A 57,671-nucleotide genomic window follows, 5' to 3' on the forward strand; every position below is an offset into this window, starting at 1 on the left:
GTTGCCAATGAATGACTAGATATGCTGCTAGATTAAGTATTTGTGCGGGTTTGTTTGTTGACGGTGGGCATTAATTGCTATATCTTTGGCGGAGAAGGCGGGATTCGAACCCGCGGTACGGTATTACCGTACACACGCTTTCCAGGCGTGCACCTTCAGCCACTCGGTCACTTCTCCTTTTGATTTTCTTGCTTGGCGGGCCGTAAAGGATAAACCAGATTGATACAGGGAGCAATAAGCGGTGTGTTTTATTTCTTTGGAGTGTTTACTAATGTTTGCGATATGACGAAAATGATGTGTTTTCAGCCAGCACTGTAAAAAATAAGGAGGTCAATTTGAAGAAGATTTTTATATTTGCTTTGGGTTTTATTATGACGACTGCCATGGCCGATGGCGTTGATCAGCGCCAGATTTTACCTTTGAATGAAATGCAGCGCAATCATCTGCTGGGTGAAATGCGTATGCTACTAACCGGTACAGGTGCCATTCTAGAGGCGCTTGCGCAGGATGACAGGGTGGCTGTCGCGCGTCATGCTCGTTCGCTTGGGGTGGAAATGCCGCATAAAATGGAAGGACATATGGATAAAATCCTGCCCGAACAGTTTATGCTGATGGGTATGAGCATGCATCAGGATTTTGACAGAATTGCACAGGATGCAGAATCCGGGAAGGATACCAAGCATACGTTGCAGCAATTGAGCAAGGCGTTGGGACGGTGCACCGCATGTCATGCTATCTATCAAATTGGTACTGTCCAGCAATCCGGCGAGCAGGGTGCACAAGATGTTCATGGAAAACATGGGGCACATTCACATACTCGGTAGATTACAGTTTGCGCAGACCTGATTATGAAGTCCGACTACTTTTTCGGGGAGTGAAGGGAGCTGTAGTTCCATCTCTACGGCTGAATGGTCAAAATAGCAATTGCTGCCAGAGGTGATCGACTCTGGCTTTGACGGCCGCATCCATTTCGATGACGCGACCCCATTCACGGGATGTTTCGCCTGGCCATTTGTTAGTGGCATCCAGTCCCATTTTGCTGCCGAGCCCGGATACAGGGCTGGCAAAATCAAGATAATCAATCGGAGTGTTCTCCACAATCAGAGTGTCGCGTACCGGATCAACTCGAGTGGTTATCGCCCAGATGACTTCTTTCCAGTCGCGGATGTTGATATCGTCATCGGTCACGATGATGAACTTGGTGTACATGAACTGGCGCAGAAAACTCCAGATACCGAACATGACACGCTTGGCGTGGCCGGGATACTGTTTTTTCATACTGACTACGGCCAGCCGGTAAGAACAGCCTTCTGGTGGCAGGTAAAAATCGGTAATCTCGGTAAACTGTTTTTGCAACAATGGTACGAATACTTCATTGAGGGCGACGCCAAGAATGGCCGGTTCATCCGGTGGTTTGCCAGTGTAGGTGGAGTGGTAAATCGGATCGCGGCGCATGGTGATCCGTTCAATAGTAAACACTGGAAAGGTTTCCTGCTCGTTGTAATAGCCGGTGTGGTCGCCATAAGGCCCCTCCAATGCCGTTTCATTCGGGTAAATATAGCCTTCCAGCACAATTTCCGCGCTGGCGGGGACTTGCAGATCATGCGTCAGACATTTGACGATTTCAGTTTTTGCGCCACGTAACAAGCCGGCAAACTGGTATTCGCTTAAACTATCGGGAACGGGGGTCACTGCACCGAGAATAGTTGCAGGATCAGCACCCAGCGCAACCGCAACAGGGTAGGGTTCCCCGGGATTGATCTGACAAAAATCACGGTAATCCAGCGCGCCACCGCGATGTGCCAGCCAGCGCATAATTACCTTGTTGGGAGCAATGACCTGTTGTCGATAAATTCCCAGATTTTGTCTGGATTTATGCGGGCCGCGTGTGACTGTAAGTCCCCAGGTAATCAGTGATGCCACATCGCCCGGCCAGCAGGTTTGAATGGGTAGTTTGCTCAGATCGACATCAGCGCCTTCCCACACTATTTCCTGGCAGGGAGCGCTGGCCAATTCCCGGGGAGGCATGTTGAGCACCTGCTTTAATATCGGCAGTTTGTCCCATGCATCGCGTAGCCCTTTTGGGGGTTCGGGTTCCTTGAGGTAAGCCAGTAGTTTTCCCACTTCACGCAAGGCAGAAACGGATGTCTGTCCCATGCCCAGCGCCACTCGTTCCGGGGTGCCAAACAGGTTACCCAATACTGGAATAGTATGCCCAGCCGGTCGTTCAAACAGCACTGCCGGACCGGCCTGTTTAAGCAGGCGATCACAGATTTCCGTCATTTCCAGATGGGGAGAAACTTCAATGTCAACACGTTTCAATTCTCCACGAAGCTCAAGCTGTGCGAGAAAATCGCGTAGATCGTTATATTTCATAAAACAGATCCAGTTTTTGTGAATGAATTAAACAGAGTACGCTGGTGCAGCGCAGCATTGAGCCAGATTCGTGGTGAGATTGGTTGATCAACTCAAATCAGTGTATCCAGCAATATACCCGCGAATATGACTGCTCCAACCCGGTTGTTATGCAAAAATGCCTGGAAACAACGGGCAGGTTCACGGTTGCGGATCATGGTGTATTGAACGATAACCAGGCCCAATGCCACCAGTAAGGCGCCATAAAACCAGATACCGCGCTGCAGCAATATTCCCGCATAAGTCAGAATACTCAGGAAGGTAATGTGGCACAGCAGAATACCCGCCACATCAAACCGTCCAAACGTAATGGCAGAAGTTTTGATGCCAATTTTTAGATCGTCTGCCAGATCTACCAGTGCATATTCGGTGTCGTAAGCAATAACCCAGAACAGATTGGCCAATACCAGTAGCCACGCAAGCGGTGGAACAGTTCCCGTTTGTGCCGCAAATGCCATGGGAATGCCAAAGCTGAACGCTATGCCGAGGTACGCTTGAGGCATGGCAAAAAAGCGTTTGGTAAACGGATAGGAGATGGCAAGGAGCAGGGCGGGTACGGATAGCAGGATTGTCAGGAGATTGAGCGGTAGAATTAGTAAAAAGGCGCACAAACTTAGCCCAGCAGCAACTAGCAGCGCTTCGCGAGAGCTGATGATGCCAGTTGCCAGTGGGCGGTTACGGGTTCGAGAAACATGAGGATCGATCTTTCGATCGGCAAAATCATTGATAGCACAACCAGCAGAGCGCATCAGGATCGTGCCGAGCACAAAGATTACCAGAATCATTGGATCCGGCATACCATCGGCTGCTAGCCACAGCCCCCACAATGTTGGCCACAGCAGTAGCAGGATGCCAATTGGTTTATCCAGCCGGGTCAGCCTGGCGTATGCAGAAAATCGTTCACTGAAAGTCATATTATAAAAGTCATAAAAACCAGGTCAGTAAAGTATTCCAGCCTGTTTGAGCCGGCCGGGATAGAGTATTTTATCGATTTATAGTTGGTGGATTGCAGGCAGAAATACTTCTGTAACGAGTATCGGCTGCCGCAATAGGATAAATAACGAGCGCCTTGCCCAGAGATTGATTGGGCGCATCTGCAGTTGTTTGCAGGCACGCTCGAATAATGGGTGGTGCGGTTTCAGTTTCTTGAAGGCAAGAGGAGTGCGCTGTATTAGCGGGTTGGTAAACAACATAGTGCCCAATGATCGATTACCCAAACGGCTTAACCCGCGCCATGCTCCTCGTAAATGTTCTTTTTTAACGATCGAATGGGCAAATACAACCGGTGTTTCATTACAACGCAGGTAAACTTCCCGTACCAATACCTGATTTTGTCTGCGCAGATTCATGACTTCCAGTTCGTCGATGCATGCCGTTGCCAGTGTCTGAAAAACAGGTTCAACACGGAAATGCTCACAATGTGCCTGAAGCAGGCGAGTGAGGGATTCCTGGTGCATCAGCCACCAGCGGAGATTAACAGGAGCGGAAACAGGGACAGGATGCCACGCCAGAGGCGGGTTGGCCTTCATTACGACAAGAGTATGGAAAACGGGGAAACCAGTTGTAGCATAAGTCTATAAAAATCAGAATCCAGGATCAGGCTGGTACTCTATTTTTTGATGTATGTTTCCGGACTGTGTCGAGCAGTGCTTCTTTAGTAAACGGCTTGGTAAGGTATTCGTCAGAGCCGACCATTCTGCCGCGCGCCCTGTCGAATAATCCACTTTTGCTGGATAGCATGATAACCGGCACGGATTGATATCTGGGGTTTTTCTTGATCAGCATGCAAGCCTGGTAACCATCCAGTCGTGGCATAACAATATCCAGAAAGATGATATCTGGTTGATAATCAATAACCTTGGCCATTGCATCAAATCCATCTGTAGCCAGGATTACTTCGCAACCTGAATGCGCAAGAAAAATTTCAGCGCTCCGACGAATGGTGTTGCTGTCATCAACCACCATCACTTTGATACCTGCTAGATCATTTTCCATTTCAGTCACAATTTCTCCCTGTTTTCAAGGTCTCTCGCAAGGTTTTCATTTTGTATGCCAGAGCTCGTTCTTGTCCAACTTTCCTTTTAACTACAGGCTTATTTTTCCTTATTATAATAACGCATTATCGGTTGCTTCAATTCGGTCTGAATATTCTGTCAGCCTTATTTCCGCCAGAAGGCGGGGGTGAAAACAATCATCAGCGTATAAAATTCCAATCTGCCCAGAAACATGGCAAAACTGCACAGCCAGATTTGAAAATCATTCAATGAAGCATAGTTCATAGATGGCCCGATTTTCCCCAACCCTGCTCCTAGATTATTCAGACAGGCAACAGCGGCCGAGAAAGCAGTAATTTCGTCTAGGCCGCTCAGTGTAAGTGCCAGTGTCATCAGCACGATGCTGGTCAGATAGACGAATAAAAATGCCAGGATGGCAAAAATAATTTCATTGGCGACAATGTTTTTACCAATTTTAACCAGAGAAACTGCGCGTGGATGCATAATGATAATCATTTCACGAAAGAACTGCTGAAACAGGATGCGCGCACGGATCATTTTGATACCACCGCCAGTCGAGCCTGAGGATGTGCAGAAGCCGGATAGAAATAGCATCCAGAGCGGAGCGAAAATTGGCCAGAGGGCATAATCAGTGTTGCTGTAGCCAGTGGTTGTGGCAACGGAGACCACATTGAAAGCAGCATAACGTAGAGCAACCAGGGGGTCCGTGTAAATACCTTTGGTCCAGAGAAAACCGGTTATGCCGATGCAGCTGCTTAGCGTGATCAAGATATACAGTTTTGCTTCCGGGTCAGCGCGGTAAGCGGAAAAATTTCTGGCACGCCAGGCAACAAAGTGTGCTGAGAAATTGATGCCGGCAATCAGCATGAACAGTATTGCAATGGCTTCGATCAATGGAGAATCCCAGTATCCGTAACTGGCATCATGGGTAGAAAATCCCCCTAGGCCTAGTGTGCTCAGAGCGTGAGCAATGGCATCGAGAGTGGTCATTCCAGCCAGCCAGTAGGCAATTGTGCAGGCAACAGTCAAAGCAGCGTAGATCAGCCATAAGCGCTTGGCTGTTTCCGCGATTCTGGGTGTCAGTCGGGATTCCTTGATTGGCCCGGGGATTTCTGCACTAAAAAGCTTCCTTCCCCCGACACCGAGCATGGGTAGAATCGCTACTGCCAGTACGATTAGTCCCATCCCGCCTATCCAAGCCATGAGACAGCGCCAAAGGTTAATAGCGTATGGAAATTCATCAAGCCCCATCAATACTGTTGCGCCGGTTGAAGTCAGGCCGGAAGCAGCTTCAAAATATGACTTGGCAACGCCGAGTTCTGGAAAGTAAAAGAACAAGGGAAGCATTCCGAACACAGGTAGTGACAGCCAGACCAGTACAACCAGCAGAAATCCGTCCCGAATCTGCAACTCACGTTTAAACTGGTATGTCAGCAGCCATATTGTTACGCCACATCCCAGTGTGATGAATAAAGTTTCGAGAAAGACAGGCAATGATCCATCTTTCATCCAGTAGGCAACGCCACAGGGAATCAGCAAAACCAGCCCGAACATTAGTATTACCCTGCTCAGGATATTGGCTACCGCAAGGAAGTGATTCACAGGAAATATTTCATAGTATGCGATTACAAAAAACCAACATTGACCTGAAACAATTTTTCAACCTGTCGCACCATTTTTTTATTGACGACAAATAGAATGACGTGATCGTCCTGCTCGATCACCGTATCATGATGTGTGATGATCACCGTAGCCTGATTCCATTGATCAGAAACGCTATTTTCTTCTATTTCAGATAATTTTTGGTGATAAACATCCCTAGGTGGTAGGCCGCGTACGATGGCACCAATGGTGGTTCCTCTGGGTAATTTGATCTCTTCGATTTTGCGGCCAACTATCCGAGAAGAACTAGCATCGCCGTGAGCTACCAGCTCCAGAGCTTCTGCTGCACCGCGCCGCAGGCTATGCACCACCGCTACATCCCCCTGGCGAACGTAAGCCAGCAGTGAACCGATCGTGACCTGTGCGGGTGAAATGGCAATATCGATTCCGCTACCTTGCATCAAATCCACATAAATACTGCGGTTGATCAGTGCAATTACCTTGCGTGCTCCTTTTCGTTTGGCCATCAGGGCAGCCATGATATTGTTTTCCTCGCTATCGGTCAGCGCGCAGAAAATATCCATTTCGCTGATATTTTCACTTTCCAATAATTCTTCGTCGGTAACATCGCCATGCAGAATCAGTACGTTATGCAGGCTTTGAGTCAGTGATTCACATACTTTGATATCCCGTTCGATAATCCGTACCTGATGGGACTGTTGCAATACTTCAGCCAGACGTCGGCCGATTCTGCCACCACCAGCAATCATCACTCGTCTGACAGGTTTATCCATGCGGCGCAATTCATTCATGACAGCCCGAATATCACGAGAAGAGGCGATGAAAAATACTTCATCTCCTTCTTCGACGATGGTGCTGCCCTCGGGGATAATCGAGTGGTTGTGGCGAAAAATTGCTGCGACGCGAGTTTCCAGATTTGGGACATGCTGGCGTAGTTCTTTCAGATGACGCCCGATCAGCGGCCCTCCGCGAACAGCCTTTACCGCGACCAGGCTGACTTTGCCAGAGGCAAAATCCAGTACTTGTAATGCGCCCGGGAATTCGATCAGCTTCTCTATGTATTGGGTCAGGATTCGTTCCGGACAAATTGCAAAATCGACACAAAAATTTTCCTTCGAGAATATATCCGGGTGATCCAGATAATCGGTGGTCCGGATGCGGGCTATCCGGGTGGGTGTATTAAACAGGCTGGCGGCCAGCTTGCATGCAACCAGGTTGGTTTCATCACTGCCGGTAAGTGCCAACATCATGTCGGCGTCTTCCATGCCTGCCTGGATCATGACGTTAGGGTGAGAGGCGCTGCCGATGACCGTGCGTAAATCTAGTCGCTCCTGCAGCGGCGTGAGACTGCTTCTTGCCTGATCGACGACGGTTATATCATTAGATTCGCTGACCAGACTTTCAGCTACGGTTGATCCGACTCGACCTGCTCCCAGAATAACGATTTTCACTAGAGATGCCTGCTTTCACAAGTCGATAACATTTGATACTGCCTGTATTTCGGCTCATGGTGGATCATGGAGCGGAAGATTGCATGGTTGGTTGGTAAGTAAAAACTGCGTCATGTTATATCATCCCTACCCCAAATCCAAGAAAGGGAAGAGCCGGGGTTATGCACGGTATAAATATAGAGACGCTGTGTCTTATCTTTTTCAGCAGATATATGATCTGACTGGTGTAGTTTTTTTGTTTGTATTGAAAAAGGGATTGCCGAAATTCAGTAATGCAACCATTTCAGGGAAGCAACACGCCGCTCGATTTCATCCATGATTTTGTGATATCTGGGATCATTGATGGCTCCAAAGCGGGCTTTAAAAGTACTTTCAGACATGTGTTCAGGCAAGTCGGACCACTGGGGAATGAGATCATCATCACGAATTCCGGACAGGATTATATTGCGCATTCTGCGTGCAGAATCCTGACTGGCCATGGCTTTTTCAGCAAAGCGCGTACCAGAGCGATCTGCAATGAGGTCGTTAAAAGAGAATCCACTACTGGAACGTGCGTCTTCCAGCTCCTTGTATAAACCAATTGCATTGGACAGTATCGTGTCCGAATAGGCGGTAATGACAGCAGAAGCCATGAAGTGCATGGCAAGATCACTGCGCCCGTCCAGCGTGATATTGATTTTGACCGGATTCGGCCAATTGGCAGCTTCCGGAATAATCAACTTGAACGGAACATGTATAACATGGAATGCTGTTACCAGTATTGCAGCCCGAAATTCCTCCAGCACGTTTTCATGTGGTGCATGGCGGATGGTTTCTCGCATGATGAGTGCCAGTATTTCAGACAATGGGATCGGTTGTGAAACCTGTCGGCGGTTCTTTTCATTGAGAAAAAGGTGATAGCGCAGTAATCTGTTCAGTGCTTGTTGATCGAAAAAAGGGAGATTGATTAATGAATGGCTGGTATTGTTAATACCCCATCCCTTCCAGTAATAGGTGATGATTACCTCGTTGCGGGATAACTGCAGTTTTCTGAAGGCATCTACTCCGGCGCGTATGTCGGGGTTGGTGATTTGCAGCCATGTCAGAAATTTTTCAAACAGCAAGTTGGCAAATACGCCCGGGATATACAGATTTCCAATCTTGATCGAGCTGAATTCAGGAAGGCCGTTTATTTCAGTCAACGTGGCCCGTAGGTTTAAATAACCATCCATTATTTCCGACGGGATTGGCAGGCTTAATTGAACCTGTGCAGTTTTGTCATGCACCGTGATTTGTGCATACCCTCGTCCGAGATGGTAAGCCAAATAGTTCAGTGCATTATCGATATCATCCGGCAGAATTCTAATTGTAGCGGATGTGCCGGGAAGTACCTGGTAGCGATGGGTATCAAGAATACTTTTCGCACGTGCAATTTGTTCTGGTGTGATAGAGATTTCTCTCGCTATCTTCGGTCGGGTATCGACAGCCAGATAAATGGCTCCCGCGAGAATGGTAATAAGAACCAGCAAACTGATCCCTGTCAGATTGAGTAATTTCCGCATACAGATCAATGTGGTTTTATATCAGATCGAATACAATCCGGCTACCATCTGGCGATTGGTCTTTGTCACTTCCAGTCTGATATGGCTTATATTGATGCTCACCGAGATGAATGGAGCAAGAATAGCGTGGTATTACCACCATAATCTGTAGGGTCTGTAATAGCCGTTGTAGAAAGAGGGATACCCGTAATAGCCGGGATAAGGTCCGTAACGGTATCTGCTGTTCCAGTACATATTATCTTCCCGATAAGCCTGCGACCAGAGATGGATGGCCTTGGCTGTAATGAGCGGGATATGTATGGTTTTGTTTCCAACTGTGCGCTCAATACCCCCCTTTACTGATCCGGTGATAGTCACTTCCGCTCCTTTGACAAAAATTGCCGGGTCCAGGAATTCACTGGTTTCGACAGCAAAACGCCCTTCTCCGAGTTTGTTGGTTTGTGGGTATCCATTACGATCAAGTGGATAAAAAAGTACCTGCATCAGGCTGGAATCGGCTTCATTTTCCACTTCAATAACTGTGCCTCCCCAGCGGATCGGAGCATTCTTATAGGTATCAATGCTTTGATTGATCAGTTGATAGGGGATGTCTGTAGCCGCAAAATTTCTGATATCCGTCGGCATGCTGGTGCATGCACCTAGGAAGAGCAGGCTGCAAAGCAGGAGGCGAAACGGGATTGAGGGTTTCATATTTTTCTTGGCTGATGAGTAATAAGCTTTGATTTAGACAAACCCTCTGTAGCAAGATTCGTGCGGCTATCTTTCCGCATTACATTGTTTTGTTCAGACTGTAAGTAATTTGTCGGATATCTGATCAAACCAGTTTATTCCGTTTGATTGAAAGGTATAATAATGCTTTTTATATCCGGCCCCGGGTTATCTTGCATAATTCCATTTTTCACATGTCTTTGCATCATAGCCGGTTTTGTACGAGGCTGAGGAATTGCTAATATGAATCAGTCTTCTATCTTAGATTTCAGGAGCGCCACTTCTTTTGTGCCAATCCTGGTTCTCTACAGCAATGACATGGAAATGATCAGCAAGCGATTGCAGGAGAAAATTGCGAGCGCTCCCGGCTTTTTCAGAAATTCTCCTGTGTTGTTTGATTTAAGCGAGTTGAATGAAAATGACATGGAAATTGATGTCGCAGCGCTTATATCACGCCTTCGCCAATTGAGTCTGTTTCCTGTCGGGATCAGGGGTGGAGATCCGCTGCAGGAAAAGCAGGCATTGGCGTTGGCTGTTCCGGTTGACTCTGGCCGTAGCCGTAGTAACCCTGTTTTGCCTGAAGTACAAAAAAAGGACGATGCCGTTCCTGAATTTCAGGCTGTAATCAGGGATGCAGTTCATGCTCCAGCGATGATGATTACTCAGCCGGTACGTTCAGGTCAGCGTGTCTACGCTGCCAGTGATCTGGTGATTCTGGCACAAGTCAGCGCCGGTGCGGAAATTATGGCCGAAGGCAATATCCATATTTACAACACATTAAGAGGGCGTGCTTTAGCTGGTGTGCAGGGAGATATTGAGGCAAGACTTTTTTGCCTGGATCTGCAGGCGGAGCTGGTATCGATTGCGGGGATTTATAAGACTATCGAAGATTTGAAGGAGATTTCCAGGAAGAAGCCGGTACAGGTTTATTTACGGGACCAAGCATTGATCATCCAAGAATTAAGCTAAAAATATTTCTGAGAAGGAGATTCAATTGGCAAGAATTATTGTTGTAACATCTGGGAAGGGAGGGGTTGGCAAAACCACAACCAGTGCTGCTATTGCCATGGGGCTGGCAAAAAGAGGGCATAAAACTGCTGTCATTGATTTTGATGTTGGTCTGCGTAACCTGGATTTAATTATGGGGTGCGAACGCCGCGTAGTATACGACTTTGTCAATGTCATTAATGGTGAGGCAAATCTTAATCAGGCATTAATCCGGGACAAAAATTGCAATCAGCTTTATATTCTTCCTGCATCACAGACACGTGATAAAGATGCGCTGAATCTGGAAGGGGTGGGCAGGGTGCTGGAAGAGCTCTCCAAAGATTTTAAATATATTGTTTGTGATTCACCTGCAGGTATCGAAAAAGGTGCCTATCTAGCTATGTATTACGCGGATGATGCGTTTGTCGTGACCAATCCAGAAGTTTCATCCGTAAGGGACTCAGATCGCATGCTGGGAATACTGGCGAGCAAATCGCGCCGGGCTGAGTTGAACATGGAGCCAATCAAGGAATACCTGCTGCTGTCACGTTATGATTCGGACAGGGTTGAATCGGGCGAAATGTTGAGTCTGGAAGATGTGCAGGAGATTTTGTCATTGCACTTGCTTGGTGTTATTCCAGAGTCCAAGTCAGTATTGAATGCATCAAACTCGGGAATCCCTGTGATTTTGGACGAAAAAAGCGATGCCGGCCAGGCTTATGCAGATGTGGTTGCGCGTTATCTTGGTGAAAAAAAGCCCCTTCGTTTTATCGATAGCAAGAAAGGGTTTTTCAGAAAGCTGTTTGGAGGTAAATAATGAGCTTACTGGATTATTTTAAATCATCTAAATCTAAAACGGCTTCGGTTGCTAAGGAAAGGTTGCAGATCCTTGTTGCTCATGAGCGTTATTATCGCAATAAGCCATCCTATCTGCCGCAGTTGCAGGAAGAACTGATGCAGGTTATCCGGAAATATGTACAGGTGGATCAGGATGCTATATCTGTAAAATTTGAACAGGATGACAATCAGGAAACGCTGGAGCTGAATATTACTCTACCGGATACACAAAATCCCCGGAATACTCAACAAGATATGATCCGGAATGCGCTTTAGATGACTGAAATTCGTCAGGAATTTTTTGCAGGGGGCTGGCTGCCAGATCTCTTGAGATGATTTGCGTTGTGCTTTTCTGCTTTCCCGGTTTGAATGCCAGTAGAGCTGGATGTGGGAAGTGGATTCTGGGTGTGATTCTGATTTTAGCCGGATGTGCCGGGCCTGAAATTCACCGTGCTGAGGTAATAACGGTTGTTATTCAGCCTGTGCATGAACAGATTGATACTTCAGGAAAGCCCTTTGTACTTACCGGCAGGCTGGTAGTGAATGCCAAGCAGCAGAAATTTTCAGGCGGGATACGCTGGCGACATACCAGGCAGCGCGATGAGATTTATTTGTTTTCTCCTCTTGGACAAGTTGTTGCAGAAATTCTCCAGGATCAGACGGGGGTTCGCCTGACAACTTCCGAGCCAGCAATTTATCAGGCGCAAAGTGCGGAATATCTTACCAACCAGGTACTGGGCTGGGAGCTTCCTCTTGCTGGTTTGCAATTTTGGGTACGCGGAGAACATTATCCGGGCACCATTGCTGAAAAGGATCTGAATAGGAATAATCGCACTGTAGCAATTCGGCAGGATGGATGGAATATTGCCTACCAGAGTTACTACCCGGAACAACCAACTGTTCCGGCTTTGCCCAGGTTATTGGAATTCAGTAGAATGGATGTAAAGATGAAGCTGATTGTTGATCAATGGGAAAAAGAGGCAAAGGGCGTTACTGGAGTGGACAGGAAGCTGCCGTAACAGTTTTTAATTCTCATATAGGGTATGAACACGTTTCCAGCACCGGCTAAACTTAACCTGTTTTTGCATGTAATCGGACGGCGAGATGACGGTTACCATTTGCTGCAGACAGTTTTCCGTTTTATCGGCTATTCAGATCAACTGGGCTTTGATGTTACCAATGATGGCGTTATCAGACACCTGAATCTGGTTCCCGGCCTGACAGATACGGATGATCTATGTGTTCGGGCGGCAAAACTACTGCAGAAGAGATCCGGTAAAGAAATGCTCGGAGTCGGAATTCATCTGAGCAAGAATATTCCACTTGGAGGAGGATTGGGGGGGGGAAGTTCTGACGCTGCTACAACATTAATCGTTCTGAACAGATTGTGGGGAATTAACTGGGGGCGAGAACGTTTGATGGCATTGGGGCTGGAACTGGGCGCTGATGTTCCGATATTTATCTATGGCAGGAACGCATTTGCTGAAGGAGTTGGTGAAAAACTGGAGGTGATTAACTTGCCACCCGCATGGTATGTCGTTCTGACGCCACCTGCTCCGATTTCCACAGCGGCAGTTTTTGCCAGCAGGGAGTTGACACGAAACACGATTCCCATCAAAATGGCGGCCTTTTCCATGGCGCAGGGACATAATGATCTTGAGCTTGTCGCGATGCGTTTGCAGCCTGTTATCGCCGAATGGCTGGATTGGTTAAAAGGGCGGCATGGATCAACAAAAGTGGCAATGAGCGGTTCCGGATCATGTGTGTTTGCAGAGTTTCCTTCCGAATCTGCTGCGCGAGAGGTACTCAGACAATTGCCTGATAGTATGAGTGGTTTTATCGCACCAGGGCTTGCAAGACATCCTTTGTCGGATTTTTAGAATATTTTTTGGGGAGTCGCCAAGTGGTAAGGCACCGGATTTTGATTCCGGCATTCGTAGGTTCGATCCCTACCTCCCCAGCCAAATCTCAGTGAATCTGCCATTATTATGTCAAATGTGGCGCAAGTGGCCGAATCTGTCTGTGTCATCTTTTAAACCAGAAGTAAAAGTTACCTATGTCCTATGATAGCCTGATGGTTTTTACCGGAACGGCCAATCCTAAGCTGGCGCATGATGTGGTCAAATACCTGAATATCAATTTAGGGCGTGCGACCGTAGGGCGCTTCAGTGATGGCGAAGTTATGGTGGAGATACTTGAAAACGTCAGAGGTAACGATGTTTTTGTATTGCAATCCACCTGTGCACCAACCAACGACAGTTTGATGGAAATTCTGGTGATTGTTGATGCACTAAAACGCGCATCAGCTAGCCGCGTTACTGCAGCGATTCCCTATTTTGGCTATGCGCGACAGGACAGGAGAGCTCGTTCTGCACGAGTGCCTATTACAGCTAAAGTTGTGGCAAATATGTTGACCAGCGTTGGTGTTGATAGAGTATTGACTATGGATTTGCATTCTGATCAGATTCAGGGTTTTTTTGATATTCCTGTGGATAATATTTATGGCACTCCTACACTGTTGGGAGACATCTGGAAGCATGATTATCAGAACCTGATCGTGGTATCTCCTGATGTGGGTGGCGTTGTCAGAGCTCGTCATATGGCCAGGCGTTTGGAATGTGATCTGGCTATTATCGACAAGCGACGCCCCAAACCAAATGAATCCAAGGTCATGAACATTATCGGCGACGTCAAAGAGCGTACCTGTGTAATTATTGACGATATGGTGGATACAGCAAATACATTATGTGAAGCAGCTTCGGCACTTAAACAGGAAGGTGCGGCTAGCGTGATTGCTTATTCAACCCATGCAGTTTTGTCAGGCAAGGCGGTAGAGCGTGTACAGAATTCTGATCTGGATAAGCTGGTGGTAACAGATACAATCCCTTTAAGAGAAGATGCCAGCAAATGTAACCGTATACAGCAGTTAAGTGTGGCTAGTTTGCTGGGTGAATCCATGCTTAGGGTAAGTAATGAAAGTTCACTGAGTTCGTTGTTTATAGAATAAGATAATTTTAAGGTCTGTTCACGGATGTGATGGGCTGTTTTCAGGAGAATAGAATGCCAATTGAGATAAGCGCTAACAGTCGTAATTTACATGGAACCGGTGCCAATCGCCGCCTGCGTATCCAGGGCAGATTACCGGGTGTCATCTACGGAGGAGGCGGTACCGCGCAACCGATAGATCTTGATCACAAAGATCTGTACTACAAACTAAAAACAGATGTTTTTCATGCATCGATACTTTCGATTAACGTGGATGGAAAAAAGGAACAGGTACTTTTACGTGATGTGCAAATGCACCCGTTCAAGCAGCAAGTACTGCACATTGATTTTCAGCGGATCAGACAGGATCAGAAAATACATGTAAAAGTACCGCTGCATTTCATCAATGCTGACATTGCACCCGGGGTCAAATTGTCAGGCGGGATGATCAGCCATGTAGCGACTGAAATTGAAATATCCTGCTTGCCAAAAGATTTACCTGAGTCTATTACAGTGGATCTATCGGAAATGACAGCCGGTAGCATACTACACACGAGCGATTTGAAGTTGCCGGAAAATGTTGAAATACCAGCTCTGTTGAGGGGTGACAATCAGCCGGTTTCCACTCTTATTATGCCGCGTGGCGGGGAAGTTGCAGATGAGTCCGGCGAAGAATCTGCCTGATTTTGTCTGATGTACGCCAGAGAATTTCTCTGGCGTAATTCTTGCTATTCTGAAATTCACTTCACTTTTTGTTGAGTCATCTGTTGTCGGGACTGTACTGAGTTATGGAACTACCCATAAGGTTGGTGGTCGGCCTTGGCAATCCTGGCGATAAATATACCTCAACCCGCCATAATATCGGTTCTGATTGGCTGGATCGTTTGGCTGATGCGCAGCGAGTTTCTTTTGCGCTGGATATCCGTTTCAGGGGATTGTGTGCACGCATTGTTCAATCCGATACAGATATCTGGTTGCTCAAGCCGCAAACCTACATGAATGCCAGCGGTATGTCGGTGGGGGCCATGTGTCGTTACTACAAGATAACACCCGAGCAGATACTGGTCGTCCACGATGAGCTGGATTTGCAACCCGGTATTATCAAGCTGAAATCCGGTGGTGGGACCGGGGGGCACAATGGCCTTAAAAGTATCGTTGCTGATCTTTCCACTCAGGTTTTCTGGCGCTTGCGGATTGGCGTGGGGCATCCGGGGGACAGAAATCAGGTAGTGGATTATGTGCTACACCTCCCGCGCAGAGAAGAAGCGGCGCTGATTGATGAGGCAATAGACCACAGCATACAAGTGTGGCCACTAATCGCCCGAGGAAATTTTGCAGCAGCCATGCAGCAATTGCATACCCGGCAGGAAAACTGACAAAACAAGCAGCGTACTCTACGCAACATTCAGGAAATTGATGGAAACCGGATTATGAGCTTGAAATGTGGAATCGTCGGTTTGCCCAATGTCGGCAAATCTACCTTGTTTAATGCACTGACCAAAGCGGGCATTGCTGCGGAAAATTACCCGTTTTGCACTATTGAACCCAACGTTGGCATAGTTGAGGTTCCCGACTCACGCCTCGCCGAGCTGAGTAAAATCGTTAATCCGCAGCGTGTGCAGCCTGCTATCGTGGAATTTGTTGATATTGCCGGGCTGGTTGCAGGCGCTTCCAGGGGAGAAGGACTGGGCAACCAGTTTCTTGCCAACATCCGTGAAACAGATGCTATTGTTAATGTTGTGCGCTGTTTTGATGATCCGAACGTCGTGCATGTTACGGGGAAAGTTGATCCGCTTGCCGATATTGAAATTATCCTGACCGAACTGGCGTTGGCCGATCTCGCCACCGTGGAAAAAGCCATTGTGCGTGATAGTAAAAAAATGAAATCCGGCGATAAGGAAGCGAGCAAACTGGTTGCAGTGCTTGAAAAATTGGTGCTACACCTTAACCAGGGTCAGCCAGCGCGCACTTTTCCGCTTTCAGACGAGGAAAGAGAAATCATCAAGTCATTATGTTTGCTGACAATCAAGCCGGCCATGTATGTAGGCAACGTGCTGGAAGATGGTTTCGAAAACAACCCACATCTTGATCGATTACGTGAATACGCAGCAAAAGAAAATGCACCAGTCGTAGCGCTGTGCGCCAAGATCGAAGCCGAGCTGGCCGATCTCGACGAAGCAGATAAAAAGGAATTTTTAGCGGATTTGGGGCTGGAAGAGCCCGGCCTCAATCGCCTGATTCGTACTGGTTACGATCTGCTTGGCCTGCAAACGTATTTTACCGCTGGCGTGAAGGAGGTGCGTGCCTGGACCATACACAGGGGAGATACCGCTCCGCAGGCAGCAGGAGCCATCCATACCGACTTTGAAAAAGGCTTCATACGTGCGCAAACTGTTTCCTATGCCGATTTTATTGCTTGTGGCGGCGAAGCTGGCGCGAAGGAAAAAGGTAAAATGCGTGTAGAAGGTAAAGATTACATCGTACAGGATGGTGATGTGATGCATTTTCTGTTTAATGTCTAGCGGGCTGGTGAGGTGTATTTCTTCATCCGCTAGTTTGTGCTTGTACCTTATATGTGTCAGGAAATCGCATTATTCTCACTAGCGGCAATCTCGCCCGATACAAGTAGAGCGGTAGTTGGTGGTGTTTTGCGCAACATGTGGAATAACTTCATTTCCTGTCAGTACCCGATAAATTCGGCGATACCATAATTCTTTTCTGTCCCACACTGCATTATCTATCGACGCTCCAATGAGCTGATGAAACAGTAGGTCGTATTGGATTTACTTCATCAGCCGTTGCTTTGCGCAACTGTATGAGCATGGCCAAATAGTCCGGCCACCCCTATCCTGATTCTGTATTTAGCGAACTGATTTGCGCTTGATAGATTCTAAAAGACTTCCTTATCTTTCTGAAAGATATATTGAAAAAAATTTACTGCCGGGAGATTTTTCATTTGCCCGGTAATTTGTTAATTAGACAGGCTTTATGGGATAATTACGCCTGTAAAAACAGGTAATCATATTGAAAATGAAAACGTTATACGACAAGCTTTGGAATGGTCATGTAGTTCATGCTGAATCGGATGATCCAAATGGCATGGTGATACTCTACATTGATCGCCACTTGGTGCACGAAGTAACCAGCCCTCAGGCTTTTGAAAATTTGAAGCTATCGGGACGCAGGCCGTGGCGTACTGATTCTATCCTGGCGGTGGCGGATCACAATGTCCCTACAACTGACCGGAGTAGTGGTATCAGTGACCCGATATCTCGTTTACAGGTCGAAACACTAAGTCAAAATTGTGAGGAATTTGCAATTACCGAGTTCAAGATGGATGATGAACGTCAGGGAATTGTACATGTGATCGGGCCGGAACAGGGCGCAACACTACCCGGCATGACTGTTGTCTGTGGGGATTCTCATACCAGTACTCATGGGGCGTTTGCGTGTTTAGCGTTCGGCATTGGCACATCTGAGGTTGAGCATGTTTTAGCGACACAATGTCTGGTTGCCCGAAAATCCAAAACAATGTTGGTCAAAGTTGAAGGAAATCTTGGTCAGGGTGTAACAGCTAAGGATATTGCATTGGCTATTATCGGTGAAATAGGAACAGCGGGTGGTACAGGACACGCTATCGAGTTTGCTGGTAATGCGATTCGATCCCTATCCATGGAGGGCCGGATGACACTTTGCAATATGGCGATCGAGGCAGGCGCACGTGCGGGGATGATTGGAGTGGATGACGTCACGATCAATTATATTAAGGGAAGACCTTTTGCGCCTCGGAAAGATTTATGGGATCGGGCGGTTACGTATTGGCGTACATTGAAAAGTGATGAGGATGCTGTTTTTGATCATATTGTGGAATTAAAGGCAGAGAACATCAAGCCTCAGGTAACCTGGGGAACTTCACCGGAAATGGTAACCACGATTGATGGATATGTGCCAGACCCTGCAGATATCAGTGATCCGATCAAGCGTCATAATATTGAACATGCGCTTGAATATATGGGACTTAAGCCAGGAACGCCCATACAGGACATAGCACTGGATAAAATATTTATTGGTTCTTGCACCAATTCCCGTATAGAAGATTTGCGTGCAGCAGCAGAAATTGTCAAAGGAAAACGGATTGCCCCTAATATTAAGCTGGCTATGGTGGTTCCTGGTTCTGGTCTGGTCAAATCGATGGCTGAAACAGAGGGGCTGGATAGAATTTTTCAAGCGGCAGGATTTGAATGGCGTGAACCTGGATGTTCAATGTGCCTGGCGATGAATGATGACAAATTATTGCCTGGAGAGCGCTGTGCCTCGACTTCCAATCGAAATTTTGAGGGGCGGCAAGGCCCTGGCGGCCGAACGCACCTGGTTAGCCCATCTATGGCTGCTGCGGCTGCCATATCTGGTCATTTTGTTGATGTACGCTCTTTTGCCCATTAAACAGAGTTTATTATTTATATAGGAGATTGGTGATGAAAACACTGTTCGCATTATCTTTGCTGCTGATAATTACTGCGCAGCTGACTGCTTGTAATACGATGCAAGGATTTGGTAAGGATGTTCAGCGTGGTGGCGAAGCCATTGAAAGAACTGCTAAATAAATGGAATGAAAAAATTTGAACAGCTTCGGGGGATAGTTGCACCGCTGGATCGTGCAAATATTGATACAGACGCGATCATTCCCAAGCAATTTCTGAAATCAATCAAGCGTTCAGGTTTTGGCCAGAACCTGTTCGATGAATGGCGTTATCTTGATTATGGTGAACCGGGAAAAGATGCTGCATCGCGTCAACTTAATCCGGATTTCATACTTAACCAATCACGCTATCAAGGGGCTAAAATTCTTGTTACACGCGATAACTTTGGCTGCGGATCCAGCAGAGAACACGCTCCCTGGGCTTTGCAGGATTACGGCTTCGCTGTAATTATTGCGCCAAGTTTTGCTGATATTTTTTACAATAACTGTTTCAAGATTGGTCTGTTGCCAATTGTACTGGAGTCACCTGTTGTTGACAGATTGATCAGGGATGCTCTGACAGTGGATGGTTATCAACTGGAAATTAATCTGGAAGCACAAACCGTGATGGCTCTATCCGGTGAGACTTACTGGTTTGAGGTTGATCATTTCCGTAAACATTGCTTACTTAACGGGTTGGATGAGATTGGTTTAACTCTGCAGCATGCCGACAGAATCAGAAAATTTGAGATAAATCGAAGAAATGAGCAGCCTTGGCTATTTTTGTAACAAGAAATGAAGGCAGGTTGAGTGTATGAAAATTGCATTGTTGGCAGGGGATGGTATTGGCCCTGAAATTGTGGCACAAGCCGAGCGCGTGCTGCTTTATTTTAAACAAGAAGGATTAAAAATCGAGCTGGAGCCCGGTTTACTGGGTGGTTGTGCAGTAGATGCAACAGGAAAGCCTTTTCCGGAGGCAACACGTAAACTGTCTGTTGAAGCCGATGCCATATTGCTTGGGGCAGTGGGCGGAATTCAATACGACAATCTGCCTCGCGAAAAACGGCCAGAGCAAGGGCTGCTGGCTATTCGTAAGACACTTGGCCTGTTCGCCAATCTGCGGCCGATAGTACTCTATCCCGAGCTGGTAAATGCATCGACTCTGAAACCGGAGATTGTGACCGGGTTAGATATTTTGATTGTACGTGAATTAACCGGTGATATTTACTTCGGAAAACCGCGAGGTATCGAATACAGAGATGGGCAGAAAGTGGGATTTAATACAATGATTTATTCTGAATCAGAAATCAGGCGTATTGCTCATGTTGCATTTCAGGCAGCACGCAGGCGAAGTGGCAGATTATGCTCGGTAGATAAAATGAACGTTCTGGAATGTACGCAATTATGGCGTGATGTGGTAACAGAAACTGCACAATCCTATCCGGATGTTACGCTCTCGCATATGCTGGTGGATAATGCAGCAATGCAACTGGTACGTAACCCTAAACAATTTGATGTAATCGTTACGGGCAATATGTTTGGCGATATTTTATCAGACGAAGCATCCATGCTAACGGGTTCAATTGGAATGCTTCCGTCAGCCTCTCTGGATGACCGAAACAGGGGTCTGTATGAGCCTATTCATGGATCTGCGCCGGATATAGCCGGTAAAAATATTGCCAATCCACTGGCGACTATTTTGTCCGCAGCGATGATGCTGCGCTATTCTTTTAATGAGGAGACAGCTGCATCACGAATTGAAAGCGCTGTTCAGAAAACACTGAAACAAGGTTATCGCACCGAGGACATTTATGAAACAGGCTTAAGGAGAACAGGTACCGTGGAAATGGGGGATATGGTCCTGGCAAATTTGCAATCCCAGTGATCTTTCATTTCTGTTTATGAATCTGCCTGTTTTACTTTTTTCTTCTGATTTTTGGATAATACGCCGGGTAGCAAGCTGTCGAGTACAGTGCAATATTAAAACTATTTTTTGTAAAAGGCTAAGTGAATTACATGAAACGGGTCGGGTTTGTCGGGTGGCGGGGTATGGTGGGTTCCGTGCTTATGCAACGGATGCGCGAGGAAGATGATTTTTCATTAATTGAACCTGTATTTTTTTCAACCTCCCAGGCAGGTGGGGAAGGTCCGGATATTGGCGGGAATACAGGGCCACTCAAAGATGCTTATGATATTGCTGCGCTGCAGGAAATGGACATTATAATTTCCTGTCAAGGGGGGGATTATACCAACAATGTCTTTAAGAAACTTCGTGACTCAGGCTGGCGGGGTTACTGGATTGATGCTGCTTCTGCTCTCAGGATGGATGATGATGCCGTTATTATTCTTGATCCTGTCAATCGTTCGGTTATCGATGAAGCGCTAAACAAAGGTGTTAAAAACTATATTGGTGGTAATTGTACGGTCAGCCTGATGTTAATGGCTGTGGGTGGCTTGTTTGATCAGGACATGGTTGAGTGGGCGAGCATTATGACCTATCAGGCAGCATCGGGTGCCGGTGCTCAAAATATGCGCGAGCTGTTGCAGCAGATGGGAGAAACCCACAATGTTGCAAAAGATTTACTGGATGATCCTACTTCCAGCATTTTGGATATTGATCGTAAAGTTGTTGAAAAAATGCGTAATGAAGAATTTCCCGCTCAGAATTTTGGTGTTCCGTTGGCAGGCAGTCTTATTCCCTGGATTGATCGCGAGGTGGCATACGGACAAAGTCGGGAAGAATGGAAAGGGCAGGCTGAAACCAATAAAATTCTCGGGCATGCTGATCACCCGGTGCCAGTCGATGGAATTTGTGTACGCGTTGGAGCCATGCGCTGCCATAGTCAGGCGCTAACGATCAAACTGAAAAAGGACATTCCTCTGGAAAGAATTAAGGAAGTAATTGCTGGATCCAATGAATGGGTGCGAGTCATCCCAAATGAAAGGGAGGCTACTACCAAAGAACTTACCCCAGTGGCGGTAACCGGAAAATTGGATATACATGTCGGACGCATACGCAAATTGAATATGGGGAATGAATATCTTTCTGTTTTTACTGTAGGAGATCAGTTATTATGGGGCGCCGCAGAGCCACTGCGCCGGATGTTGCGTATTCTGATCGAAGAAGACAAGGCTGCATAGAATACTAAGAATTTCATATTTTTCTCAATCTCGGACCGTCTTGCTATAGACAAGATGACCTTCGCTTTCTGATATCGATTGCCATCCATATTTTGTATCAGAGAGTTCGGGTAACAATGAAGGATATTTGTGTGAAGATAATTGATTTCAGAGCAGAAGGTATTTCTCCAGGCGTTTTATCCAAAGTGTTTTTGATTGGTATGCTTGCATCTACCTGGATGGTGCAGGCTGCCGGCTTGGGTAAGTTGACCGTAAGCTCATATTTTGGGCAACCTCTCAATGCAGAAATAGCTCTGGAATCTGTAACAGATAAAGAGATCGATTCGCTATCAGCCCGACTTGCTTCGCCCAAGATTTTTCAGAAAACTGGTGTCAATCTAGCCCCCTATCATGCAACGTTGTCTGTATCTGTTGAAAAGCGAGCCGATGGGCACCCCTATATCCGTATAAGCTCATCACAGGCAATCAACGAGCCGTTCCTCAATTTGCTCATTGAGCTTAGCTCTTCATCGGGGCATCTGTTACGTGAATATAATGTTCTGCTTGACCCCGCTGAAACACAAAAGGCAGCATCCGCTGAGCCGGTTGTGCAATCCGATAGAGATAAGACAGGAAGTGTTGCCGCAACAACTGCACCCGGAAAGACTCAATTATCCGTTGAGACTACTCTCCCTCCTGCTCAGACGGGTGGTATATATGGCCCGGTTATTCGAGGAGATACCCTGAGTAGAATTGCGCGACAAGTATCGCCTGACAGCGTTAATCTTAACCAAGTGCTGGTTGCGTTGTACCGTGCCAATCGTGATGCTTTCCTCGAAAGAAACATGAATTTGCTTAAAGTGGGTGTCATTCTGCGTATTCCTGATGAAAGCGAGATCTCGTCTGTTACCACTAAAGAAGCTTCTCGTGAAATTGCTGTACAGAAAGAAAGCTGGAACGATTATCGACAAAAAATTGCAGACCTGGCTGATAATTTTTCTGAAAAATCTGATCTAAAACAATCTCAAACAGGGAAAATTACAACTGTTTCCGGAGAATCTTCTGTTATCGGATCCAATAAATCCGAGGAAGTTTTGATTCTCTCAAAAGGAGAGTTACTTAGCGATAACCATCCGCTTGCTAAAAAGGCAGAAGACAGAACTGCCCAGAATTATTTGTACATGATGGAAGAGGATGCAATTGCGAAAGAGCGCGCCTTGCAGGAAGCAAATGAGCGAGTGGCTATTTTGGAGCAGAATGTTGCGAAATTGCAGCGTCTACTTGAATTGAAAGGCTCGACTCTTGAGAGCAAAGCCGGAATTGAACTGGAGCATACGCAGCATATACCTGACCTGCAGGCAATTTCAACTCCGGCCAAACAGGCTGATATTGCAGTCGTTGGGGACTCAGCTGAAACTCTTGGTTCTGTTGCAGGAGCTTCAGAAAATTCAACTTCTCCGATTACTATTCCGGCTCAATCAGTCAAGCCGGCTTCATTATCTAAGCCACTTCAACCTGTCAGTCCTGAATCTGGTGAATCAGATTTAATGGATACATTGTTGCAACATGTAGATAAAAACAGCAAATGGGCTGCCGCAGGATTGGGGGTATTGCTGGTGATTGCGTTGGGCGCATCTTTAATTCTCCGAAAAAGAAAGCAATTCGGGGACCCGGATTGCTCTGACATATATGATTATGCCGAGAAGGACGATAAATCGATGTCTTCGGGGATGGCCAAGATCACATCTGTTGATGAACATATAGAAAAACCGGACGAAGAATTGATTCAGCGTACGGTCAGTACATCAGAATCGGGTGATTTCAATTTGACTGATACTGCTGGCAATCAGGCCGATGTCGATCTTGATTTGTTCTTCGGTGGTAAACAGGATGAAAAAGCAACCAAACCTCTTTTCTTCACTGCGGATTCTGTCAGTCAGACTTATGCGGAAAATGAAACAACGCTCGATGAATCGAATGAGCTGGATAATGAGATTAAAACCAGCACGATAGAACCTGATCCGGCTGAATGCCAGAAGGGGGCTCTTATTGGTGCCGAAGAAGATGTTGAACGTAAAGAAGACGAGACAAGTAAGCAATGGATTTTTACATCTTACGACGATGCCCTGGAAGAAAAATCTGATCTTGTGCAGGCACAAGATCATAGTGAAGTGCGTGCATCATCCCATGATGCGGAACATCAAATTGATTTTGATCTGAAATTATCTGAAGAAAAGGAATCCACCAAAGATTCTCAGATGATGGATGAGTTGCCGGAATTAAATTCCAGGCTGGCAAATATTGATCTTGATCTTGGAGATGAGCCTGGTGAGAAGCCGCAAGCCGTCAATGAAAGCTCTGAAGTTGGTACAGATATGCAATGGCGGGAAGTCGCAACCAAGCTTGATCTGGCCAGAGCCTATCTCGAAATGGATGATAACGAAGGTGCCAGAGATATTCTGGAAGAAGTGTTGCGTGAGGGTGATCACGAACAACAATCTGCCGCCCGTTTGATGCTGGACAAAATCAGCTGAAGCCAGATACGGATATAGCCTACCGGAAGCTATCCTGATTGAGTGCTTTCTTGTATTCCCATATTTGTTGTGAAATTATTCATGAAGGATAAAGTATTCCTTTATGAAGATCTGTGAAGATCGTCCTGATTCTGGAATATGATGGCCGTGGCTATTGTGGCTGGCAAAAGCAACCTGATCGCATTTCTGTTCAATCCCGGCTGGAAAGCGCTTTATCGCGCATAGCAAGCAGTCAGATACAAGTTGTTGCGGCAGGACGAACAGATGCAGGTGTGCATGCATTGTGTCAGGTCGTACATTTTGAAACGCATGTCATCCGCCCTTTAACAGCTTGGGTAAGAGGAGCTAATGCACTACTGCCGGATGATATTTCAGTATTGTGGGCTTCGGAAGTTAATGATGATTTTCATGCCCGATTCAGCGCAACCGAACGTACTTATCTGTATTATCTGTTGAGTCGGCCTGCCCGCCCTGGAATTTTCCAGGGAAAAACAGGATGGACCCACTATTCGCTTGATCTCGAAAAAATGCAGACGGCAGCAAGATTCCTGATTGGTGAGCATGATTTCAGTGCATTTCGCTCAGCAGAATGTCAGGCAAAAAATGCGATACGAAAGCTTGTCAGGCTGGATATTAGTCAAAGTGAACAATTTTTTGTTTTTGAATTTTGTGCTAATGCGTTCCTGCATCATATGGTTCGAAATATTCTTGGGGCATTGATTTATATTGGCCAGGGAAAGTATCCCCCTGAATGGATACAGATACTTCTGGGGAAGCGTGACCGCACACTTGCTGCACCAACATTTTCACCGGATGGATTGTATCTGGCTGGCGTTCGATACGATGCCAGATGGAATTTGCCTACTTTTAACGTAATCCGGCCAGAGAATGTTATAAATATGATTGCAAGCTTTAAATATTCACAGAATTGGGCTGGTTTGCGTTAAAAGGAGATCTGGTGCGTATTCGTGTAAAAATATGCGGCATTACCCGGTTAGAAGATGCAATGACGGCTGTACACCATGGGGTGGATGCTATCGGCTTTATTTTATGGCCTCAGAGTGAACGATATATTTCACCAGAGGAAGCTGGTCAGATTGTGAGATACCTGCCTCCATTTGTGCAGGCTGTAGGGGTATTTGTAAACCCTGATAAATCCTGGGTAGAAGTGGCCAGTGCAGCAGCTGGACTTGATCTTTTGCAGTTTCATGGTGATGAATCGCCGGATTTCTGCAGTCAGTTTCATTTGCCGTATATCAAGGCTGTTCGTGTCCGGGACGGATTGGATTTGTTACAATACGCGCAGTGTTATGAAGGATCCAAAGGACTGCTACTAGATGCTTATGCTGAGGGAAAACCCGGTGGAACAGGTCACATATTCGACTGGAAGCTGATTCCCTCGGGGTTGTCGTTACCCTGGATACTCTCAGGGGGTCTTCATTCAGACAATGTTGTCGATGCAATTGAACAGACTCGTCCATTGGCAATTGACGTTTCAAGCGGGGTTGAAATTGCTAATGGCATAAAAGACGCAGACAAAATTTCTGTTTTCATGCAAGGAGTAAGATCTTGTGAAAATGTATGATCTTCCCGATAAACGTGGCCATTTTGGTCCGTACGGTGGTACGTTCGTGGCTGAAACCCTGATTTCAGCCTTGGATGAGCTTTGTAAGCAATATGAGTATTATCGTGGTGATGCCGAATTTCAAACGGAATTCTTTCGTGAGCTTAAACATTATGTTGGCCGCCCCAGTCCCATTTATCATGCCAGACGTTGGTCGGATCATCTGGGTGGTGCACAGATTCTACTGAAGCGTGAAGATCTTAACCATACAGGTGCACATAAAATTAACAATACGGTTGGCCAGGCGTTGCTTGCAAGGCGTATGGGGAAAAGTCGTATCATCGCTGAAACGGGTGCCGGTCAGCATGGAGTAGCCAGTGCCACTGTGGCCGCCCGCTATGGTATGGAATGTGTCGTGTACATGGGTTCCGAGGATGTCAAGCGACAGGCAACCAATGTTTATCGTATGAAGTTGCTTGGGGCCACAGTCATACCGGTTGATTCAGGTTCGCGCACACTTAAAGATGCATTGAATGAAGCCATGCGTGACTGGGTGACCAATGTTGGTAACACCTACTATATTATTGGTACTGTTGCGGGACCGCATCCTTATCCGATGATGGTCAGGGATTTTCAGGCGGTAATCGGGAATGAAGCCAGGCAACAGATGCAGGAAGAATATGGTAGACAACCAGATGCTCTGATTGCATGTGTAGGCGGCGGTTCAAATGCCATTGGCCTGTTTTATCCTTATATTGGGGAAGAAAACGTTCGAATGATTGGTGTAGAAGCCGCGGGCAAGGGAATCGATACGCAGAAACATGCTGCCACCCTGGTAACGGGCAGGCCGGGTGTTTTACATGGTAATCGTACCTATCTGATTCAGGATGAAAATGGCCAGATCATCGAAACACATTCAATTTCTGCTGGCCTGGATTACCCGGGAGTAGGACCGGAGCATGCATGGCTTAAGGACTGCGGTCGTGCCGAATATGTCGCTATAACAGATGGTGAGGCTTTGGCTGCATTTCATGCTTTATGTCGCTTCGAAGGGATCATGCCGGCTTTGGAATCCAGCCACGCTCTGGCTTATGCAGCCAAACTTGCGCCAACACTGAGAAAAGATCAGCTCCTCCTGGTGAACCTGTCAGGTCGCGGGGACAAGGATATGGCAACAGTGGCACAGCAATCAGGTATTTCGCTTTAACCGAATGTCTGATAGATCTCATTATATTTTGATTTTTCGGATTATCTGTTAAATGAATCGTATTGAATCTGTTTTTTCCCGGCTCAAGTCACAAGATAAAGCTGCACTTATTCCTTTTATCACGGCAGGTGACCCTGACTCAGCCACAACAGTGGCGCTGATGCACCAGCTGACACGATCCGGGGTTGATTTGATTGAGCTTGGAGTACCTTTTTCTGATCCCATGGCCGATGGGCCTACCATACAGCGTTCCTCGGAGCGCGCACTCAAACACCATATCAGCCTGAAAGATGTACTTGCTATGGTGGCACAATTCAGAAAAATGAACCAAAGCACACCGGTTGTCCTGATGGGTTATGCCAATCCAATTGAGGCCATGGGGTATAAACGCTTTGTGGAAGAAGCAAGCCGTTCCGGGGTAGATGGCGTCCTGGTAGTTGATTATCCACCAGAGGAGAGCGCTGAATGGGTGCGACACCTGAAAGATCAGGGCATCGATCCAATTTTTTTACTATCACCTACAACCCCGGAATCACGTGTCAAGCATGTTGCAGAACTTGCAAAAGGATATGTTTATTATGTTTCTCTAAAAGGTGTAACGGGTGCTTCACACCTTGATCTGCAGGATGTCAGCAGTAAATTGTCTCAGCTTCGTGCGCATATCAGGATTCCGATCGGGGTGGGTTTTGGCATACGAGACGAACAGACAGCCAGGAGCATAGCTGAGCGGGCGGATGCTGTAGTTATAGGTAGCCGTATTGTGGAGGAAATTGAACACTCCCAGGCAGCTGATTTGCTGGCAAATGTAGGTGCTCTGGTAGAATCGTTGCGACATGCAATTGATGCTAGATCCAATCACTCTTCTGACATAGGGTAGTGATATGAGCTGGTTTGAAAGTATCATTCCCCCTAAAATCAAGCGTAAGGAAAACGGCGAAAAAAAAGCTGTCCCGGAAGGCTTGTGGAGCAAATGTGCAAGTTGCGAAGCTGTTCTTTACTGCACGGATCTGGCCAAAAACCTGAATGTTTGCCCCAAATGTGGTCACCATAATCGTATTTCTGCGCGCAAGCGTCTTGAGTTTTTACTGGATCCACAAGAGCGCCACGAACTTGGCATGGATGTCCTTCCACAAGATCCTTTGAAATTTCGTGACAGCAAGCGATATACGGACAGATTGAGTGATGCGCATGAAGTTACCAATGAGACTGATTCACTGGTGGTCATGCGAGGCAGTATTAAGTCGATCCCGGTTGTTGCTGCTGTTTTTGAGTTTGGTTTTATGGGCGGATCGATGGGTTCCGTAGTTGGTGAGCGCTTTGTACGTGCCGTGAAAGCCTGTGTGACACATCATCTTCCTTTCATCTGCTTTAGTGCGAGTGGAGGGGCACGTATGCAGGAGGGTTTGTTTTCGTTGATGCAGATGGCAAAGACAACTGCAGTACTGGAGCAGTTAAGTCGGGAGAAATTACCATTTATTTCTATACTGACAGACCCCACAATGGGGGGGGTGTCCGCAAGTTTTGCATTTATTGGCGATATTGTGATTGCTGAACCAGGTGCATTGATTGGTTTCGCCGGTCCACGCGTTATTGAGCAGACTGTGCGTCAAACATTGCCTGCCGGTTTTCAGCGAGCGGAATTTCTGCTGGAACATGGTGCCATTGATTTAATTATTGATCGTCGTGAAATGCGTGATCGATTAGCCAACCTGTGTACATTGCTGATGCGTATCCCGGTTCCTGTTTCACCACCTGTTATATCAGCTGATTGAACCTGGTTTTTTCTGAAATTTGCTATTACCTTTTGAATAACGGTGGTGTTAACTAAAAGGGATAATGTGAATCTACTACTTGCTGTCATGGTGAGCGTCTCTTTTACTTTATTTCTTCCGGATCGATGATGGATGTCCGATCAATGACTTTAGATGACTGGTTGCTCTATCTTGAAAAACTTCATCCAAAGGCAATTGATATGGGTCTGGAGCGGGTGAAGAAAGTAAGAGATGCTTTGGGATTGATGCCCAAATTTCCTGTTATTACGGTTGCTGGTACAAATGGCAAAGGCTCAGTTTGTACCATACTCGAATCGATACTTGGTCGTGCATCCTACCGGGTAGGTTGTTATACATCACCACATTTACTGCATTATGGCGAGCGAATACGGATTGATCAGCGAGCAATTACTGACGAGGTTTTGTGTGGTGTATTTGCTGAGATAGAATCTGTACGTGAATCAGTCCAGGTTACGCTGACTTATTTTGAATTTGGTACCTTGGCCGCCATGCTGATATTTGTGCGGGCGCAAGTGGATGTGGCCATTCTGGAAGTGGGATTAGGCGGCCGTCTTGATGCAGTTAATGTATTTGATACGGATTGCGCCATCCTGACCAGTATCGACCTGGATCACATGGATTATCTTGGATCTACTCGGGAAGCCATTGGCCAGGAAAAAATTGGTATCTTCAGGCCAAATAAACCGGCAATTTGTACTGAACCGGATATACCAGCCGGTCTTCTTCCAAAAATGAAGGCGACGGGAGCCTTACTATGTTGCATCAACAAAAACTTCGGCTATACACAGGATAATCTGCAATGGTGCTATGAAGGAGTGCGCCGCTATAACTTGTCATTGCCAGCGCTTAAAGGGGAATACCAGCTGCAAAATGCAAGTGCTGCTCTGGCAGCGCTGGAGGCTATGGAAGGAACATTGCCTGTTCCAATGAATGCCATACGACGTGGCCTGGCTGAGGCAACCCTGGCGGGTAGATTTCAGATAATTTCAGCAAGGCCTGTGATTATTCTGGACGTGGCGCATAATCCGGCAGCCACTCGCAAACTACTGGCTAATCTGGAAGCTATGCCAGTAAAAGGATGTACTTATGCAATCGTGGGCATGCTGAAAGATAAGGATATGGCTGGCACGATCCGGGTGCTGAAGAATAATGTGGATCAGTGGTTGATAGCAGGTCTGGATGTGGCAAGAGGCGCAACAGGGAATGAAATACTAAAGGCACTTGGAGATGCCGGAATAGCAGAACAGGAGTGCGTACGTGTATTTCAGAATGTACAGAGTGCCTATGTTTACGCGCGTGAACATGCCGGTAGTGATGATAGAATATGCGTTTTTGGATCGTTTCATACCGTCAGCTCGATATTGAAGAATCATGGCGGGACGGTTTCTTAAAGGTAGACAGGTATAAAAAATGACCAGCAGCGTCAATGAAGAAGAGATTTCCCTGAGGAAGCGTGCCAGAAAGCGCCTGATCGGTGCTATCTTGCTCGTTATTGTGTCGGTAGTATTCTTGCCCATGATTCTTGATGATGAACCTCAGCAAGAACAGCAGGAAATTGATATTCAGATACCTTCCGAAGAGCTGACTGCTGAAGCTTACCCTTGGATGACACCGGAAAATGCAACGTCCGATGATGAGGCAGAAGTTCCCCGGGAACTGGATAAACCATTACCTTTCAGCGATCCTGAGCGTTCCGAGAAAATTGAAAATAGTGGATCGGGTGATAGTGGTTTCGATGGAATACCGATTCCTGCCAGGAAGCCGGTGTTGGCAAAATCAGCCCCAGCTATTCAAGGAAAAACTTCCGTTGTTCAGGAAAAAGTACCTGTAAGTGATAATGTAAAAATACAAGACGGTTCATTTGTCATTCAGCTGGGTGCATTCTCTGATGTTTCTAAAGCCAGACAGCAACAGCAAAATCTTGTCTCAAACGGGGTAAGGGCATATACCGAAACAATCAAGGTTGGCAGTAATGAAATGACTCGTGTACGGATCGGACCTTTTCCTACGCGAGAAGCTGCTGAAGCAGAGCATGAACGGTTGAAAAAAATTGGATTGAGTGGTGTAGTGACAACCAGATGACGATTTTCGACTACATTGTTATCGGAATCATATCTTTCTCAGCTTTATTGAGTGTCACGCGCGGACTGGTACATGAAATCGTATCCCTTCTTGCCTGGATAATTGCCTTCTTTGTTGCCAGTCGTTATTCAATAAATGCCGCCCCCTTGTTATCAGACTGGATCGTGAATGAATCCATTCGCATGTTGACAGCTTTCAGTGTGATGTTTTTTGTTGTTCTTCTGGTAACAATGCTCGCATCCAGGCTGCTATCTGTTCTGGTGAGGGGAGTAGGGCTGGGCCTGATAGACAGAATGCTGGGCGCGCTGTTCGGAATCGTGCGTGGATTGGTGATCATATTGTTTCTGATAACAGCAGCCGGCTTTACTCCACTTCCACAACAACCCTTCTGGCAGCAGGCGGTATTGAGTGAACCCCTGGAAATAATGGCGGCTGACGTAATCCCCTGGTTGCCCCAGGATTTCAGGAATCTTATTGGTTTTGCCAAGTAATTTAAGTTCAGGCTTGACTATATTGAAATTTCGTATCTTGTAATTAATACAGATATGAACTGCTAGTTTTACAGGTTTTTTAATCCACTTTTTCAGCGAGCTCGCTATGTGTGGAATTCTAGGTGTAGTAGCCCGTTCCCCCGCCAATCAGTTGCTCTATGATGGCCTGTTAATGCTGCAACATCGTGGCCAGGATGCTGCAGGTATTGTTACCGCGCAAGGTAATAGTTTTCATATGCACAAAAGGTTGGGTATGGTACGGGATGTGTTCCGCACCCGGAATATGCGTGCTCTGCCAGGGTATATGGGAATCGGGCATGTTCGCTATCCCACGACAGGGTCATCAAATTCTCCTGCGGAAGCACAGCCTTTTTATGTAAATTCCCCATTTGGTATTGTGCTGGCGCATAACGGCAACCTGACCAATGCGGATGTACTTAATCAAGAGCTGTTTCTTGCAGATCGCCGCCACGTAAACACGCATTCTGATTCGGAAGTGTTGCTGAATGTGCTGGCACATGAATTGCAGGAGCGCGCGACAGGTTACCAACTTGATCTGGCTGAAATTTTCTCGGCAGTTTCCGGTGTACACGAGCGTTGTCAGGGTGCTTATGCAGTGATTGCAATGATTGCCGGTTATGGTTTGCTGGCTTTTCGCGATCCATGCGGGATCAGGCCGCTGGTATTCGGATCAGTGGAAACGAATGCTGGTACTGAATACATGATTGCTTCTGAAAGTGTGGCGCTGGATACACTGGGTTTTCGTCTGATCCGGGATGTTGCACCTGGAGAAGCTGTTTTTATTGATATGGAAGGGCATTTCTACAGCCATCAGTGTGCTGCTCACGCCAGTCTGAATCCCTGTATTTTTGAATATGTTTATCTGGCCCGTCCCGATTCAATGCTGGATAGCATCTCGGTTTATGAGACTCGTCTCAATATGGGCGTAAACCTGGCAGATAAAATCAGCACCTCCATGCGGCACCTGGATATTGATGTTGTAATACCGATTCCGGAATCCAGTCGTCCAAGTGCCATGCAGCTTGCCAATCGCCTCGGGATCAGCTTCAGGGAAGGATTTGTCAAAAATCGCTATGTGGGCAGAACGTTTATTATGCCCGGGCAGCAGCAGCGCCGGAAATCGGTTCGGCAGAAATTAAATGCCATCGAAATTGAATTTCGCGGCAAGAACGTACTGCTGGTTGATGATTCTATTGTGCGTGGCACCACTAGCCGAGAGATTGTTCAGATGGCACGAGAAGCGGGAGCACTTAAAATATACTTTGCTTCGGCAGCGCCACCAGTACGTTTCCCTAACGTATACGGTATAGATATGCCGACTCGCCAGGAATTGATTGCAACAGATCGTACCGATGAGGAAATATGTCGTGAAATTGGTGCGGATTATCTGATCTATCAAAATCTGGATGCACTTAAGCAAGCGGTTGCCCAGGTCAATCCGCGCATCACGAATTTTGAAACCTCCTGTTTTGATGGGCATTACATAACAGGCAGTGTCACTCAGGAGTATCTTTACAGAATTGAATCACAGCGTAACAGTCTCGGGTTATCACAAGGGGAGCGCACTACCCAACTTGATTTAACCCTGCTCCCAATGGATTAACCATATAGAAACGATCATGACAAATGAATTAGATCTCCAAACGCTGGCTATTCATACCGGCGTCCATCGCAGTCAGTTTAACGAACATTCAGAATCACTCTATCTGACTTCAAGTTTTGTGTTTGACAGTGCAGCCCAGGCTGCTGCACGGTTCTCAGGGCAAGAACCCGGTAATATCTATTCGCGCTTTACTAACCCGACAGTAACTGCCATGCAGGAACGCCTAGCTGTGCTGGAAGGGGCGGAAGCCTGTATCGCAACTGCTACTGGTATGGCAGCAATTACGACCTGCGTCATGGGACTACTTTCAGCTGGTGATCATATCGTTGCCTCACGCAGCCTGTTTGGATCTACTGTTGGCTTGTTCAACAATATCCTCAGCCGTTTCAATATCGAAACTACCTTTGTTTCTGCAACCGATCCGAGTGAATGGCAGGCAGCAGCCAAACCAAACACCAAACTGTTTTTTATGGAAACTCCCTCCAATCCACTCACGGAAATCTCCGATATCGCTGCATTGGCAGACATTGCCAAACGGATTGGGGTGTGGCTAGCGGTTGACAACAGTTTTTGTACCCCGGTTGTGCAACAACCACTGAAGCTGGGTGCAGATCTGGTCATTCACTCAGCAACAAAATATCTGGACGGGCAGGGCAGAATCCTGGGAGGGGCAATACTGGGTAAACGTGATTTGCTGATGGATAGCGGTATATTCGGTTTCTTGCGAACAGCCGGCCCGGCGCTAAGCGCATTCAATGCCTGGATTATTCTGAAAGGACTTGAAACATTAAGTGTACGGGTAAAAGCACACTCTGATCATGCACTGGAAGTCGCGCGCTGGCTGGAAGCACATCCTAATGTAGCACGTGTGTTTTACCCGGGTCTGCCGTCTCATCCGCAGCATACACTTGCGATGCGCCAGCAGAAAACCGGTGGCAGCATTGTGTCATTCGAGGCAAAAGGCGGCAAAGAGGCTGCCTGGCGTATTGTAGATGCTGCTCAGCTCATGTCGATTACTGCCAATCTTGGCGATACCAAAAGTACACTGACTCATCCTGCCACTACAACGCATGGGCGTATCAGCCAGGAGGCGCGCGCAGCTGCCGGCGTCAGCGATGGTCTGTTACGTATTGCGGTTGGCCTGGAGTCACCGGAAGACATCAAGGCAGATCTCGCTCGAGGATTGCAGTAGACTCGTAATTTATTACAACTGGCACACACTATTCTTCTTGAAACCGGATACGACTAGCAATAAATTTTGCTACCGGTTTTCACTCACTACTACTGTGATACCTCCAAAATCTTGCCATCATGATTAATGATTATCTTGAAAGGATACTGACCGCGCATGTCTATGACGTTGCGGTTGAAACCCGGCTGGATCCGGCGCCATCATTATCTGCCCGTATTCATAACCGTGTGCTGCTCAAAAGAGAGGATATGCAGCAGGTTTTTTCCTTCAAGCTGCGTGGTGCCTATAATAAAATGGCTAGATTGCATTCTGGTGTATTGCAGCAAGGCGTGGTCGCTGCCTCAGCGGGAAATCATGCGCAAGGTGTAGCACTGGCAGCGCAAAAGCTGGGCTGCTCAGCCACGATCGTTATGCCAACCACCACGCCGCAGATCAAGATCAATGCAGTAATGGCGATGGGTGCTGCAGTACTGCTGCAGGGGGATTCCTATAATGATGCCTACGAATATGCGCTGAATCTTGCCAGGGAAAAGGGGGTTGAATTCATTCATCCTTACGATGATCCGGATGTGATCGCCGGGCAGGGTACGATTGCTATGGAAATTTTGCGTCAGCATCCCGGGAAAATCCATGCAATTTTTATCCCGATTGGTGGGGGAGGGTTGATTTCCGGCATTGCTGCGTATGTGAAAAGACTTCGCCCGGATATCCGGATAATCGGAGTTGAGCCAACAGATTCAAATGCCATGTATCGTTCTCTGCAGGCAGGTTATTGTGTTGAGCTCTCGCAAGTGGGTTTATTTGCGGATGGTGTGGCTGTTCGTCAGGTGGGACAGGAAACTTTCCGGCTGTGTCGTGAGCTGGTGGATGACATCCTGCTAGTAGATTCGGACGCCATTTGTGCTGCAATCAAGGATATATTTGAGGACACGCGCTCCATTGTAGAACCTTCCGGTGCGCTTTCGGTTGCCGGGCTAAAGGTGTATGCGAAACAAAATAACTTGCTGCACGAAACCCTGATTGCAATCGCATCAGGAGCAAACATGAATTTTGACCGACTGCGCCACGTTTCTGAACGGGCTGAACTGGGTGAACAGCGTGAAGCAATCCTTGCAGTGACGATTCCTGAAAAGCCTGGTAGCTTTAAACAGTTTTGTAATCTGGTGGGCGCCCGCAACATCACGGAATTTAACTATCGCTATGCGGATCCTCAAAAGGCACATGTCTTTGTGGGTATATCAGTCCGTAATCGCGAAGAAGCATTGAATCTGATCCAGATCCTGCATGCAAATAATTTGCGTGCAGAAGATATGACTGACAACGAGATGGCGAAGCTGCATATCCGCCACATGGTGGGTGGGCATTCCAGGGAAGTCAGTCATGAAGTTCTGTATCGATTTGAATTTCCAGATCGTCCGGGAGCACTCATGAATTTTCTGAACAAAATGAGTGATCGCTGGAATATCAGTTTGTTTCATTATCGTAATCATGGCGCTGATTTCGGCCGTGTCCTGATCGGAATACAAGTTCTCCCACAGGACAAAGATGAATTTATGCACTTCCTGGATGATCTGGGTTATGAATTTGATGATGAAAGCAATAATCCTGCCTATCAGTTTTTCCTTGCCTGATTTTCTGCCTGCATCTCCTCCTCGTTTACGAGCTTCCTGTTCATGGCAATAGTATCTTTAAATGTGATTGGACTAATACCGCCCCGTATCGGGTGTTGGTGCTTGTCCGCAATCATTGAAGCACCTCACAACTTTAATCGTTAAAAAATTCTGGTTCAAAACGCTGATAAAGAAGGTTTTTACAAATTTCTTCTGATTTTTGTACCTGGAAGACAGCGACTATCCTATTACACTGGAATTATGTCATCATAATATTGGCTTTTCAGAATGTGCTGAAATACCAATAAGGGCGATTTTGACAGAAGTTTTACCAGAGTAAGGTCTATTACCGGCATATGACAGGTTGTAACAACCCCAACGATATGACTGTACTGCTTCCTATAACCAGATATCTGCAGATATTTCGCCGATCGTGGCTCCCAGGAGCTCTATCCGTTCTGTTTCTGTTGATTGCTTTGATTATGCTGCGTGTTGATACTCAGCAAGCGCGCAACCATACCGCTTCACTTGAAGTTATCGGGCGTATTCATACCAGCATCCAGCATCTGGTCATTATTTCCCGGGAAGCGTTGCGTGGAAATGAGCAGGCATTTGTTCAACTGCGCAATAACCTCGATCAGCTGAATCATTATTCAACCCTGTTGCAATACGGGGGAGAGTATCAGCGAGAAACTATTCCCGCCGTAGCAGAACTGCTTTCTGTAGACTTATTTAAATCCTTTCAGAACACATTGCGTACAAAGGAAAATCAGGCTCGCCAAATTCTGGAAAGTCGGGAAGTACTAATTAATCTGGCAGAAATTTTAAAACGGGTTGATCTGGTCAATAACAGCTTGCAAAAGAAGCTGCAGGATTTTTCAGCCGAGCTGGCGCAGTCAGGGCATGCATCCAGCCAGGCAGTCGCGGTCGAAACTGTAAAAATTCTTGTTCAGTTTATTACCAGTAGTGTCAGCTCTGTGATACAGGGCGGATTTCAGGTATCTGGCACAACAGATCAATTACCGGGAGATTCCGAACAGATCACCGGGATGATCCAGACTTTAATAAAAGGCCGGGACTGGTTGTATTCAACCGTTCTGGGCAATCAACTTCCCTCCGAAACGTTGTCTGAGATTCGTATCCAGTTTAATGCACTGGAAGATTTGTTGCGTGTTGCCCAGAAATTGACACCGGAAGCGACCGGAGCCTGGCATGCAATGCATGAGACATTTTCAGCCAGTGATAGATTATCGACACTGGTAGGTCAGATTGAACAGGCAATCATCGAGCACAATAGTAGCGAAGGTACATCCATTACGGTGCTGTTTTATCTGGCTGTAATATTAACCATTTTAAGTGGTCTGGTATTCATCCAGATGTTTTCTACCAGTTTGCGCAAGCGAATCCATCAGGGTGAACAAGATGTTGAAACCACGCAGAAGGCGATACTGCACCTGCTCGATGAAATGGAGATACCGGCAGGAGGGGATCTGACTGCCCGCATGTCCGTCACCGAAAATATTACCGGCACAATTGCCGATTCAATCAACTTGACGATTGAGGCGTTGCAGGAGCTGGTTAAAAAGGTAAATCACGCCAGCGCTCAGGTGATTGATGCCTCTCATCAGGCAGAACAAATTTCATCAGATTTACTGGCCGCGACACAGGAACAGGCACATAAAATTGAAGATGCAACGGTTGCTGTCCTGGGAGTTGCTGAATCACTGGAAGCAGTATCCGATTCAGCGGAAGAATGTGCCAATGTTGCCAAACAAACCCTGCATGCGGCAGAAAATGGTGCCAATGCCGTACAGGACGCCATGGCCGGCATGAATGAAATCCGGGTCTACATCCAGGAAACTTCCAAACGTATTAAGCGTTTAGGAGAGAGTTCACAAGAAATTGGTGAAATTGTTACTCTGATTTCGGATATCACCGAGCAAACCAACATCCTGGCATTGAATGCCTCCATTCAGGCAACAACGGCAGGTGAAGCTGGCAAGGGATTTTCTGTTATCGCTCAGGAAATACAGCGTCTGGCCGAGCATTCCGCCGAAGCGACTCGACAGATCAGTACGCTCATCCGCAACATCCGGGGAGATGCGCAAGACACTATCATTGCAATGGAGCGCAGTACAGCAAGTGTGGTTGAGGGTACAAGGCGTGCCAATACTACAGGAAGCGCCCTGGAAGAAATCGAAACAATCTCTAAACGCCTGGCGCAACTGGTCATCAGAATTACCGAAGCTACGCGCAAACAAACCCGTGTTTCCAACAAGGTGGTCAAAAATATGGAAGATATCTTATCTATCACCCAGCAAACCACCCGAGGCACTCAGCAGAATGCTGACTCTATCAGGCAGATCGCAGAGCACGTTACAGACTTGAAGTCATCAGTTGCCAATTTCAAGGTATGACAGCTCTGTGCAAAGCTGCCATCTGCAGCAAACCAAAGCCATCCACTATCAATTTTGGGATTAATAGGGCCGCATCATGAATACTGATACTAGGATAAATATCTCATCTGTTATGGGGATCAGAGAAGCCATTGAGCAGATTTTTACCTTGATCCACCGCCACTTTGATTCTTATGCCACGGATACGGATGACACCAGGCAGATTGAAGAATGCCGGTATTACATGCATCAACTGAATGGCATGCTTGAGATGCTGGAGCTGAGTGGGGTGGCGTTTGTCGGGATCAGTGTGGAAGAGCTGCTAGCAGCTTTACAGGAACGGAGGATTGAACCGGACGCGCAGACTTTGGTTGTTGTCCGGCAGGCTATCCGCTCCATTTACCGTTACCTGGATGCGCTGATAGATGGTGAGGTGGACAATCCGGTCAAGCTTTTTCCGGTCTACCGCAAGATCATGCAAGTGCAGGGGCTGGAAGAAATCTCTGAAAGTGATTTGTTTTTCCCGGACATACGTGAATCGTTACCCCTACAACCTGTAGAGCTGGATCTGGATGATACTTCCCGGCAAGAGACAGCCAAACAGGCGCGTGCGCAATTCCAGTCGGGATTGCTAAGCTGGCTGAAAAATGCTGATGACAAGCAGAGTCTGCAGAAAATGATTGAAGCGGTACGATCAATCGAGAAACTGCCGGCTGCTATTGAACAGCGGAAATTTTGGTGGATCTCTTCCGGATTCCTGGATAGCCTGCTTCATCAGGAGCAGGTCGTTGACAAGTCGGTGCGCAGATTGTGCGGGAAGATCGAGCAGGAAATCCGGCATCTGAACAAGGAATCACACGTTGTCGCTGCCCGGTTGACAAGAGAGTTGCTTTACCGGATCGCACGCAGCCAGCCAGTGAGTGAACGCCTCCAGGAAATCAGTCGTGTCTATGACTGGCAGATTCCCTTGTCCACGATTGATAATCAGGAGCATCTTGACGAATCCATCATGGATGAAGAGGCAACTGCTTCGGATCTGCAGAGCATGCGTGTTCTGCTGGAAGACATCAATGATCAGTGGCGCAAGTTCAATGCAGAAGATCAGGAAAATATTTCATCCTTGCTGGCGTTAACTGAACAGTTAAAAGTCCTGATTTCCAGGGTAAGTTGTCCTCCGCTGGAGAAACTGGCAGGCGTCATTCATGGTGTCTTGTCCTATTTGCGAATCCGCCCACAGAGCATGAATGAGGGAATTGCACTGGATATTGCCTCATCCCTGCTACTGACAGAAAATGCCATCGATAATTTTCATCGTTTGTCGCCGGAATTTCCGTCACAGGTCGATGCACTTGCCACCCGTATACGTGCAGTTACGACCGGCAAGGGAGAGGATATCGATTTACCTGATTTGCCCAATCCGGATCAGGCAGGCCATCTCACCCAGGAGAAAAAATTGTTCAAACAGGTGGCGCAGGAAGTGCTCGCCAACCTGGCGCAAGTTGAAGATATCCTGGATCGTTTCTTTTTTGAACCGGAAATACGCAACGATCTGCCGCTTTTGCCTGAATTGTTCAACCAAATCAGCGGTGTATTGAATGTGCTTGAACTTGATCAAGCCAGTACAGTGCTGGATTCATGTCGGGCTCTCACGGAAAAACTGACAGCATCTGATCACCTGATAGATCAAGCTGAGCAGATGTTGTTGGCCGATGCGCTGAGCAGTCTTGGTTTTTACATTGAAGCACTCAGGAATTCCCAGTCGGATGCTGAGGAAATTCTTGCAACGATAATGCAACGGCTTGGCCAGAAGCCTGCCGGGCTAGGTTTATCAACAGATATTCGGGAAATCCCTATTGATTTCGCTGTGGCTGCTGATCGTTTATTTGAAAGTGATCCGGAGCAGCTGATTGATCCCGAGTTATTGGCAGTCTTTCTTGATGAATCCAGTGATGTACTGGCAAGCATTGCTGATCATTTAGAGTCGTGTTATGCCAATTACGCGAATCAGGACGCCCTGACAACTATCCGACGCGATTTCCATACGCTCAAAGGTAGTGGTCGCATGGTAAAGCTGGAAGCGCTGAGTGAAGTGGCATGGCGTATTGAGCAGCTTATGAACCGCTGGCTGAGTGAGCAGAAACCGGCAACCAGCATACTTCTGGATTTGCTGGCAGAAAGTCACAGGCAGTTTAGCAACTGGTGCGCCAGCCTGAGAAAGGATGGCGCGGTAGAGATCAAGGCTGAATACCTGCTTGATCAGATCAGAGCGCTGATGTATGGCACGGACGAACAGCCGGATATTGCGGCTACATCACTTGCACCCGAGGTGTTCGAGCAGGCTCCGGAGATTGAACCACTGCCAACAATCACCGATGCACTATCTGACATAAAAACCGGAGCAGAAACGGCAATAAGAATTGGCGATAGCGAGGTGCCGGCAGATCTCTTCAGAATTTTCATCAATGAAGCCAGTACTCATGTTGCTACTCTCAAACAGGCATTTAATCTGCCCGGGGATGATGCCATTTTATCGGTTACACATGAATCCATGCTGGCAGCTCATACGCTTGCCAGTACATCACGCGCACTGGAATTGGGTTTCATCGCACAGATCGGACAAGCGCTGGAGCGCTGGTTTAACCGGCTGCTGACGACTTCAAACATGCCCGGACAGCAAGCATTATCGTACATGACAACTGCGGTCAACTTGCTGGATGATATGCTGGCCACAATTCGGGAACATCAATTTCCTTCGGCGGAAACTGTGCAGGCCAGCGCAGAAATCACACATGAATTGATGCGCCTTCTGGAAGAAGCTCCTGCTATACAAGCAACAGAAACAGAGCAGATGGTGGAAATGGAGGAGATGGCGCCACTCGAATTGGCAGTGGACGAAGTGCTGGAGGAAGATTCATCTGCTTCAATGTCAGAGACTGAGATTTCGTTGCCGGTTTCATCACTTCAGCAGGTGAAAGATGCGTTTGCCGACCTGGATCAGGAATTGCTGGAAGTATTTCTTGAAGAAGCACAAGAACTGCAATCCGAGATTGGCACAAATCTGCGGATATGGCGTAAACAACCTAATCAGATGAATGCACGCAAGGCAGTATTGCGTGCCTTGCATACCTTGAAGGGCAGTGCCCGGATTGCTGATGCGCAGCAAGTGAGTGATCTGGCGCATCAGATGGAAAGTGATATTGAATCTCTGTATGATCAGACGGCCTCCGCAGCATTGCTTGATCAGCTGGAAACACAGTTCGATACCATTTCGGATAAGGTTGAGCAATTGCGATCCTCTTTACAACCTGAATCGCAGCCTGCCCCGGTAACTGAAGAAGCCGAGGCACATCCGGAATTGCTTCCTCCCGCAGTGGAAACTGTTTCTGCCCTTCCTATATCCACAGCGGATACTGATCAACCTTTCCGCAAAACTACACTGCGTGTCGATGCAGAATTGATAGATCGCCTGATTAATGAATCAGGCGAGTCGAGTATCATTCGTTCCCGGGTTGAGGCGCAGCTATATGATCTGGAACAGTATTTGCAGGATCTGGGTGAAAGTGTTGATCGCATGCGTGGCCAGTTGCGTGAAGTTGAATTGCTGGCTGAAACCCAAATGCCAGCCAGCTCGCTACCTTCCATAACTGGTCAGACAGATTTTGATCCGTTGGAACTGGATCGCTTTACTCGCTTTCAGGAGTTGACCCGGCTGATGGCGGAAAGCATGGATGATGTAGTCACCATTCATAAAAGTTTGCGTGAAATACAGCGTGCCGCCACGATGACGGTGGATCAGCAGGCACATCTGAATCGACAGTTACAGCAGGATCTGCTGCGTATTCGTACTATTCCTTTCAGCCATTATTCCGAGCGCCTTTATCGCGCCGTCAGGCAGGTGACCAAAGATACCGGCAAGCAGGCTAACCTGATTATTCAGGGAGATAGCATTGAGTTTGATCGGGGTGTGCTGGATAAAATCAGCTCTTCCCTGGAGCATCTGCTACGCAATGCGCTGGTACATGGCATAGAAACTCCGGAAGAACGTCTGAGCATCGGCAAGGCGGAAGCGGGCCAGATCACACTCGATCTGCACCGGGATGGCAACGAAATTGTCATGGTGCTGCAAGATGACGGGATTGGGTTGGATGCAGAACGCATTCGTGAAAAAGCGCGGCAGCTTGGGTTGGGCAGCCCGGAAAATGAGCAGGACGATGAGCAGTGGTATCCGCTGATTTTTACGCATGGCTTTTCCACATTGGATGGCGTGACGGATATCGCCGGGCGCGGGGTAGGACTGGATATTGTCAGGAACGAGTTGGGCGAACTGGGCGGGAACATCGCAGTCACATCCGAGAAAAACCGGGGAACCACATTCACCCTGCGTTTTCCAGTGACATTGGCCTTAACACAAGCGTTAATGGTCAAGGCAGGAGATAGCACTTATGCCATCCCGATAGCGATTGTGGCACATGTATTGGAAATGAATGCAGAAACACTCGGGACGGCTTATCAGGAGCATCACCTGATATGGAACGGCAATCGCTTTCCACTGGGCTATCTGCCGCACCTGCTGGGGGTGTCGCATACCTTTCCTGAAATCAGACGTAGTAACCGTATTGTGTTATTGCAAACGGAACATGAGCAGCTGGCCATTCATGCCGATGCACTGATCGGGCAATGTGAAGTGGTCATCAAGAATATCGGCCCGCAACTGTCTAATGCACCCGGCATTGAAGGGGCAACGATCACAGGAGATGGCAGCATCGTATTGATCATTAATCCGATCAAGTTGCTGCAGCGCGAGCAGGTACGGGAGCTGCTATCTGCAGGACCAATGACGCCAGTTGATGCTGCAGATATTCATCCTTCTGCCACCGCACCGGTTGTCATGATTGTGGATGATTCGCTGACGGTACGTAAAGTCACCAGCCGACTACTGGAACGGCAGGGCTATGAAATCCTGATTGCCAAAGATGGCGTGGGGGCACTTCAGCTGCTGCGCGAAACCATACCAGCCATCATGCTGGTTGATATCGAAATGCCGCACATGGATGGCTTTGAACTGATCCGCGCTGTCCGTAACAACCCGGAGTTACAAAATATCCCGATCATCATCATCTCCTCCCGCACAGCAGAGAAACACCGGAAAGTAGCAGAGGAACTTGGCGTAAATGAGTTTATGGGTAAACCCTACCAGGAAGATGAGTTGTTGCAGCATATTGAACGCCTGATTAAAGAAGGATGTTAACCAGTAACCACTGCTCATCCGGTTCAGGCATCAACTTAGCGCAACTTCAAACCCTTGAATTTAAATAGCTATGATTTCATTAGAAGAACTTGGTCTTGCTTACCGCAAAGCTAAAGTTGATCTATATTACTCATCTCATACCTCACTAGACGCGATAGCAGATTACGAGGAAAATCTGCACGCCAACCTGCAAGCGCTGCTGGAAAAAATTCAAGGTGAGGATGAATCTTGGATCAGCGTCCCCGACTTCCTTGGCTCTTGGATACCCGTACCCAAATCTATCGACATGGCGAGCTGGCGGCAACTCCGCAAAGGCCAGGGCAGCGGTTTGATTTTTGCCTCGCCAGCATGTGAGTGGAAACATGCCTGCAAGGTGCTGGTCGATAAGAAGATCGAACAGCTGATGGATGCCAACGGTAATATCACCAGCCTGCGCAAGCGTAATGGTCAGAGCATCACACTGGCGTATGACAATCTCAACCGGCTGCTCAGTCGCAGCTATCCGACCACTGCGGACAATATCACCTACACCTACGACTTACTGGGCCGCACGACGGCTGCCAACAAAACCGGCTATACCATCGGCTATGTCTATGACAATGCCGGACGGCTGACCAGCACTACCGCCGGCAGCAAGACCCTCGCCTACCAGTATGATCCGGCAGGCAACCGCACCCGGCTCACCTGGCCGGAGACTGCGTTCTACGTCACCAGCACCTATGACGCGCTCAACCGTCCAACCGCGATCAAGGAAACCGGCACGGTCAACCTGGCCACTTACGTCTGGGATGACCTCAGCCGTCGTACCACAGTAACGCTGGGTAACAGTACTACCACCAGCTATGCCTACAGCACCCAGAGTGCACTTTCCAGCCTCACTCACAACCTGACAGGGACCGCGCAGGATCAGACCTACAGCTACACCCGTAACCAGGCACAGGAAATCGCAAGCCAAAGCTGGACCAATGACCTATACCAGTGGACGGGTTATGCCAACGGCACCAGGAACTACACCGCCAATGGCCTCAACCAGTACACCATCGCTGCCGGCGCTACGCTCACGCATGACACCAAAGGCAACCTGACCGGTGATGGGGTATGGACCTACACCTACGACCTCGACAACCAGCTGATCAGTGCCAATAAAACCGGCTCGACCAACAGCCTGGCGTATGATGGCGCAGGGCGGCTGCGCCAGACCACCCTGGCGGGCACCGTCACCGGCCTGACCTACGACGGCGTGGAGCTGGTGGCTGAATACAACAGCGGCGGCACACTCCTGCGCCGCTATGTGCATGGCCCCGGCATTGATGAACCGCTGGTGTGGTATGAAGGAACGACTACCACTGCCAAGACCTGGCCGTACCAGGATCAACTGGGCAGTGTTATCGGTACTGCCAACAGTGCCGGCACCAGTACCGCGATCCACAGCTACGGTCCGTTTGGTGAACCCAATACCACTACCGGTATCCGTTTCCGCTACACTGTCACCGGCCAGCAGTTCCTCGGCTCACTCAATCTGTACCACTACAAGACACGTTTCTATTCGCCTGCACTGGGCAGATTCCTGCAGACCGATCCGATCGGTACCACAGATGATCTGAATCTGTATGCATACGTTGGTAATAATCCGATCAACTTCAATGATCCAAGTGGGTTGATTGCTGCAGAAGCTCAAATGCTGATGGGTAAACTGGGCTCCTGGGGAAAAGACAATGCCGGTACACTCGCAGAGATCGGGATAGGGTTGACACCTGCAGGAGTCTATGCTGACATCTACACTGCAGCAACAGGCAGATCTCCGATAACCGGTGATTCCCTCTCTGATTGGGAATGAGCTGCAATACTGATCCAGGGCATCTCCGAAATCAGAAATGCGGGAAGAATTGGAGGTGCTGTACTCAAAGATGGTGCCCAATTATCAACTAGCAAAGCACTTGACTTGATATGGCCATTAAGCGCCTTGTTGGCCCAAACTATAAAGAGATCGCGTCTGGAGTGTTCAAATCATCTGGGACTGAATACTTAGAGATATACCCGGGCAAGTAGTAATCCAGCCAATAGCACTGCGACCAGTGTCAGTATCAGGCTTTGACGTTTTTGCTGTGCGACCAGTTCGGCCAGTCTGTCTTCCAGATTTCGGGCACGTTGCTTATCAAGGTTGTAGTGCATCAGGCGGGGAAACTGCGGTAGCATCACCGCCCAGTTGGTTGCTTCCTTCTGCAGGTGAGTAATAAGTCCGCGCAGCCCGATTTGCTCGGCCATCCAGTTTTCCAGGAATGGCTTGGCAGTTTTCCAGAGATCAAGATCCGGATCCAGATCACGTCCCAGACCTTCAATATTAAGCAGTGTTTTCTGAAGCAGAACCAGTTGTGGCTGAATTTCCACGTTGAACTGACGGGAAGCCTGAAATAGGCGCAGCAGGACACGTCCAAAGTAGATTTCCTTCAGAGGTCGATCAAAAATCGGTTCACACACGGCCCGGATAGCGGCTTCGAAATCATCTACGCGCGTATTTCTCGGCGCCCAGCCGGCCTCAATGTGCGTCTCTGCCACGCGGCGATAGTCCCGGCGAAAGAAAGCCAGGAAGTTTTGTGCCAGATAATTTTTATCCTGTTCACTCAGCGTACCCATAATGCCAAAATCCACGGCGATATAGCGGCCATCGCTCCCGACAAAGATATTGCCAGGATGCATATCAGCATGGAAATAACCATCCCTGAACACCTGGGTAAAAAAGATCTCCACTCCCATGCGGGCAAGTTGTGGAACATCGATTCCCTGTGTACGTAATATCTCTACACGGCTGATGGGAGTACCAATCATCCGCTCCATCACCATGACTTCTGGATGACAGTAATCCCAATACACTTCTGGCACCTGTAGCAAGGGGGAATTGAGGAAATTACGCCGTAACTGGCTGCAGTTAGCGGCTTCCCGGATAAGATCAAGTTCATCGTCCAGATGTCGGGCAAACTCCGCCACTACTTCGCGCAATTTTAGTCGCTTGCCATCTGGCCAGATGGATTCAAGCAGCCATGCACCGGTTTCCATCAACGCCACATCATGTGCAATGACGGGGGCGATGGTTGGTCGCAAGATCTTGACAGCCGCTTGTGTGCCATCCTGCAGCACGGCAAAGTGCACCTGGGCAACTGATGCGCTGGCAACTGGCTTGATATCAAATTCGAGAAAGACCTCATTTACCGGCTTTCTATAGACGGTTTCCAGTATTTTTACCGCCTGCTCCGAAGGAAAAGGCGGCACCCGATCCTGGAGAAAAGCCAGTTCATCGGCAAAATCCTGGGCAAGCAAATCCCTGCGGGTGGATAGCATCTGCCCAAACTTGATGGAAATGGGCCCCAGTGCTTCCAGTGCCAGGCGCAATCTGACCGCGCGTGGCTGTTTGAGTTGAGTGCGAAACGGCAATAGCTGTGAAAATACCTTGAGTGCGCGCAGATGAATCTGCTCGAGTAGGATTTCATCTAGCCCGAAGCGATAAGCAATCAGGATAATCTTAAATAGACGGAAAAAGCGCATGAAGTGATTGGTGGTTCAATAAAGTTACCAGCAGACAGGGCCGGTGGTATCTGCACAGATTGCAGAGGCGAGTTGTGAGCGGCTTCCGATCATTGGTCGGTCCGGGACGAATTTTCTACAGCCTGTGAGAGCGGTGAAATCAGCGTATCAATTCGTTCTTCAAGTTGCGCAACCCGTTGTTGCAGTAATGCAACCTCGGAGCCGGTCTGGCAAAATCGTGAGTGGCTTGCCGTTATCGGCCGTTCCTCAGTAATGAATTCTCCCAGCGCCCGCGACAGATTACGAATGCTTCCCAGCTGCCAGCGTACCAGTTCCTGTCCGGTCAAAGTCACGCGGTGGGCAAACACATCTCCAATGGCAGAGCTCAGGTTTTCCTCAATTTCAGCCTGAAAAATCTTGCCCATGTACAGCAAAATATTTGCCAGCGCCGGATCGCCACAGACAGTAATCTTACGGAACGCACCAATATCACCGGAAGCAAGGGGGGGCGTAAGTTCGACTGGTACGTTGAGGATCACTTTGGCGTGCTCATCTTCGGTCGCCATCCTGAAATGACCATCCTGTGTAATCGTAACATATAGACGAATCAGGGATCCGATACGGAAACATACAGTTTCATTTACATGAGATTGTAATTGCTGCCGTACCTGGTTCGATTTATCAGCCAGGCGATTCAGGCAGATAATCAGAAGGGTGGTCAGTATCGAAGATTGTGTGATCATTACCGGGAACAGGTTGTCAACATGCTAACTGCCCGCGCAAGGTGGGCTCGCATGTCACCGCATGCTCAGGAACGCATCCGGCGATTCGTCAATTACCCAGATTATAGCGTGATTCCGTAGGTGAGCAGTCGGTTGCATGATTATTACCCAACCGGTTGACGATGACCTCGGACAGGGAAAGCTGATCTTGCAGGGCAAGTTCGGAAAGAATCTCCCATGCATGATGCGTCACACTGATGGTTTTATGCGGCTCTGTATATCTCTGTCTTTTTTCTTTGTGATCTTTGTGCATGCTGATCACTTTCCTAATTTCCATCCACTGGGCTTCATTCAACCATTTCTGACACCACGTATTGAAATGGATCGGATCAGCCCTGGCTGCAAGGTATTCCTGTTTTGCTGCGCTGTGCTGAGGTTTTGTTGTGCCAAACCACTCAGAATCTTTACTTAACTGACTGTCAATAAAAGTAGTGGCTACTTTTCTGTCTTGTTGTCGGATTATGTAGGGGTAATCTGTCATTTTTACTTTTGATTATCTTGTTGCGTGAATTTCAGAAATATAAGCAATGCTTTACAGATGAGGATATTACAAGGGAATAAAGCCTGATTCAATGCTGTTGTTGTATGCAATTGCTGCTTATCAATCTGCAGAACAGGTGGAAATGAAAGCAGTTTATACGTTTGTTCGAAACTACTGGCTTGTTTTGCTGCGGTAAGCTGTTGCAAATTTCAGACAGGAGTCCTCATGAGTACTGATCTCGAACAGTTTTATCAGATATTTTTTGAAGAAGCGGGTGAGTTGCTGGCAGAGATGGAAACACGTCTACTTAAACTGGATATTTTGTCGCCCAATCCGGAAGATTTGAACGCGATATTTCGTGTGGCGCATTCCATCAAGGGCGGAGCGGGAACATTCGGGTTTACCGATATGACAGGACTTACGCATGTGCTTGAATCGCTACTCGACAAATTGCGTAAGGATGAACTCAAGTTACGCGCTGAAATGGTGGATACCTTTCTGCGTGCTGGGGATGTATTAAAAAATCAACTGGATGGGCACCGGGGCACTGGTTCCGCCGATCCGGCAGAAGTGGATGCCGTCAACCGCAAACTGAAAGAGTTGGTAGCAGATACGGTTAGCAATAGCGCAACGTCCGCACCCGAATCGGTAGAGGAATCAGCCCCCCATACAGTGAACACTGCTGAACAGGCCCCAATGTCTGCTGAATCAGCATCCGTTGCAGGAAATGTCACCACTTACCGGATTGAATTTGGTTGTGCTGATCTTGGCAAGTCAGTAATGGAGAAGCTGTTAATTGATCTGGCGCGGCAGGGGCAGCTGAAAAACCTGAGTGATCCGGATAACGAAGCAATATGCATATTGCAGCTTGCCACGACTGACAGTGAGGAAGATGTCTGGGAGGCACTGGCGTTTCTGGTTGATCCCGCCAATTTATCTATCAAAATAGATAAAAGCGCATTACCTGCTGCAGATGTTCCCGGAGCAACACTGGAATGCCGACAGGAGCAGCAGACGGTTGAGACTGTATCAGAACAACAAGATATGCAGCTTAGTGAAGCTGTATCCTCTCCAACTGCTGCTAATTCAGCCACTCAGAAAACCCAACTGCCTGCCAAAAAAGCAGTAGCCCCACCGCAACATAAGCCATCCGCTGATCACGCTGGATCCGTTAGCGGTGAATCTTCTTCCATCCGCGTTGGTGTTGAGAAAGTGGATCAAATGATCAATCTGGTGGGAGAGTTGGTTATCACCCAGGCCATGCTGGCGCAAACTGCGAGCCAGATCGATCCGGTTATTTTTGAAAAACTGCTCAATGGCCTGAATCAGCTCGAACGAAATACCCGTGATCTGCAGGAGGCCGTCATGTCGATTCGTATGATGCCCATCAGTTTTGTATTCAGTCGTTTTCCCCGGGTGGTAAGAGATGTAGCCTCCAAGCTTGGCAAGCAGGTCGATCTCAAAACCCTGGGTGAAGGTACCGAGCTGGATAAAGGATTGATTGAAAAAATCACTGATCCGTTGACCCATCTGATCCGTAACAGCCTGGATCACGGTATCGAAACACCAGAAAAAAGAAAAGCGCTGGGTAAACCTGCTCACGGCACGATCACACTGCGTGCATCGCACCAGGGCGGCAGTGTTGTTATAGAGGTGATAGATGACGGCGCAGGGCTTAACCGGGAAAAAATTCTGGATAAGGCTCGCAGCCGGGGGTTGGCGATCAGCGAGAACATGACCGATCAGGATGTCTGGATGCTGATTTTTGAAGCTGGTTTTTCCACGGCAGAAGTTGTGACAGATGTTTCCGGTCGGGGTGTGGGTATGGATGTCGTCAAACGCAATATTGAGGGTCTTGGTGGCCGGGTTGAAATTGACTCAATAACCGGGCAAAGAACGAAGATTTCAATTCGTTTGCCGCTGACGCTCGCTATCCTGGACGGATTATCGGTATCGGTAGGGGATCAGCTGTTTATTATCCCGCTGACCTATATCACCGAATCACTCAAACCGGCTGCAGAAGATATCCGCACCATACGAGGCCAGGGTCGGGTGGTGGAGGTGCGCGGCGAGTACCTGCCGGTGATTGCTCTGCATGAAATTTTCGGCCTGGAACCGGAAGTGCATGAGATCCATGAAGGCATTCTGGTCATCCTTGATGCTGAAGGAAACAAGGCCGCCATGTTTGTCGATACGCTGGTTGGGCAACACCAGGTGGTGATCAAAAGTCTGGAAAGCAATTATCGTCGCGTACAGGGCGTTTCAGGCGCAACCATCATGGGTGATGGTAGTGTTGCTCTGATACTGGATGCTGTGGGGCTGGTCAATGTCACGAAGCAGAGAATGATCCATGCAGCGTAATAAATTGATCAAACCTCTGTGGGAGAAGCCGTTAGAGCCGATACCTATTGCACATTACTGAGGAGCAAACCATGTTGTTGACACAAGCCACGGCTACTACCACTGCTGCAGGCGAATCACCTGACTCGATCCGGGATCTTTCATGCAGTGAATTTCTGATATTCCGGCTGGGAAAAGAGGAATACGGTATCGAGATTCTGAAAGTCCAGGAAATTCGCGGGTATGACGCCATTACCCGTATCGCCAACGCACCCGAATTTATCAAGGGCGTTATCAATCTGCGCGGCGTGATCGTGCCGATCGTTGATATGCGCATCAAATTCAATCTGGGCGCAGCCCATTATGACCAGTTCACTGTGGTGATTATCCTGAATTTGTCCGGGCGAATTATCGGCATCGTGGTGGATGGCGTATCCGATGTGATCAACCTGGATACAGAGAATTTGCGCCCTACCCCAGAATTCGGCGGAGTAATCGATACCGAATACATCATCGGACTTGGCACTATGGAAGAGCGCATGTTGATTCTGGTGGATATCGAAAAATTAATGAGCAGTTCGGAAATGGGTCTGCTGGAACCGGCAGGCAAATAGCTTTGTGAATAGTCGCGTGTATTAGTGGCTATGGCGATGAGCACAGTATTTTAAAAGTTAAGTTACTTTATTTATCGGGAGCAAAAATGTTGCAGAACATGACGATTAAATCACGGCTGATTTTTGTGATTGGCCTGCTGTCTCTGTTGCTGATCAGTGTGGGGGCAGTCGGGCTGTATGGCTTAAATCAATCCAAAGCACAGCTGGAAACGATTTATCAGGACCGGGTGGTGGTGCTTGGTCATTTTTCAGAAATCCTGGACAAACTGCAACAAGTACGTATGCATGCGTTACTGGCTGGCAACTCGCGTGATACTGCTGTTGCCAGGCAACGAGCAGGACAGGTGATTGAAGAAGATTCCGGCATCAGTGATCTCTGGCAAAAATTCAGCCAGACCTATCTGATTCCGGAAGAACAATCGCTGGCCAATCGCTTCACCGAGCAATGGAGGGCTTATCAGGCTGCACGCAATCAGACGCTTAATCATGCTGTTAATGGTAATTTTGATGCGGCAATGGAGAATACCCTTCAGGACGCCGGCCCCAAATATGAATCAGTGCACGACACACTGATGCAGTTAATCGAGCTGCAGGAAAATGTCACCGCGCAGGAGTATGAACAGCTGCAGGCGAATTCTTCCAAAATGATTATGACCATGTTCCTGCTGGCGACACTGGGAATCCTGTTAGCCGGCGTAATCGGTTTTGTGCTGATTCGTACTATCAGCCGTTCTATCGATCAGGCCGTGCAAGTAGCAGATGGTATTGCCAACGGTCATCTGGATCAGCATATCGAAGTGACCGGCCATGATGAAATTTCCGTGTTGCTGAAATCGATGCGCAAGATGGTGGAAGTACTGAATAGCTTTGTAGCTGCTCAGCAAAAAATGCAACAACAGCATGAAGCCGGTGCAATTAGCTACCGGATTCCTGCCGGTAAATTTCCGGGTAGCTACGGTGAAATTGCCAGTGCAGTCAATGATCTGGTGGCGGGACATATTGCCGTCAAGATGCGAGTGGTGGAAGTTGTTTCACGTTACGCGCAGGGTGATCTGTCAGTAGATATGGATCGATTACCTGGTGAAAAGGCAAAAGTGACTGAGGCGGTAGACAAGGTTAAAGCCAGCCTGCAAGCGGTTAATATCGAAATCAGGAATCTGGTGGAAGGTGCAGTGGCAGGTGATTTCTCCCGTCGTGGCCATGCAGATAAATATCAATATGAGTTCCAGAGCATGGTGAACAATCTGAACCGGTTGATGCAGACTTGTGAAACCAGCCTGGAGGACGTTATTCGGATTATGGATGCCCTGGCAGATGGCGATCTGACCCAGAAAATTACCCGTGAGTACCAGGGTATGTTCGCTCGCATGAAGGATGATTCGAATGTCACCGTGGGACAGTTGGCAAGCATTGTCAGGCAGATCAAGGAAGCCGCCGGACTGATCACCACCGCTTCGAAAGAGATTGCTGACGGTAACACGGATCTTTCGCAGCGTACTGAAGAGCAGGCCGCCAATCTGGAAGAAACTGCCGCCAGCATGGAAGAGTTGACCTCAACCGTCAGGCAGAATGCGGACAATGCTCGCCAGGCTAACCAGCTCGCTGCTTCTGCATCGGATGTGGCAATGAAGGGAGGCAAAGTTGTTGGTGAAGTGGTGCAGACCATGAGTGCGATTAACGATAGTTCCAAGAAGATTGTCGACATTATTAGCGTGATCGACGGCATTGCTTTTCAGACTAATATTCTGGCGCTGAATGCAGCGGTGGAAGCCGCCCGTGCCGGCGAACAGGGACGCGGATTTGCGGTAGTCGCGACCGAAGTGCGCACACTGGCACAGCGCTCAGCAGCGGCTGCCAGGGAAATCAAGGATCTGATCAGTAATTCGGTGCACAAGGTTGAGGATGGTACCCAACTGGTGGATCAGGCTGGTAAAACAATGGAAGAAGTGGTGCTGTCAGTTAAGCGTGTAACTGACATCATGGGTGAAATTTCGGCCGCTTCCCAGGAACAGAGCCAGGGGATCGAACAAGTGAATCAGGCGATTACACAGATGGATGAAATCACCCAGCAAAATGCCGCACTGGTGGAACAGGCAGCAGCAGCTTCTGAATCCATGCGTGAGCAGGCAGAGCAATTATCACGTGCTGTGGCTGTATTCAAACTGGAGCAGGGATTTTCATCCAGTCATGCAGGTAATGCCCCATTGACTGAGCGACGCAGCCCGAACCGGGCAACTAACGTTGAGCGGTTACCACAAGCCAAAAATCAGCGAAAAACGGCTACTGCAAGTCCTGCCGCCCCAGCCTCAACTGGCACGGATGGTGATTGGGAAGAATTTTGAAATGGGGAACAAAACGTCTGTCTTTATAAACACAAAGGTGAGAAGCGACCTCTTCCTGCCGCATTGTATTCGCAGTCGTGATGACAGTGATGAATCTGTAATGCTGCATGAATAAAACAACCTTTTGAGGAAGCACGATCATGAGAGTCAATCTGCCGGTTACCAACGTTGAACACGAAATGCGGGATGGCGAATTTCTCGTTTCCAGGACCACGCCCAAGGGAGTGATTACCTATATCAATGAACCGTTCGTCAGGATGAGCGGCTTTACTGAGCAGGAGCTGATTGGGCAGGCGCACAATATTATTCGCCATCCGGATATGCCGCCGGAGGCGTTTGTCGATTTCTGGGACATGCTCAAACAGGGCAGGCCATGGAGTGGTATGGTCAAGAACCGAAATCAAGATGGCGGTTATTACTGGGTCTTTGCCAACGCCACGCCTGTCAAAGAGCATGGCAAGGTGACCGGCCATATGTCGGTACGCAGTAAGCCCTCACGTGATCAGATTCAGGCCGCCGAGACACTGTATCGTCAAATGCGTGAAGGCACAGCAAAAGTACGGATTGTTGCTGGAAAAGTCATTGCCGATACTCCCCTGGGATGGCTACGTGAAAAATTTCGCCATCTCAGCCTGAAGACCCGGATTATCGGAGCCGGTATCGTGCCACTGCTAGTGATGGCAGGATCGGCCTGGTTGATGATGCAAGATCAATTCAGTCTGGCTTTTGCCGGAATGGGGCTGAGCGCCTGCCTGGCGGTCGGGATGGGGATGTGGTTGTATCACTGCATTCGCCAGCCGCTGGATACCATGATTCATCATCTGGAAAAGATGGCGCAGGGGGATTACACCACCCAAATCACGATTGAGCGGGATGATGAAATCGGGAAGCTGACTGAAGCGCTTAAATCCATGCAAATTCGTGCAGGAATCGATTTCACCGAAACCAAGCGGATGAATGTTGAAAATTTGCGCGTACGTAATGCGCTGGATATTGCTACTTCTGCAATCATGATTGCCAATAACAGTGGGATGATCATTTTCATGAACCGGATGGTGCGGGAAATCCTTGCCAAAGAGGAGGATGAAGCGGAAGTGCGCAAATCCCTGCAAAGCCGATTGAAAGCTCTGGCCAGTCAGCAGCAGATTGATAACGTCAGGATCGGAGAGCGGACGTATTCACTGGTATTGATGCCAGTTACCAGTGAATCCGGAGAACGAGTGGGTTCAGTAGTTGAGTGGCGTGATCGTACTCAGGAGTTAACGATTGAAAGGGAGATTATGGATATCGTTCAGGCAGGTGTGGCAGGGGATTTCAGCAAACGCCTGACCTTGATCGGCAAGGAGGGATTCTTCAGGCAACTGGCCGAAGGTATCAACCGGCTGATGGAAAGTACCTCCCAGGGATTGGATGAATTGGCATCTATATTGGAAGCCATGGCGGAAGGCGATTTGACCCAGAAAATTACCCGTGATTATCAGGGAATGCTGGGCAGATTGAAGGATGATTCGAATTCAACCGTCACTCAACTGACCGGCATTGTCGCCCAGATCAAGGAGGCGGTCGGTCTGATTGGCACCGCATCGAAAGAAATTGCCGATGGCAACACGGATCTTTCGCAGCGAACCGAGCAACAAGCCGCCAATCTGGAGAAGACAGCCGCCAGCATGGATGAATTGACTTCAACCGTGAAGCAGAATGCGAGCAATGCACACCAGGCCAACCAGCTTGCTGCCTCTGCTTCCAGTGTGGCGGTGAAGGGAGGACAGGTTGTCAGTGAAGTGGTGCAGACCATGAGCGAGATCAACGACAGTTCGAAGAAGATTGTTGACATCATCAGTGTGATCGATGGTATCGCTTTCCAGACCAATATTCTGGCGCTGAATGCAGCGGTGGAAGCCGCTCGTGCTGGCGAGCAGGGACGGGGGTTTGCGGTAGTTGCGACTGAAGTGCGCACGCTGGCGCAACGTTCAGCGGCTGCAGCCAAGGAAATCAAGGAGCTGATCAATAACTCGGTACTTAAGGTAGAAGATGGTACTCAGCAGGTGGATCAGGCTGGCAAGACGATGGAAGAAATCGTGCAATCGGTCAAACACGTGACTGACATCATGGGCGAGATTTCAGCCGCTTCTCAGGAGCAGAGTCAGGGTATCGAACAAGTGAATCAGGCAATTTCACAGATGGATGAAATCACGCAACAGAATGCGGCGCTGGTGGAACAGGCGGCGGCAGCTTCCGAATCGATGCGTGAGCAGGCGGAACAGTTATCGCGCGCTGTGGCTGTATTCAAACTAGAACAGAGCTCTTTATCCAGTCAGGCAAGTAATCAGCCATTCGTTGAACGACGTGGCCCTAACCGTGCAACCAACGTTGAGCGGCTATCTCGGATCAAAAAACCTCAGGCCGGAAACCAGAAAAAAGTGGCTGCCCAGGGCCATATTGCATCGATACCCACCGGCACGGGCGGGGAATGGGAAGAGTTCTGAAATAGAACACAACGCCCGTCTTGGCGAATATGAAGGTGAGGAAGCAATCTCCCTCCCGCTGTCTTTGCGAGGCGAATGGCTGAAACAATCTAGTAGCAAGGGGATAAGGGCACTGGAACACTACTGGCCGCATTGTATTCGCAGTCGCGATGACAAAATCACTTCGCAATGATAAGGGAAGAAAGAAATGATGCATGAACACAAAGCACCGTCTTTGCGAGCGCCGCAGCCCAGTGAACATAATTCACGCGAATATGCATTCTCTGCACGCGATTTCGAATGTATAAAGAAAATGATTTATGCGCGTGCTGGCATTGCGCTGGCCGAGAATCGTCAGGAGATGGTCTATACCCGTTTGTCGCGACGTTTGCGTGCAACCGGCCTGAAAAACTTCAGTGATTACCTGGAACAACTGGAAAGAGACAGCGAGGACGTGGAATGGGAATCCTTCGTTAATGCGCTGACAACCAATCTGACTGCTTTTTTTCGGGAAACACATCATTTTCCAATATTGGCTGAGCATGTCAAAACGCGGCAACCCGGACAGACCGTAAAGCTCTGGTGCAGTGCAGCTTCCACTGGGGAGGAGGCTTATTCGATGGCCATGACGATGGTGGAAACCTTTGGTTCCCTGAAGCCCCCCGTGCGTATCCTCGCCACCGATATTGATACCGAGGTGCTGGCTGCCGCACGTGAAGGTGTTTATTCTCTGGACAGGCTGGAATCCATGTCACCTGAAAGAATCAGGCGGTTCTTTCTCAAGGGCAAGAACCATACTTCCGGATATGCCCGGGTCAGGCAGGAATTGCGCGACATGATTACTTTCAGACAGCTCAATCTACTGGATGCCAGGTGGCCTATGCACGGGCCATTCAATGCAATTTTCTGTCGTAATGTCATGATTTATTTCGACAAGCCGACGCAATACCAGATTTTGCAGAAATTTGTGCCTTTACTGAATCGTGATGGATTGCTGTTCATGGGCCATTCGGAGGTATTTCAACACGCTTCTGATCTGATCAAACTCATTGATAGAACTGTCTACAAGCCGGTTATCAAATAACAACAGAGCGGAGCTAGGGGTATGCATATCTTTGCAGCAAAAACAGATCCGATGAATTGCCACGCAACCCTATCCTGCCATGGTTGATCCTCAGTTTGCTTCAAATTTCTATTTTGATCAGCGTTTAAATATTGATGCGGTCAAGCTGTTACCCGGGGAGTA

The 57,671-nt window shown here is 48.0% G+C and carries 47 protein-coding genes and 2 tRNA genes (1 of these 49 running past the window's edge); 37 read left to right on the top strand and 12 right to left on the bottom strand.

Features of this window, described 5'->3' with window-relative positions:
• Nucleotides 1-86: 86 nt before the first annotated feature.
• Nucleotides 87-177 (bottom strand) — tRNA-Ser (locus C8R14_RS03260).
• Between the two features lie 158 nt (nucleotides 178-335).
• Here C8R14_RS03260 and C8R14_RS03265 point away from each other — a divergent pair.
• Entirely contained in the window at nucleotides 336-824 is a 489-nt protein-coding gene (locus C8R14_RS03265; RefSeq protein ID WP_242500222.1) for a hypothetical protein, read from the top strand.
• An 88-nt stretch (nucleotides 825-912) separates the two neighbouring features.
• Here the strand turns inward: C8R14_RS03265 and ubiD are convergent, their stop codons facing one another.
• The 8 genes from ubiD to C8R14_RS03305 form a co-directional block, all read right to left on the bottom strand.
• On the bottom strand, nucleotides 913-2,376 hold the full coding sequence (gene ubiD, locus C8R14_RS03270) for a 4-hydroxy-3-polyprenylbenzoate decarboxylase (protein ID WP_011634202.1): 1,464 nt from the start codon (nucleotides 2,374-2,376) through the stop codon (nucleotides 913-915).
• Between the two features lie 92 nt (nucleotides 2,377-2,468).
• The gene (ubiA, locus tag C8R14_RS03275; RefSeq protein WP_011634203.1) at nucleotides 2,469-3,329 is read right to left on the bottom strand and encodes a 4-hydroxybenzoate octaprenyltransferase; all 861 of its coding nucleotides are present in this window, start codon (nucleotides 3,327-3,329) and stop codon (nucleotides 2,469-2,471) included.
• Nucleotides 3,330-3,407: 78 nt separating this feature from the next.
• Nucleotides 3,408-3,944, bottom strand: a complete 537-nt coding sequence (locus C8R14_RS03280; RefSeq protein ID WP_041353471.1) for a chorismate--pyruvate lyase family protein — start codon at nucleotides 3,942-3,944, stop codon at nucleotides 3,408-3,410.
• Nucleotides 3,945-4,011: 67 nt separating this feature from the next.
• The gene (locus C8R14_RS03285) at nucleotides 4,012-4,410 is read right to left on the bottom strand and encodes a response regulator (protein WP_011634205.1); all 399 of its coding nucleotides are present in this window, start codon (nucleotides 4,408-4,410) and stop codon (nucleotides 4,012-4,014) included.
• A 164-nt stretch (nucleotides 4,411-4,574) separates the two neighbouring features.
• Nucleotides 4,575-5,984, bottom strand: a complete 1,410-nt coding sequence (locus tag C8R14_RS03290; protein ID WP_011634206.1) for a TrkH family potassium uptake protein — start codon at nucleotides 5,982-5,984, stop codon at nucleotides 4,575-4,577.
• Between the two features lie 71 nt (nucleotides 5,985-6,055).
• Nucleotides 6,056-7,504, bottom strand: coding sequence for a Trk system potassium transporter TrkA (trkA, locus tag C8R14_RS03295; RefSeq protein ID WP_011634207.1), 1,449 nt, complete (start codon nucleotides 7,502-7,504; stop codon nucleotides 6,056-6,058).
• A gap of 266 nt (nucleotides 7,505-7,770) precedes the next feature.
• Nucleotides 7,771-9,045: a YfiM family lipoprotein gene (locus C8R14_RS03300; protein ID WP_011634208.1), complete on the bottom strand. Its 1,275-nt coding sequence runs from the start codon at nucleotides 9,043-9,045 to the stop codon at nucleotides 7,771-7,773.
• A 132-nt stretch (nucleotides 9,046-9,177) separates the two neighbouring features.
• Complete coding sequence (locus C8R14_RS03305; RefSeq protein ID WP_041353473.1) at nucleotides 9,178-9,735, bottom strand: Slp family lipoprotein; 558 nt, start codon at nucleotides 9,733-9,735, stop codon at nucleotides 9,178-9,180.
• A gap of 261 nt (nucleotides 9,736-9,996) precedes the next feature.
• Here C8R14_RS03305 and minC point away from each other — a divergent pair, with 261 nt between their 5' ends.
• The 30 genes from minC (at nucleotide 9,997) to C8R14_RS03455 (ending at nucleotide 45,719) form a co-directional block, all read left to right on the top strand.
• Nucleotides 9,997-10,722, top strand: a complete 726-nt coding sequence (gene minC / locus C8R14_RS03310) for a septum site-determining protein MinC (RefSeq protein ID WP_011634210.1) — start codon at nucleotides 9,997-9,999, stop codon at nucleotides 10,720-10,722.
• Between the two features lie 25 nt (nucleotides 10,723-10,747).
• Nucleotides 10,748-11,557 carry a septum site-determining protein MinD gene (gene minD / locus C8R14_RS03315; RefSeq protein ID WP_011634211.1) on the top strand — a complete coding sequence of 270 codons (810 nt, stop codon included), beginning with the start codon at nucleotides 10,748-10,750 and terminating at the stop codon, nucleotides 11,555-11,557.
• Nucleotides 11,557-11,853: a cell division topological specificity factor MinE gene (minE, locus tag C8R14_RS03320; RefSeq protein WP_011634212.1), complete on the top strand. Its 297-nt coding sequence runs from the start codon at nucleotides 11,557-11,559 to the stop codon at nucleotides 11,851-11,853. Before minD ends, minE begins: the two co-directional genes overlap by 1 nt.
• 131 nt (nucleotides 11,854-11,984) lie before the next feature.
• Nucleotides 11,985-12,596: a lipoprotein insertase outer membrane protein LolB gene (gene lolB / locus C8R14_RS03325; RefSeq protein ID WP_242500224.1), complete on the top strand. Its 612-nt coding sequence runs from the start codon at nucleotides 11,985-11,987 to the stop codon at nucleotides 12,594-12,596.
• A 24-nt stretch (nucleotides 12,597-12,620) separates the two neighbouring features.
• Entirely contained in the window at nucleotides 12,621-13,457 is an 837-nt protein-coding gene (gene ispE, locus C8R14_RS03330) for a 4-(cytidine 5'-diphospho)-2-C-methyl-D-erythritol kinase (protein WP_011634214.1), read from the top strand.
• A 9-nt stretch (nucleotides 13,458-13,466) separates the two neighbouring features.
• A tRNA-Gln gene (locus C8R14_RS03335) sits at nucleotides 13,467-13,541 on the top strand.
• Nucleotides 13,542-13,633: 92 nt separating this feature from the next.
• The gene (locus C8R14_RS03340; protein WP_011634215.1) at nucleotides 13,634-14,584 is read left to right on the top strand and encodes a ribose-phosphate pyrophosphokinase; all 951 of its coding nucleotides are present in this window, start codon (nucleotides 13,634-13,636) and stop codon (nucleotides 14,582-14,584) included.
• 53 nt (nucleotides 14,585-14,637) lie between these two features.
• Nucleotides 14,638-15,246 carry a 50S ribosomal protein L25/general stress protein Ctc gene (locus tag C8R14_RS03345; RefSeq protein WP_011634216.1) on the top strand — a complete coding sequence of 203 codons (609 nt, stop codon included), beginning with the start codon at nucleotides 14,638-14,640 and terminating at the stop codon, nucleotides 15,244-15,246.
• A 104-nt stretch (nucleotides 15,247-15,350) separates the two neighbouring features.
• Complete coding sequence (gene pth, locus C8R14_RS03350; protein ID WP_011634217.1) at nucleotides 15,351-15,938, top strand: aminoacyl-tRNA hydrolase; 588 nt, start codon at nucleotides 15,351-15,353, stop codon at nucleotides 15,936-15,938.
• A 54-nt stretch (nucleotides 15,939-15,992) separates the two neighbouring features.
• Complete coding sequence (gene ychF, locus C8R14_RS03355; protein ID WP_011634218.1) at nucleotides 15,993-17,084, top strand: redox-regulated ATPase YchF; 1,092 nt, start codon at nucleotides 15,993-15,995, stop codon at nucleotides 17,082-17,084.
• A 508-nt stretch (nucleotides 17,085-17,592) separates the two neighbouring features.
• Entirely contained in the window at nucleotides 17,593-19,005 is a 1,413-nt protein-coding gene (gene leuC / locus C8R14_RS03360) for a 3-isopropylmalate dehydratase large subunit (protein ID WP_011634219.1), read from the top strand.
• A gap of 32 nt (nucleotides 19,006-19,037) precedes the next feature.
• Nucleotides 19,038-19,166, top strand: coding sequence for an entericidin A/B family lipoprotein (locus C8R14_RS03365; protein ID WP_041353474.1), 129 nt, complete (start codon nucleotides 19,038-19,040; stop codon nucleotides 19,164-19,166).
• A gap of 5 nt (nucleotides 19,167-19,171) precedes the next feature.
• Nucleotides 19,172-19,810: a 3-isopropylmalate dehydratase small subunit gene (leuD, locus tag C8R14_RS03370; RefSeq protein WP_011634221.1), complete on the top strand. Its 639-nt coding sequence runs from the start codon at nucleotides 19,172-19,174 to the stop codon at nucleotides 19,808-19,810.
• 25 nt (nucleotides 19,811-19,835) lie between these two features.
• Nucleotides 19,836-20,906: a 3-isopropylmalate dehydrogenase gene (leuB, locus tag C8R14_RS03375; protein WP_011634222.1), complete on the top strand. Its 1,071-nt coding sequence runs from the start codon at nucleotides 19,836-19,838 to the stop codon at nucleotides 20,904-20,906.
• A 131-nt stretch (nucleotides 20,907-21,037) separates the two neighbouring features.
• Complete coding sequence (asd, locus tag C8R14_RS03380) at nucleotides 21,038-22,162, top strand: aspartate-semialdehyde dehydrogenase (RefSeq protein ID WP_011634223.1); 1,125 nt, start codon at nucleotides 21,038-21,040, stop codon at nucleotides 22,160-22,162.
• 131 nt (nucleotides 22,163-22,293) lie between these two features.
• On the top strand, nucleotides 22,294-24,675 hold the full coding sequence (locus C8R14_RS03385; protein WP_242500225.1) for a motility hub landmark protein FimV: 2,382 nt from the start codon (nucleotides 22,294-22,296) through the stop codon (nucleotides 24,673-24,675).
• Between the two features lie 113 nt (nucleotides 24,676-24,788).
• Nucleotides 24,789-25,622, top strand: a complete 834-nt coding sequence (truA, locus tag C8R14_RS03390) for a tRNA pseudouridine(38-40) synthase TruA (RefSeq protein WP_011634225.1) — start codon at nucleotides 24,789-24,791, stop codon at nucleotides 25,620-25,622.
• Between the two features lie 11 nt (nucleotides 25,623-25,633).
• Nucleotides 25,634-26,260: a phosphoribosylanthranilate isomerase gene (locus C8R14_RS03395; protein ID WP_011634226.1), complete on the top strand. Its 627-nt coding sequence runs from the start codon at nucleotides 25,634-25,636 to the stop codon at nucleotides 26,258-26,260.
• Nucleotides 26,247-27,446, top strand: a complete 1,200-nt coding sequence (trpB, locus tag C8R14_RS03400; RefSeq protein ID WP_011634227.1) for a tryptophan synthase subunit beta — start codon at nucleotides 26,247-26,249, stop codon at nucleotides 27,444-27,446. The genes C8R14_RS03395 and trpB overlap by 14 nt, the downstream gene beginning before the upstream one ends.
• A 52-nt stretch (nucleotides 27,447-27,498) precedes the next feature.
• On the top strand, nucleotides 27,499-28,323 hold the full coding sequence (trpA, locus tag C8R14_RS03405; protein ID WP_011634228.1) for a tryptophan synthase subunit alpha: 825 nt from the start codon (nucleotides 27,499-27,501) through the stop codon (nucleotides 28,321-28,323).
• A gap of 4 nt (nucleotides 28,324-28,327) precedes the next feature.
• Nucleotides 28,328-29,218, top strand: a complete 891-nt coding sequence (accD, locus tag C8R14_RS03410; protein WP_011634229.1) for an acetyl-CoA carboxylase, carboxyltransferase subunit beta — start codon at nucleotides 28,328-28,330, stop codon at nucleotides 29,216-29,218.
• Nucleotides 29,219-29,343: 125 nt separating this feature from the next.
• Complete coding sequence (folC, locus tag C8R14_RS03415; RefSeq protein ID WP_011634230.1) at nucleotides 29,344-30,630, top strand: bifunctional tetrahydrofolate synthase/dihydrofolate synthase; 1,287 nt, start codon at nucleotides 29,344-29,346, stop codon at nucleotides 30,628-30,630.
• 19 nt (nucleotides 30,631-30,649) lie between these two features.
• The gene (locus tag C8R14_RS03420; protein WP_011634231.1) at nucleotides 30,650-31,321 is read left to right on the top strand and encodes an SPOR domain-containing protein; all 672 of its coding nucleotides are present in this window, start codon (nucleotides 30,650-30,652) and stop codon (nucleotides 31,319-31,321) included.
• On the top strand, nucleotides 31,318-31,812 hold the full coding sequence (locus C8R14_RS03425) for a CvpA family protein (protein ID WP_011634232.1): 495 nt from the start codon (nucleotides 31,318-31,320) through the stop codon (nucleotides 31,810-31,812). Before C8R14_RS03420 ends, C8R14_RS03425 begins: the two co-directional genes overlap by 4 nt.
• 106 nt (nucleotides 31,813-31,918) lie before the next feature.
• On the top strand, nucleotides 31,919-33,436 hold the full coding sequence (purF, locus tag C8R14_RS03430; RefSeq protein WP_011634233.1) for an amidophosphoribosyltransferase: 1,518 nt from the start codon (nucleotides 31,919-31,921) through the stop codon (nucleotides 33,434-33,436).
• 16 nt (nucleotides 33,437-33,452) lie between these two features.
• Nucleotides 33,453-34,628: an O-succinylhomoserine sulfhydrylase gene (locus tag C8R14_RS03435; RefSeq protein WP_011634234.1), complete on the top strand. Its 1,176-nt coding sequence runs from the start codon at nucleotides 33,453-33,455 to the stop codon at nucleotides 34,626-34,628.
• Nucleotides 34,629-34,747: 119 nt separating this feature from the next.
• The gene (ilvA, locus tag C8R14_RS03440; RefSeq protein WP_011634235.1) at nucleotides 34,748-36,259 is read left to right on the top strand and encodes a threonine ammonia-lyase, biosynthetic; all 1,512 of its coding nucleotides are present in this window, start codon (nucleotides 34,748-34,750) and stop codon (nucleotides 36,257-36,259) included.
• Between the two features lie 362 nt (nucleotides 36,260-36,621).
• The gene (locus tag C8R14_RS03445) at nucleotides 36,622-38,655 is read left to right on the top strand and encodes a methyl-accepting chemotaxis protein (RefSeq protein WP_240142182.1); all 2,034 of its coding nucleotides are present in this window, start codon (nucleotides 36,622-36,624) and stop codon (nucleotides 38,653-38,655) included.
• 76 nt (nucleotides 38,656-38,731) lie between these two features.
• On the top strand, nucleotides 38,732-43,882 hold the full coding sequence (locus tag C8R14_RS03450; RefSeq protein ID WP_011634237.1) for a hybrid sensor histidine kinase/response regulator: 5,151 nt from the start codon (nucleotides 38,732-38,734) through the stop codon (nucleotides 43,880-43,882).
• Between the two features lie 70 nt (nucleotides 43,883-43,952).
• Nucleotides 43,953-45,719 carry an RHS repeat-associated core domain-containing protein gene (locus tag C8R14_RS03455; RefSeq protein ID WP_011634238.1) on the top strand — a complete coding sequence of 589 codons (1,767 nt, stop codon included), beginning with the start codon at nucleotides 43,953-43,955 and terminating at the stop codon, nucleotides 45,717-45,719.
• Between the two features lie 188 nt (nucleotides 45,720-45,907).
• On the opposite strand, the gene ubiB is transcribed toward C8R14_RS03455, so the two are convergent.
• The 3 genes from ubiB to C8R14_RS03470 all read right to left on the bottom strand — a co-directional run bounded on the left by ubiB (nucleotide 45,908) and on the right by C8R14_RS03470 (nucleotide 48,664).
• Nucleotides 45,908-47,422 (bottom strand): ubiquinone biosynthesis regulatory protein kinase UbiB, encoded by a 1,515-nt coding sequence (ubiB, locus tag C8R14_RS03460; RefSeq protein WP_011634239.1) that lies wholly within the window; start codon nucleotides 47,420-47,422, stop codon nucleotides 45,908-45,910.
• Between the two features lie 89 nt (nucleotides 47,423-47,511).
• Nucleotides 47,512-48,144, bottom strand: a complete 633-nt coding sequence (locus tag C8R14_RS03465) for a ubiquinone biosynthesis accessory factor UbiJ (protein ID WP_011634240.1) — start codon at nucleotides 48,142-48,144, stop codon at nucleotides 47,512-47,514.
• Between the two features lie 88 nt (nucleotides 48,145-48,232).
• A complete protein-coding gene (locus C8R14_RS03470; RefSeq protein ID WP_011634241.1) occupies nucleotides 48,233-48,664 on the bottom strand; it encodes a hypothetical protein in 432 nt (143 codons plus the stop codon).
• A gap of 225 nt (nucleotides 48,665-48,889) precedes the next feature.
• Here C8R14_RS03470 and C8R14_RS03480 point away from each other — a divergent pair, with 225 nt between their 5' ends.
• The 6 genes from C8R14_RS03480 to cheD form a co-directional block, all read left to right on the top strand.
• Nucleotides 48,890-51,025: a chemotaxis protein CheW gene (locus C8R14_RS03480; RefSeq protein WP_011634242.1), complete on the top strand. Its 2,136-nt coding sequence runs from the start codon at nucleotides 48,890-48,892 to the stop codon at nucleotides 51,023-51,025.
• A 71-nt stretch (nucleotides 51,026-51,096) separates the two neighbouring features.
• Entirely contained in the window at nucleotides 51,097-51,618 is a 522-nt protein-coding gene (locus C8R14_RS03485) for a chemotaxis protein CheW (protein WP_011634243.1), read from the top strand.
• Nucleotides 51,619-51,704: 86 nt separating this feature from the next.
• Entirely contained in the window at nucleotides 51,705-53,960 is a 2,256-nt protein-coding gene (locus C8R14_RS03490) for a methyl-accepting chemotaxis protein (protein ID WP_011634244.1), read from the top strand.
• A 140-nt stretch (nucleotides 53,961-54,100) separates the two neighbouring features.
• Complete coding sequence (locus C8R14_RS14300; protein ID WP_011634245.1) at nucleotides 54,101-56,446, top strand: methyl-accepting chemotaxis protein; 2,346 nt, start codon at nucleotides 54,101-54,103, stop codon at nucleotides 56,444-56,446.
• 187 nt (nucleotides 56,447-56,633) lie between these two features.
• Complete coding sequence (locus C8R14_RS03500; RefSeq protein WP_011634246.1) at nucleotides 56,634-57,509, top strand: CheR family methyltransferase; 876 nt, start codon at nucleotides 56,634-56,636, stop codon at nucleotides 57,507-57,509.
• A gap of 79 nt (nucleotides 57,510-57,588) precedes the next feature.
• A protein-coding gene (cheD, locus tag C8R14_RS03505; protein WP_011634247.1) for a chemoreceptor glutamine deamidase CheD crosses the window boundary here: on the top strand, nucleotides 57,589-57,671 show its beginning. Its footprint extends 502 nt past the window's final position; only the first 83 of its 585 coding nucleotides appear in the window; its start codon is at nucleotides 57,589-57,591; its stop codon lies beyond the right edge, outside the window.

The organism is Nitrosomonas eutropha (genome assembly GCF_003201195.1).
GTDB classification, from domain to species: Bacteria; Pseudomonadota; Gammaproteobacteria; order Burkholderiales; family Nitrosomonadaceae; genus Nitrosomonas; species Nitrosomonas eutropha.

Bases quoted from the DNA above. Each gene is read 5' to 3' on its own strand.
- ubiB (WP_011634239.1), bottom strand. From the start codon at position 47,422: ATGCGCTTTTTCCGTCTATTTAAGATTATCCTGATTGCTTATCGCTTC.
- C8R14_RS03280 (WP_041353471.1), bottom strand. From the start codon at position 3,944: ATGAAGGCCAACCCGCCTCTGGCGTGGCATCCTGTCCCTGTTTCCGCT.
- C8R14_RS03420 (WP_011634231.1), top strand. From the start codon at position 30,650: ATGACCAGCAGCGTCAATGAAGAAGAGATTTCCCTGAGGAAGCGTGCC.
- pth (WP_011634217.1), top strand. From the start codon at position 15,351: ATGGAACTACCCATAAGGTTGGTGGTCGGCCTTGGCAATCCTGGCGAT.
- trpA (WP_011634228.1), top strand. From the start codon at position 27,499: ATGAATCGTATTGAATCTGTTTTTTCCCGGCTCAAGTCACAAGATAAA.
- C8R14_RS03290 (WP_011634206.1), bottom strand. From the start codon at position 5,984: ATGTTCGGGCTGGTTTTGCTGATTCCCTGTGGCGTTGCCTACTGGATG.
- C8R14_RS03435 (WP_011634234.1), top strand. From the start codon at position 33,453: ATGACAAATGAATTAGATCTCCAAACGCTGGCTATTCATACCGGCGTC.
- C8R14_RS03480 (WP_011634242.1), top strand. From the start codon at position 48,890: ATGAGTACTGATCTCGAACAGTTTTATCAGATATTTTTTGAAGAAGCG.
- C8R14_RS03490 (WP_011634244.1), top strand. From the start codon at position 51,705: ATGTTGCAGAACATGACGATTAAATCACGGCTGATTTTTGTGATTGGC.
- C8R14_RS03455 (WP_011634238.1), top strand. From the start codon at position 43,953: ATGATTTCATTAGAAGAACTTGGTCTTGCTTACCGCAAAGCTAAAGTT.
- purF (WP_011634233.1), top strand. From the start codon at position 31,919: ATGTGTGGAATTCTAGGTGTAGTAGCCCGTTCCCCCGCCAATCAGTTG.
- C8R14_RS03465 (WP_011634240.1), bottom strand. From the start codon at position 48,144: ATGATCACACAATCTTCGATACTGACCACCCTTCTGATTATCTGCCTG.
- C8R14_RS14300 (WP_011634245.1), top strand. From the start codon at position 54,101: ATGAGAGTCAATCTGCCGGTTACCAACGTTGAACACGAAATGCGGGAT.
- leuC (WP_011634219.1), top strand. From the start codon at position 17,593: ATGAAAACGTTATACGACAAGCTTTGGAATGGTCATGTAGTTCATGCT.
- accD (WP_011634229.1), top strand. From the start codon at position 28,328: ATGAGCTGGTTTGAAAGTATCATTCCCCCTAAAATCAAGCGTAAGGAA.
- C8R14_RS03340 (WP_011634215.1), top strand. From the start codon at position 13,634: ATGTCCTATGATAGCCTGATGGTTTTTACCGGAACGGCCAATCCTAAG.
- ilvA (WP_011634235.1), top strand. From the start codon at position 34,748: ATGATTAATGATTATCTTGAAAGGATACTGACCGCGCATGTCTATGAC.
- C8R14_RS03450 (WP_011634237.1), top strand. From the start codon at position 38,732: ATGAATACTGATACTAGGATAAATATCTCATCTGTTATGGGGATCAGA.
- C8R14_RS03500 (WP_011634246.1), top strand. From the start codon at position 56,634: ATGATGCATGAACACAAAGCACCGTCTTTGCGAGCGCCGCAGCCCAGT.
- C8R14_RS03485 (WP_011634243.1), top strand. From the start codon at position 51,097: ATGTTGTTGACACAAGCCACGGCTACTACCACTGCTGCAGGCGAATCA.
- C8R14_RS03285 (WP_011634205.1), bottom strand. From the start codon at position 4,410: ATGGAAAATGATCTAGCAGGTATCAAAGTGATGGTGGTTGATGACAGC.
- minC (WP_011634210.1), top strand. From the start codon at position 9,997: ATGAATCAGTCTTCTATCTTAGATTTCAGGAGCGCCACTTCTTTTGTG.
- C8R14_RS03445 (WP_240142182.1), top strand. From the start codon at position 36,622: ATGACTGTACTGCTTCCTATAACCAGATATCTGCAGATATTTCGCCGA.
- ychF (WP_011634218.1), top strand. From the start codon at position 15,993: ATGAGCTTGAAATGTGGAATCGTCGGTTTGCCCAATGTCGGCAAATCT.
- C8R14_RS03365 (WP_041353474.1), top strand. From the start codon at position 19,038: ATGAAAACACTGTTCGCATTATCTTTGCTGCTGATAATTACTGCGCAG.
- leuD (WP_011634221.1), top strand. From the start codon at position 19,172: ATGAAAAAATTTGAACAGCTTCGGGGGATAGTTGCACCGCTGGATCGT.
- minE (WP_011634212.1), top strand. From the start codon at position 11,557: ATGAGCTTACTGGATTATTTTAAATCATCTAAATCTAAAACGGCTTCG.
- C8R14_RS03300 (WP_011634208.1), bottom strand. From the start codon at position 9,045: ATGCGGAAATTACTCAATCTGACAGGGATCAGTTTGCTGGTTCTTATT.
- C8R14_RS03345 (WP_011634216.1), top strand. From the start codon at position 14,638: ATGCCAATTGAGATAAGCGCTAACAGTCGTAATTTACATGGAACCGGT.
- leuB (WP_011634222.1), top strand. From the start codon at position 19,836: ATGAAAATTGCATTGTTGGCAGGGGATGGTATTGGCCCTGAAATTGTG.
- ubiA (WP_011634203.1), bottom strand. From the start codon at position 3,329: ATGACTTTCAGTGAACGATTTTCTGCATACGCCAGGCTGACCCGGCTG.
- ispE (WP_011634214.1), top strand. From the start codon at position 12,621: ATGAACACGTTTCCAGCACCGGCTAAACTTAACCTGTTTTTGCATGTA.
- folC (WP_011634230.1), top strand. From the start codon at position 29,344: ATGATGGATGTCCGATCAATGACTTTAGATGACTGGTTGCTCTATCTT.
- ubiD (WP_011634202.1), bottom strand. From the start codon at position 2,376: ATGAAATATAACGATCTACGCGATTTTCTCGCACAGCTTGAGCTTCGT.
- asd (WP_011634223.1), top strand. From the start codon at position 21,038: ATGAAACGGGTCGGGTTTGTCGGGTGGCGGGGTATGGTGGGTTCCGTG.
- C8R14_RS03470 (WP_011634241.1), bottom strand. From the start codon at position 48,664: ATGACAGATTACCCCTACATAATCCGACAACAAGACAGAAAAGTAGCC.
- C8R14_RS03425 (WP_011634232.1), top strand. From the start codon at position 31,318: ATGACGATTTTCGACTACATTGTTATCGGAATCATATCTTTCTCAGCT.
- C8R14_RS03305 (WP_041353473.1), bottom strand. From the start codon at position 9,735: ATGAAACCCTCAATCCCGTTTCGCCTCCTGCTTTGCAGCCTGCTCTTC.